Annotated in this window: 41 protein-coding genes and 2 pseudogenes; 16 read left to right on the forward strand and 27 right to left on the reverse strand. The window is 52.6% G+C overall.

The features are described 5' to 3' along the window. Positions 1-749 precede the first annotated feature (749 nt). Positions 750-1292, forward strand: coding sequence for an FxDxF family PEP-CTERM protein (locus ACK4S7_RS04460; RefSeq protein WP_409644781.1), 543 nt, complete (start codon positions 750-752; stop codon positions 1290-1292). A gap of 335 nt (positions 1293-1627) precedes the next feature. On the opposite strand, the gene ACK4S7_RS04465 is transcribed toward ACK4S7_RS04460, so the two are convergent. Further along, a complete protein-coding gene (locus ACK4S7_RS04465) occupies positions 1628-1798 on the reverse strand; it encodes a hypothetical protein (RefSeq protein WP_409644783.1) in 171 nt (56 codons plus the stop codon). Between the two features lie 649 nt (positions 1799-2447). Between ACK4S7_RS04465 and ACK4S7_RS04470 the strand changes: the two genes are divergently transcribed. Beyond that, positions 2448-5741, forward strand: coding sequence for an autotransporter domain-containing protein (locus ACK4S7_RS04470; RefSeq protein WP_409644785.1), 3294 nt, complete (start codon positions 2448-2450; stop codon positions 5739-5741). 195 nt (positions 5742-5936) lie between these two features. Here the strand turns inward: ACK4S7_RS04470 and ACK4S7_RS04475 are convergent, their stop codons facing one another. After that, positions 5937-6269 (reverse strand): I78 family peptidase inhibitor, encoded by a 333-nt coding sequence (locus ACK4S7_RS04475; protein WP_409644786.1) that lies wholly within the window; start codon positions 6267-6269, stop codon positions 5937-5939. Positions 6270-7023: 754 nt separating this feature from the next. Then, positions 7024-7413, reverse strand: a complete 390-nt coding sequence (locus ACK4S7_RS04480; protein WP_409644787.1) for an ATP-binding protein — start codon at positions 7411-7413, stop codon at positions 7024-7026. 86 nt (positions 7414-7499) lie between these two features. Here ACK4S7_RS04480 and ACK4S7_RS04485 point away from each other — a divergent pair. Then, positions 7500-7972, forward strand: a pseudogene (locus tag ACK4S7_RS04485) (transposase); the annotation flags it as partial. Here the strand turns inward: ACK4S7_RS04485 and ACK4S7_RS04490 are convergent. The 4 genes and pseudogenes from ACK4S7_RS04490 to ACK4S7_RS04505 all read right to left on the reverse strand — a co-directional run. Then, positions 7953-9160 (reverse strand): annotated as a pseudogene (locus ACK4S7_RS04490) (transposase); the annotation flags it as partial. The pseudogenes ACK4S7_RS04485 and ACK4S7_RS04490 sit on opposite strands and share 20 nt — an antisense overlap. Positions 9161-9302: 142 nt before the next feature. Further along, complete coding sequence (gene terL / locus ACK4S7_RS04495; protein WP_409644788.1) at positions 9303-10757, reverse strand: phage terminase large subunit; 1455 nt, start codon at positions 10755-10757, stop codon at positions 9303-9305. Further along, positions 10714-11178 (reverse strand): DUF5681 domain-containing protein, encoded by a 465-nt coding sequence (locus ACK4S7_RS04500; RefSeq protein ID WP_409644789.1) that lies wholly within the window; start codon positions 11176-11178, stop codon positions 10714-10716. The genes terL and ACK4S7_RS04500 overlap by 44 nt, the downstream gene beginning before the upstream one ends. A gap of 30 nt (positions 11179-11208) precedes the next feature. Then, positions 11209-12642: a DNA modification methylase gene (locus tag ACK4S7_RS04505; protein ID WP_409644790.1), complete on the reverse strand. Its 1434-nt coding sequence runs from the start codon at positions 12640-12642 to the stop codon at positions 11209-11211. Between the two features lie 333 nt (positions 12643-12975). Here ACK4S7_RS04505 and ACK4S7_RS04510 point away from each other — a divergent pair, with 333 nt between their 5' ends. Then, positions 12976-13665 carry a hypothetical protein gene (locus tag ACK4S7_RS04510; protein ID WP_409644791.1) on the forward strand — a complete coding sequence of 230 codons (690 nt, stop codon included), beginning with the start codon at positions 12976-12978 and terminating at the stop codon, positions 13663-13665. A 511-nt stretch (positions 13666-14176) separates the two neighbouring features. Here the strand turns inward: ACK4S7_RS04510 and ACK4S7_RS04515 are convergent. After that, positions 14177-15730, reverse strand: a complete 1554-nt coding sequence (locus tag ACK4S7_RS04515; RefSeq protein ID WP_409644792.1) for a winged helix-turn-helix domain-containing tetratricopeptide repeat protein — start codon at positions 15728-15730, stop codon at positions 14177-14179. Positions 15731-16058: 328 nt separating this feature from the next. On the opposite strand from ACK4S7_RS04515, the gene ACK4S7_RS04520 reads away from it, so the two are divergent. Further along, entirely contained in the window at positions 16059-16244 is a 186-nt protein-coding gene (locus ACK4S7_RS04520; protein ID WP_409644793.1) for a hypothetical protein, read from the forward strand. 52 nt (positions 16245-16296) lie between these two features. Beyond that, positions 16297-16521 carry a tautomerase family protein gene (locus ACK4S7_RS04525; RefSeq protein ID WP_409644794.1) on the forward strand — a complete coding sequence of 75 codons (225 nt, stop codon included), beginning with the start codon at positions 16297-16299 and terminating at the stop codon, positions 16519-16521. 64 nt (positions 16522-16585) lie between these two features. Here ACK4S7_RS04525 and ACK4S7_RS04530 read toward each other — a convergent pair whose 3' ends face one another. Together ACK4S7_RS04530 and ACK4S7_RS04535 are read right to left on the reverse strand one after the other, a co-directional pair. Beyond that, complete coding sequence (locus tag ACK4S7_RS04530) at positions 16586-17116, reverse strand: VOC family protein (RefSeq protein WP_409644795.1); 531 nt, start codon at positions 17114-17116, stop codon at positions 16586-16588. A 102-nt stretch (positions 17117-17218) separates the two neighbouring features. Next, positions 17219-18082, reverse strand: a complete 864-nt coding sequence (locus tag ACK4S7_RS04535; protein ID WP_409644796.1) for a sterol desaturase family protein — start codon at positions 18080-18082, stop codon at positions 17219-17221. Between the two features lie 214 nt (positions 18083-18296). Between ACK4S7_RS04535 and ACK4S7_RS04540 the strand changes: the two genes are divergently transcribed. Beyond that, positions 18297-18944 (forward strand): hypothetical protein, encoded by a 648-nt coding sequence (locus tag ACK4S7_RS04540; protein ID WP_409644797.1) that lies wholly within the window; start codon positions 18297-18299, stop codon positions 18942-18944. 102 nt (positions 18945-19046) lie between these two features. Here ACK4S7_RS04540 and ACK4S7_RS04545 read toward each other — a convergent pair whose 3' ends face one another. From ACK4S7_RS04545 to ACK4S7_RS04565, 5 genes are all read right to left on the reverse strand, one after another. Next, positions 19047-20441 (reverse strand): mannitol dehydrogenase family protein, encoded by a 1395-nt coding sequence (locus tag ACK4S7_RS04545; protein ID WP_409644798.1) that lies wholly within the window; start codon positions 20439-20441, stop codon positions 19047-19049. Then, positions 20438-21838 (reverse strand): glucuronate isomerase, encoded by a 1401-nt coding sequence (uxaC, locus tag ACK4S7_RS04550; protein WP_409644800.1) that lies wholly within the window; start codon positions 21836-21838, stop codon positions 20438-20440. Before uxaC ends, ACK4S7_RS04545 begins: the two co-directional genes overlap by 4 nt. Positions 21839-21841: 3 nt before the next feature. Then, positions 21842-22831: an alpha/beta hydrolase gene (locus ACK4S7_RS04555; RefSeq protein WP_409644801.1), complete on the reverse strand. Its 990-nt coding sequence runs from the start codon at positions 22829-22831 to the stop codon at positions 21842-21844. Next, a complete protein-coding gene (locus tag ACK4S7_RS04560) occupies positions 22828-24444 on the reverse strand; it encodes a family 43 glycosylhydrolase (RefSeq protein WP_409644802.1) in 1617 nt (538 codons plus the stop codon). The genes ACK4S7_RS04555 and ACK4S7_RS04560 overlap by 4 nt, the downstream gene beginning before the upstream one ends. A 79-nt stretch (positions 24445-24523) precedes the next feature. Next, positions 24524-27391, reverse strand: a complete 2868-nt coding sequence (locus ACK4S7_RS04565; RefSeq protein ID WP_409644803.1) for a TonB-dependent receptor — start codon at positions 27389-27391, stop codon at positions 24524-24526. 308 nt (positions 27392-27699) lie between these two features. On the opposite strand from ACK4S7_RS04565, the gene ACK4S7_RS04570 reads away from it, so the two are divergent. After that, complete coding sequence (locus tag ACK4S7_RS04570; RefSeq protein WP_409644828.1) at positions 27700-28980, forward strand: polysaccharide lyase family 1 protein; 1281 nt, start codon at positions 27700-27702, stop codon at positions 28978-28980. A gap of 10 nt (positions 28981-28990) precedes the next feature. Beyond that, the gene (locus ACK4S7_RS04575) at positions 28991-29374 is read left to right on the forward strand and encodes a cupin domain-containing protein (RefSeq protein ID WP_409644805.1); all 384 of its coding nucleotides are present in this window, start codon (positions 28991-28993) and stop codon (positions 29372-29374) included. Between the two features lie 4 nt (positions 29375-29378). Here ACK4S7_RS04575 and ACK4S7_RS04580 read toward each other — a convergent pair whose 3' ends face one another. The 5 genes from ACK4S7_RS04580 to ACK4S7_RS04600 form a co-directional block, all read right to left on the reverse strand. Then, positions 29379-30872 (reverse strand): carboxylesterase/lipase family protein, encoded by a 1494-nt coding sequence (locus ACK4S7_RS04580; RefSeq protein WP_409644807.1) that lies wholly within the window; start codon positions 30870-30872, stop codon positions 29379-29381. Then, the gene (locus ACK4S7_RS04585; protein WP_409644809.1) at positions 30805-31815 is read right to left on the reverse strand and encodes a PfkB family carbohydrate kinase; all 1011 of its coding nucleotides are present in this window, start codon (positions 31813-31815) and stop codon (positions 30805-30807) included. The genes ACK4S7_RS04580 and ACK4S7_RS04585 overlap by 68 nt, the downstream gene beginning before the upstream one ends. Positions 31816-31824: 9 nt before the next feature. Then, complete coding sequence (kduD, locus tag ACK4S7_RS04590) at positions 31825-32580, reverse strand: 2-dehydro-3-deoxy-D-gluconate 5-dehydrogenase KduD (protein WP_409644810.1); 756 nt, start codon at positions 32578-32580, stop codon at positions 31825-31827. Position 32581: 1 nt separating this feature from the next. After that, entirely contained in the window at positions 32582-33220 is a 639-nt protein-coding gene (locus ACK4S7_RS04595; protein WP_409644811.1) for an RpiB/LacA/LacB family sugar-phosphate isomerase, read from the reverse strand. A 75-nt stretch (positions 33221-33295) separates the two neighbouring features. Then, positions 33296-34348, reverse strand: a complete 1053-nt coding sequence (locus ACK4S7_RS04600) for a LacI family DNA-binding transcriptional regulator (protein ID WP_409644812.1) — start codon at positions 34346-34348, stop codon at positions 33296-33298. A 149-nt stretch (positions 34349-34497) separates the two neighbouring features. Here ACK4S7_RS04600 and ACK4S7_RS04605 point away from each other — a divergent pair, with 149 nt between their 5' ends. From ACK4S7_RS04605 to ACK4S7_RS04615, 3 genes are read left to right on the forward strand one after another with little or no spacing between them, the layout of a single operon-like run. Beyond that, on the forward strand, positions 34498-35286 hold the full coding sequence (locus tag ACK4S7_RS04605) for a 2-keto-4-pentenoate hydratase (protein WP_409644813.1): 789 nt from the start codon (positions 34498-34500) through the stop codon (positions 35284-35286). Between the two features lie 18 nt (positions 35287-35304). Beyond that, positions 35305-36591: an MFS transporter gene (locus tag ACK4S7_RS04610; protein WP_409644814.1), complete on the forward strand. Its 1287-nt coding sequence runs from the start codon at positions 35305-35307 to the stop codon at positions 36589-36591. Between the two features lie 3 nt (positions 36592-36594). After that, positions 36595-38097 carry a UxaA family hydrolase gene (locus ACK4S7_RS04615; RefSeq protein ID WP_409644815.1) on the forward strand — a complete coding sequence of 501 codons (1503 nt, stop codon included), beginning with the start codon at positions 36595-36597 and terminating at the stop codon, positions 38095-38097. Between the two features lie 113 nt (positions 38098-38210). Here the strand turns inward: ACK4S7_RS04615 and ACK4S7_RS04620 are convergent, their stop codons facing one another. Further along, positions 38211-38393: a Flp family type IVb pilin gene (locus tag ACK4S7_RS04620; RefSeq protein ID WP_409644816.1), complete on the reverse strand. Its 183-nt coding sequence runs from the start codon at positions 38391-38393 to the stop codon at positions 38211-38213. Between the two features lie 595 nt (positions 38394-38988). Here ACK4S7_RS04620 and ACK4S7_RS04625 point away from each other — a divergent pair. Both ACK4S7_RS04625 and ACK4S7_RS04630 read left to right on the forward strand, forming a co-directional pair. Further along, complete coding sequence (locus ACK4S7_RS04625) at positions 38989-39162, forward strand: Flp family type IVb pilin (RefSeq protein WP_409644817.1); 174 nt, start codon at positions 38989-38991, stop codon at positions 39160-39162. Positions 39163-39812: 650 nt separating this feature from the next. Continuing rightward, positions 39813-40685, forward strand: coding sequence for a response regulator (locus ACK4S7_RS04630; protein WP_409644818.1), 873 nt, complete (start codon positions 39813-39815; stop codon positions 40683-40685). A 15-nt stretch (positions 40686-40700) separates the two neighbouring features. Here ACK4S7_RS04630 and ACK4S7_RS04635 read toward each other — a convergent pair whose 3' ends face one another. The 3 genes from ACK4S7_RS04635 to ACK4S7_RS04645 form a co-directional block, all read right to left on the reverse strand. Then, positions 40701-42149 carry an ATP-binding protein gene (locus tag ACK4S7_RS04635; RefSeq protein WP_409644819.1) on the reverse strand — a complete coding sequence of 483 codons (1449 nt, stop codon included), beginning with the start codon at positions 42147-42149 and terminating at the stop codon, positions 40701-40703. Positions 42150-42253: 104 nt separating this feature from the next. Next, positions 42254-42805, reverse strand: a complete 552-nt coding sequence (locus ACK4S7_RS04640; RefSeq protein WP_409644820.1) for a heme NO-binding domain-containing protein — start codon at positions 42803-42805, stop codon at positions 42254-42256. 12 nt (positions 42806-42817) lie between these two features. Continuing rightward, positions 42818-43054 carry a hypothetical protein gene (locus tag ACK4S7_RS04645; RefSeq protein WP_409644821.1) on the reverse strand — a complete coding sequence of 79 codons (237 nt, stop codon included), beginning with the start codon at positions 43052-43054 and terminating at the stop codon, positions 42818-42820. A gap of 748 nt (positions 43055-43802) precedes the next feature. Here ACK4S7_RS04645 and ACK4S7_RS04650 point away from each other — a divergent pair. Continuing rightward, positions 43803-44135 (forward strand): PilZ domain-containing protein, encoded by a 333-nt coding sequence (locus ACK4S7_RS04650; protein ID WP_409644822.1) that lies wholly within the window; start codon positions 43803-43805, stop codon positions 44133-44135. Between the two features lie 143 nt (positions 44136-44278). On the opposite strand, the gene ACK4S7_RS04655 is transcribed toward ACK4S7_RS04650, so the two are convergent. From ACK4S7_RS04655 to ACK4S7_RS04665, 3 genes are all read right to left on the reverse strand, one after another. Next, positions 44279-45355 (reverse strand): sensor histidine kinase, encoded by a 1077-nt coding sequence (locus ACK4S7_RS04655; RefSeq protein ID WP_409644823.1) that lies wholly within the window; start codon positions 45353-45355, stop codon positions 44279-44281. 149 nt (positions 45356-45504) lie between these two features. Next, complete coding sequence (locus ACK4S7_RS04660) at positions 45505-46869, reverse strand: M24 family metallopeptidase (protein ID WP_409644824.1); 1365 nt, start codon at positions 46867-46869, stop codon at positions 45505-45507. 603 nt (positions 46870-47472) lie between these two features. Then, positions 47473-48159 carry an MgtC/SapB family protein gene (locus ACK4S7_RS04665; protein WP_409644825.1) on the reverse strand — a complete coding sequence of 229 codons (687 nt, stop codon included), beginning with the start codon at positions 48157-48159 and terminating at the stop codon, positions 47473-47475. Positions 48160-48536: 377 nt separating this feature from the next. Here ACK4S7_RS04665 and ACK4S7_RS04670 point away from each other — a divergent pair. After that, positions 48537-50470, forward strand: a 1934-nt coding sequence (locus tag ACK4S7_RS04670; RefSeq protein ID WP_409644826.1) for an ATP-binding protein, incomplete at its 3' end; no start/stop codon positions are given.

Consider the following 50470-nt stretch of genomic DNA (forward strand, 5'->3'; position numbering starts at 1 on the left):
AATAATTCTACATTACTCATAACGGTCTCCGCTACTGCATCTCGTGCCAGCCATGTGTCCCAATTTATAATTTCTCGGAATGTATCGTGAGATAGTCAAAAAACCAAAACATCTTGATATTGTAGGCACGCTAAGTGGATTTTTTTGGCGCGCAAGCCGGAGGATTTTAGCTTGGAGACTTAATCTTCGGCTTACGCTCGAGAGCTGTAATCGCAATCGATTGTAATGTCGATTCCCAGAATACTGCAGTAGTCCTTAGCGTCCGCTGTCGCCGCCAGTTAGCACGTCGTAAACATCGTAATAATCGTCTCCGCCCGTGTACTAAATGACATTGATTGAGATAAATTGCTTCCGTCCGCACTCTACTTCGTGATGTTTACTGAGCATGAGTTACCAACATCATCTGCTAGAACCACTCTTGCCTAAGGGTCGAGGGTGACGTAAATTTATTCGCAGCAATAACTCGCCGATTACGCGTCGCAACTTCTCTTGCAAGCGGACCAATTGCAGACATTTGTACAGTGTGGGGCGTGTCTCGAAGGAACCATTCCATTAACTGCCATTCACGCGGTCAAGAAACTGTTTGGAGTTAGCGTGACAGCCTCATCTGTCCCACTTTCAAACAAAAAGTGAAACTTCAATCGAGCAGAGGAACCAGATGGTTAATCCACCGTTAAGCATTATCACTCGCGCGAGTGAGTTTAGGGAGGGCGCACCCTAAAGCTAACTTTCTGTGAAGGAATCAGCTTATGAGTATTTGGAAAAAAGCGGCCGTTGGTGCCGCAGTTGCCTCGGCGATGTTTGCAACTAGTGCGCAAGCTGCCCAGTTTTTGACCATAACCGGACCTAGCGGAACTTTTGGTGACGATAGCGTGACATGTGCAATCGGTAGCACTGCCCCTTGTTCATTCACTCGTAGCTTTGAATTTATTACTCCTGCTGGGTTTAATCTTACCAGTGTAGACATTTCATCGATTGCGACCACAAACCCGCTTACCAATATCGATTTTTCATCGGTTACGTTGAACGGGATAAACTTTAATACTGTTGCGACGGGCACACAAGAATTTCGAAACTTGTTAAATCAAAGTCTGGTGGCAGGCGGTAATAACGTGTTGAATGTTACCGGCACCTCTGGAGGTAACGCAGCATTTAGCGGCAATCTGTCGTTTTCGCAGATGGCTGCTGTGCCCGAGCCAACCACATGGATGTTGATGCTGATGGGTATGGCAGGAATCGGCTTCTCGATGCGTCGCAAGAAAGATACAACATTGCGCGTACGTTTCGCGTAATTTGTCAGCTCTCATTGGCTGCCTTCACGGGAACCGATGAACTATTACTCAGCGCATTAACTTCAAGACCTCTCAATTCAGTTTGGGAGGTCTATTTGTGTAGTAAATCACTATCGAAGCGCACCCTTAAACTAAGACCTTTGGCGCAATCCGTGGAGGGACAACACATCATACGATGCGCAGGTCGTGACATTGCAAATTTCGTTGTCTATAACCCCAAACATTCGTTTCGAGTTGAGTTCATGTCTGCTACCACCCAAATTTCGCCGTAGCGATTGGCGCTTTATCTATTGAATAGTTTTCGTAACTAGCCGTTTGACCGGCCGAATAACTTTTTAGTTCGCGCCTTCTGGGTTAATGTATCTCACCCCGCCGTTAATAATTGAGCCGTCGATATGAAAACCCCGATCCGCCTCAATGCTGTCACACGCGCAGACAGAAATGCCCTGATAAGTGATGTTGGCGATGCTGTTGCGGTGGCTGGCGGTTGGATCCAAGATGTTCATTTCTTTTCGAACATCTCGGTTGCATTGCACTTTGTAATATCGGCACAGTCCGGAATAAGGCTCGCGAAATCGCTAAAGGCCAGCCGATGACATTTGACGCCGATGACCTTTCAAAGCTCGCTGAATTAACTAAAACAGCCGCAAACGAGGACGTCACCTGCGCCTTGCAAATAACTTTCTCCCACAATGAACCTGATTTGCGCAGACATATTCCTAGCGTGCTTGGCTAAGTCGCAGTTTCGTACAATACCGCATAATTACGATGTAGGCTGATACGAAAAAGCTCAGTGCGCTCTGTCTGAATTGCGTTATTCAAAATTGTGGAGACATATAAATGTCGGATTTGTTGGAGCCGAAGCATCGCTACCCGATATGCGTGAATGGGGTCCGCTAAATCGACCCGAGTCTCGAATGGTAGCATCCGACTATTTTCGATAGAAGCGGACTAACGGGACACCACAACATAGCTGACAGCTGCAGATCTCCTTTTATACCTACTTCACGGACTATTCTGTACAATGCCAGAAAGGGCGCAGCTGCATCGCAAAGCATTGCATGATAATCGCTTTCCACGACTTAGCATCTACATTAACCATTCCTTAAGGGGAGATTCGTTGGGATATATCCCTGACTTTCGAGAGGATATATTATGGGATTATCTGTGCGTTCGTCTTCGCTCCGGAAGCGCTTGTTGTGTGTGACCACAGCAGCCATTGCTTTGGGTTATACGTTACCTTCCGCGGCTCAGGTCGGCCCTAATGAAGGCGGCGCCAGCAGCTCAAATGGTGAGGCGAGCATTGTCCGGCCATCATCGTCGGAAGAGTCACCGGGTATCGTTATTCGCGACGATCTCAACCCCAATTTACTTCCTCCAGCCGGCATCTTGGATGTCGGCGTCAATGGCGTTGGTCAGATGCTTGTCCGCGGTAATCCCGCGACTACAGGTCTGGGACTATGCACAGGCACATTAATCAACCCACGTACGGTCATATTTGCAGCGCATTGCGTCAACACACGCCCAGCCGAGGCATACGGCCCGAATGGTATCGCGAACGGCTTGCAGCCAAACGGTACACCCATTGCCTTTGCGTTCGAAGCCAATACGCTTCCCGCTGTGCGGCAATGGCTCGGGCTCGATGGCGGGGTTGCCGGAGCGACCAATCTATCGCGCTCATTATACAATGTTGAACAAGTTTGGTATGACCCACGCTCCTTAACATCGCCCGGCTCGGCTGGCTTCATCGTTGCTGACGTCGCTATCGCGACACTCGACACACCCGCGTTTGATGTCCCAACCTGGGCAATGTTGTTCTCGCCTCTCGATGGCCCGACTCATGCAATCATCACTGGCTACGGCAACGCTGGTCGGCAGAATCAAACCGCGGCCGGAACCGCGGGCGGTATCGCCATCGACTTCCGACGTCGCGCAGCCGAGAACATGATTTCGGTTTTAGGCTCGTTAAGTGACCGCGACGAATTCCTCTTCGGGTCAGGCAGTGTACTCCAGAATAATCTTTACATGGGCAGCTTTTCAGACCCGAACCCAGCTTACAATCCGGCTGCGGGTAAGTTCGATTTCGGCATCTTTGGTGACACGGCGCTCGCGCGTGAAGGCACTACTGCTGGAGGCGATTCAGGCGGTCCCTTGATTGCAGACCAGCGTTACGATCGTCCTGTCGTCGTTGGTGTACTCTCGGGGGGCTCGCGATTCTTCGGTACGCAACAGTTCCACAATTACGGATCACATAGCTTTTATCAGCCGCTCCATCTGTATTGGGACCTAATTGTCGCCAACAATCCGTATGTCTATGCAACCACAAAGGGCGGCGACGGCGCTTGGGAAAACGCTGGTCACTGGGTCCAGATGATGGATCCAAGTTATTTAACTGATGTCGACGGACAGTTAGTAAACGATTTGCCTGACACGCCAGCTCAGGGCATCTCGCCTGGCGGGGCTAAGTTTGGCAAGGTTTGCTTCCTGACCGACTGCACTACTTTGAGCGGACAAGAGGCCGAGGGTAGCGGGACGCCGATCTTCATTGCCGGCGGCCCAGGTTCATTAAATTTTGTTCCTAATAATGTGGTGGCCAACCCCAAGGCAGGCCTCCGATCACGCTATTATGATGTTACGCTGGCTGCGGCAGGTAACACGACGCTGTCATCTGCGGTGACGATAGACAGGATGACGCTTAACGGCTTAACGAAGCTTACCGTCAATATAGGCGGTTCGCTCAATGTCCTTGGTGAGTTCAACCAGATGCAGGGTTGGACGCAAGCAGACGGACTCGTACGCAGCGGCGGCGATATGCTGTTCCTGAACGGCCTAGTATCCGGATCTGGCACGTTGCGAGCACAATTTGTCACTGTTGTCGGGGCAATTGTCGCTCCCGGCGGTGCCGACACGGTAAATACGCTTACGGTTAACGGTGATATGATCATGGCGTCCGCTTCGTCACTGTTCATCGACGCAGGCAGAGCAGGCGCAGACAAACTCGCCGTCACTGGAACTTTAGCGTTGAACGGTGGCTCCATTGTCTTCAACAAAGCCCCCGGTGCGGCACCGAGGGATGGACAGAGCTTCACCATCGCCACTTCTGGGGCTGGAATCGATGGTGCATTTAGCACCGTATATTCATTCCAAGGAGTATTGCGGCCTGAACTGACTTATAACGTTAACGATATCGTGGCGACGCTCCGCGCGGGGAGCCTCGTACAGATTATAACCGGAGCTAATCCGACAGAACTTGCGTTTGCCAAGGCGCTCGATACGCTGCGAGCGGGTTCTTACAATAGTCTAGCTGGCCTATATGGCTCCATTGATCTTATGGGCTCGGCTCAGCTTGCAAGCACACTGAGCGCTCTTGCGCCTTCGATGGTCTCAGAAACGAACTCGCTGCAGGAGCGGCAGAGCAGAGTCATGCTCGGGGCAGTTACCGACCGTCTGTCTATGCTTGGTACGGGCTCAACCGGGACAATGAGCGTTATCGGTTCGCCAAATGCCATGTTTTTAGCTGGAACTGCGGGCGCAAGCGGTGCTGCCGCTTTGCCAATGGGACTTTCCCACGGCCTGATGCCTAATACTTCCGTAGGCGGGTTGCCCGAAGGTATGACCGGATTTGTATCGGGTGGAAATTCTATTAATAACTCGACGGTGAGTGGGAAAAGTGCAGGACTTATGGGTGGCCAGCGGTCGTCACATGCCAGCATGGGGTTAGAAATGGAGATTGCTGACGGGCTAACGCTAGGCACCGCTGTCGGCTATGCCCGTGGATTCAGCGCCTCGGGACGTTTAGGCCAGACAGATTCAAAACTCAGTCAGATGATTGCGTACGGTTCGTATCAGCTAGGAGGCGGCGCCTATGTCGCTGCACTTGCCGCTGCGGAAAGCGGCAATGCTGATCTCCGGCGCACCGCAAGCACCGGGCAAGCCACAATTGATTTGTACGGCGCGTCAAGGTCGGAACGTTACAGCGCGATGGCCGAAACAGGCTTTAACATTTTTATGGGATCCGATTTTACGCTAACACCGCGGGCATCGCTGAGCTACGCGTCCCTCCAATTTGGCGGCTTTAGCGAGTCTGGAGGTGAGCTTGCGCTTGAACTTGACGATCTGAAACTTCGGCGTCTCGAAAGTCGGCTCGGATTTAAGATTGGCGGCGCTAAAAAACTGGCGGCAGGGTGGGCGTTTGCACCACGTTTTCAAGCAGACTATGTCTCCAATCTTGGTGGCAACGGAAATGCTATGAGAGTACGGTTTGCCAATGCTCCTGATTATTCTTTCGTGCTTCCCATGGCCGGCAGCGATGGCAGCTATACCGAAGTGAAGGGAGGGCTCTCGTTAAGTAACTCTAACGTGAGCTTCGGTGCTGGCTTGGAGACCACGCAAAACCGCAGTGGCTTCAAGGATGACCGTGCAGTTGTTGACTTCGCTTTCCGATTTTAGGGCGCAATATCTGCGGGTATGACGTATGTTTGAGCCTGTCGGAGCCACATTTCTGGTGCTAGTATTTTACCTTGCGCAAGATGGACTTCGATAGGCTTTACCCACACCGATTGATGCGAGCGACTGAAACGGTGAAGCCTAAGCCAACCGTGAGCAAAGCCACCCGATCGAATTCTCCATCGGGCTCACGGCTTTCTACCCACAGTAGGCCCTTACAAGATATCCTCGTTCGTCGAGTTCCAGGTTGATCCGGTCAGTGCGGTAATCCATTGTGATAGCCTCGCCAGAGTGTATCAAGCGCGCAACATCTGCTCCGCTGACTTTCAATATTTCTGTTTTCGCCGGATCATCTATATCACGCCCAACCCACCGCTGCACCGGTATACCGTCGCATTGGCGCATCTCGTTCGATGAAAGCGGTTGGCTCATGGCCGCACTCGACTGAACGCTGTGGCTGGCACATCCATGAATTACAGTCAACAATACGAGCAGTCCAATGAGGTTACGCACTTTCATCATCTTCGACATTACAACGTTCCTGTCTAACTCTGTTGGAGGCGTGCGCCTGGCATTTTACTAAAAATTCCATAAAGGCAGTCGGGTTTTATTTTGTTTTTCATAGAGATCAAACGCCCGATCGAAGGCAGAAAGCATTTATCAGGACAATTGCCCGACAGGGCTGGTTTTGAGTTCGATTATCTGAAGCGGCCTGTCGGCTACCACCCAAATCCAATCATTCCTGAAGTTTTTCGAATTTGCAGGAAGCGGACATTCGTTCAGGCCACTGTCTAAATGGACTTCTCATGATCTGTTCCGGACCAGCCGGTCCGTAGGTCCTGCGTAGGTTACTTTTTGTAATCTTATTGGACCAAAGCACTTTCACTAAGGAAAACGCCAAAACCGGAACTCCGAACAGTTTGGGTCTGGCGTGGGTCCTTGGCGAACGCACAACCGCAATCACTTAAAACACGCAGATATCCTTGTATTCCAGCCGTGCTTCCCTTGCTTTGGTAATGACCAGGTCGGGAGTTCAATCCCCAGCAGAAATGGCTTTAACCTTACTGTGAGAATGCTTCCTACGACAGGCACATAAATCAGCAAGCCGCGTGGGTATGCTGTGGGTCGTGCTTTGGGGTTTATGTATCGTCCAACCAATGAATCGCCTACACAATTGCACGTGTGTCAGCCTGTTATTGGGAATGTAATCATAAATTCGGTTCCATGATGTTGTGGGATCACGGATAAATTGTCAGATATTGCTTCAGCAAGCTCTTTACGATTTTCATCCCGAAGCCGTTGGTCGCGGCAACGTCAAAGCCTTGGGGCAGCCACCACCATTATCGCTTAAAGAAATTTGTATCTGCTGTTCTGATGATGAAACCGTGATCGCAAGCTCACCGGCCCCTGTTTCATCAAACGCGTATTTCAAGGCGTTGGTCAAAAGTTCGCCGATAATTAAGGCGAGGGATATAGCGCGGTCCATCTCGAGTTCGACATCTGCAAGCTCAATAAAACTCAGTTTGATTGCGTCATTTTCTGAAAAGGCGCTTACGGTTTCGGTTGCAAAGTCACGAATATAACGCCCAAGATTAACGCTGTTATGTCCTTCATCCTGGTACAGATGATAATGTAACCTATTCACCACATCTACGCGTGCGCAGGCTTCTTTCAACTGTCCCCCGTCAGCACCAATGGCACAGATTTGATGTTGTGATTTAAGGAGTGTTTTGGTCTCATCGTAGTGACGAAGGAACGAAGATGAGACCAAAACACTCTGGCCAACCCAAGGCCTCCGCCGAACGTGTCGTAAAGGATATTCGCCGTGCAACCCGGCGGCATTTTTCTGCTGAAGACAAGATCAGGATCGTGCTGGAAGGCCTGCGCGGGGAAGACAGTATAGCCGAGCTGTGCCGCAAGGAGGGCATAGCGCAGAGCTTGTATTACACATGGTCGAAGGAGTTCATGGAAGCTGGCAAGCGTAGGCTTGCAGGCGATCCCGCTCGCGCTGCCACCAGCGGCGAAGTGCAGGATCTGCGCCGTGAGGCGCGTGCCTTGAAGGAGTGCGTGGCTGATCTGGCCCTTGAGAACCGGTTGCTCAAAAAAAGCATGATCGCGGATTGGGACGACGACGCATGAGGTATCCAGCCTCGGAGAAGCTCGAGATCATCAGGATCGTCGAGCAGTCGCATGCCGCGGCGAGATGGAACTCGTCTTTCGCTGGCGCCGTGAGACGAGATAGGCGTTGGTAGTGGCAATATTGCGCGCCAGGTCTCGAGCGCCTTCGTGGATCGAGCGGGTGACCTTGCGAGCGGGCATGTTCGGCGTGCATCGCTGCCGGAGTTCGCACCCCTGGCAGTCCTGCTGAGGTGCGCGATAGCGGATGATTTCATCCTTATTGATCCCGGTTCGCGGCTTGCTGAAGTTGCGATTGGACCGGCGCAGGCGGAAGCCGCCGGGGCAGATGTAGCTGTCATCCTCGTGGTCGTAGGTAAAGTCCGCGCGCTCGAAGCTGCCATCGCAGCGACCAGACCTGTCGAACACCGGGATATGCGGCTCGATGCTCTTGTCCTCTATCAGCCAGGCCAGGTTCGCGGCTGATCCATAGGCCGTGTCGGCCACAAGGCGCTCTGGCCAGATGCCGAAGCGCTCCTGTGTGCGGTCGATCATTCTGCGCTGGGCGGTCACTTCGGCCTACCGGACAGAGGTCGTCGCCTTGACATCGACGATTACCGCGTGATCGAGCTCGATCAGGTAATTGGTGCTGTAGGAATAGAACGCCGCCTCGCGCGTTGCCGCAGTCCAACGCGATGCAGGATCGGTGATGGTGATCCGCTTGGGCGTGACCGGCGTTGCACCGCCGAACGCAGCGTCATCCAGCACTTGCAGGTACTCGCTGACGGCGCGGCCGGCCGCCTCAGGCGGCAGGCCTTCTTCGCCAGGCACCGATCGCTGCCGGTGAACATCGGCGCAGATAAGACTTGCATCGATTGCGAAGCCTTCACCGCCAACCAACCCTTCGGCCATGCAGCGCTCGACGGTCATCTCGAACAGCTGGCGCAGCAGGTCACTGTCGCGGAAGCGGCCATGCCTGTTTTTTGAGAAGGTCGAGTGATCGGGCACCGCGCCATCAAGACCAAGTCGGCAGAACCAGCGATAGGCAAGGTTGAGATGGACCTCATGCAGAGCCGCCGCTCCGACCGGATCCCCATGCAATAACCGACGATCAGCATCCGGATCATCAGTTCAGGGTCGATTGAGGACCGCCCCGTGTTGCTGTAATAGGGCCGAACATGCTCGCGGATGCCGTCCAGATCAACGAAGCGGTCGATCGAACGCAGCAAATTACCCGCTGGCACATGGTCCTCGACGCTGAAGCTGTAAAACAGCGCTTCCTGCATCACCGTTCGCTCGCCCATCATCAGCATAACTCCCAACTACAGTTACCTTGAATCAGAACATGCTCCCCTCTTCAAGTGGAGTTTTTCAACAGAATAGGGCGCAAAGCTGCCATCGCCGCTATCTCGATACCAAGCACTGATTACGTCGCTATAAACACCGGCATCACCGCCTAGCCATATCTGCCATATTCAAAAGTCTCCCGGTATCGACGGCCGCCAGAAACTGAACGACGCTATCGACCTGATCGTCGTGTTTGAAATGCGGAAAACTGATCAGCTCATCCTCAAATGTTTTAAGCCATGGTGCATCATTGGGAACGTAGACCTCGCCGCGTTCAAATTTCGGCGACTGCTGTGAAGCACGATCCTGTTTAGATCCTGATGGACTAATATTCACAATCCAAAACCTGCGGGTATGGTTCCGAATGTTCTGGTACAGGCTAATGCCGGAACCAGCTTTTTCAACGATGACAAGATTGGCATCCCATTTTTCACGCTGCCTGTACACCGCCCGCTCGAGGTCAGGAAACTGCAGGCGCTCGCGGAATATATCGAGCAGGACGTACCGTTTACCGCAAAGTGCCCAGGTTGAACACACGCTGTAGTCGTTTCCTTCAGCAACCTCGTAAGCTGTATCCCAACTTTGAAAAATGCCTTGTATCTCATGTACCGCCGGACATTTGTCGTACCGCTTCAACCACTGTAGCTTGAACAAGGCCCCTCCTGGTGGGAGAGGGCGTTGATTATACTGCGCCTCAAAATCCTGCTCAGTCATTTCAGCGCGCAGACGTCGGATTTCTTCCTCGCCAAAACGAGCTTCGTGAAGCAGATTCCCCGCGGGCCGATTAGCGAATGTGCCTGGAATCAGTTCGATTTCCTGATCCTGCCAGGCTATCATCGGCAAAGTTAGCTCTTCCCAACTTCCCATAGCCGCCAATTGGCCGGGTAGATCCTCGGGTTGAAGCCTTTGGGCGACGACAACAATCTTCCCGGTTTTCTGATTATTCAGCCGACTTGAGACCGTGTTAGAATACCAGGCTATGGCGCTAGCCATAATGGTTTGAGACAATGCGTCGCCAGCCTTAATCGGATCATCGATGACAATGAAGTCCGCGCCTCTACCCGTTAAGGAACCACCAACGGACGTCGAGAGACGGTAACCGCCACGTGTTGTTTTAACTTCGTCAACCGATGCCTTCTTCGCATCGATATGAACATTTGGGAAAACGGCCCGATACCATGGGGTTTGCATCAAGCGTCTCATCTCGAATGCGAACTCGTTCGATAAAGCCTGCGCATAGGACGCACAGATAATCTTTGCGGACGGGTTTTTGCCAAGTATCCATGCTGGAAAGCAGACACTGCCTAAAAAGCTCTTCATCGTGCGCGGTGGCATGGTAATAATCAGTCGCATGATTTCACCCTTTTCGACACGGTCTAGCTGCCGGGCGATGGCCAGAATATGCCAGTTATCCATGTACGGCACATCGTGAAGTTCGCTGAAGGCGCGCTGCGCAAAAACGTAGAAATCATCGCGAGCCAGTTGCCGCACCGATTTTGCTAGTGATGTTGCATCAGTCGTTGTCACCGCTTGCCTCCCCCTCATCCGCGGCGTCACCGGGTTGGTGCATCGCAAGGTAGTTTTGCAGTGTTTCGAGGTCAGCCTTTGTTTCCTCAGCGGTCGGCAAGATAGAATGTTCTTCAGGGCCGTAACGCTCGTAAAGCGCGATCAGCTTTTCGATGGCTTTTAGATCCCCGGCCGCGGCCTTATTGGCAAGTTGGATCATTGCCGCTTCGATCTTGCTTATTTTCTTTATTTTGCCATTGGCTTTGGATGAAACCTTGGCACCGGTCGCAGAAGTTACGATGGTCTTCAGATTCTTGGCGCCTTTGGGTTTGCCCTTGCCCGGACCATTCCCATGAGGGAACTGCGTGTGCTTTGGCGGCTTGCCATAGCCGACCTTATACTCCTGCCCATCGGCTGACTGATCCCCCTGCCCCTGCGGATTGTTTGCGTCGTCGTCAAATTCGTCTTTCATGATTTTCCCCCTAATAAAGCTGGTGATCACTTATCGTGCTGGGTCTGGCGCCCGTCGGCTCTGGGCCAGTGCTTCGAAGGTTTGGTTTGTGCCTGCGAGAACTGCCTGCTTGCCCGTGAGGCGCTGCCAGCGCATAATGGTGACATCGACGAAGCCTGGCTCAAGTTCGATGCCGTAACAGCGGCGTCCAGTCTTCTCAGCCGCGATCAACGTGGTGCCGCTGCCCAGAAATGGGTCGAGTACAGCCTCGCCAGACAAGGTCACATCGAGGATTGCATCTACACAAAGTTCGACAGGCTTTGGCGTCGCGTGCTCGCCCAGCATTTCATGGGCAGAGGAACCAGGCCTATTGGCCCCGGGCATGCACCACACATTGCAGCGGTCGCGCCCGTTCTTTCCAAGGCCGATATTGTTAGTACGCGGCTTGTCACCCTTGCACAGGACGGCAATAAGTTCGTGAGCAGATCTGTAAAAAGCGCCCATGGCTCCGGACTGCTTATACCAAACGACAAGGTTCAGCAGTGTAAGATGCGCTGCAAAACCGGCCCGATAAAGCTTGTCAATGGAACGCCAGTCCATGAATCCATAGAACACACCGCCGGCGACCAAATGTGCAACCGCACATATGATGGTAGCCTCAAGAAAGGCGGCAAACTCGGCATCGGACATCTCGCCAGAGGCCATCTTGAACTCGGCGTGCTTCTTCTTGCCAAGGCCGCTTACATTGTTGCCTATACAAACATTATAGGGAAAATCGGCAATGATAATCGCGACAAGCACGCCCAGCAGCAGTTTTTCGTAGACGCTGGGCTCGAGCGCGCTCCCGCAAACGACCCGATGGTCCTCCAGCTCCCATATGTCGCCCAGTTGGGTAACAGGGTCTGAAGGAGGGTCATCTACCTGGTCTTCCTCCTCATCGGAACCATCATCGAGCATGATGATGTCCTGCTCTTGCAGAGTAAATCCTGTTGACCCAAGATCGACATCTAGTTCGAGCAACTCAGTGAACTCAATCTTGAGGAGATCTAAATCCCATTCGCCCGTTTCCGCTGTCCGGTTGATCGCCAAAGCAAGCTTGCGGCGATCGGTATTTGACAGATGGCCACAGTCTATCGCAGGCACCTGCATCAGTCCCAACTGCTTGGCGGCTGCAACGCGAGTTACGCCATCAATTACGTGATTGTTGGCAATTAAGACTGGTTTGCAAAAGCCGAGATCAGCAATGGATGCTATAACGCATTCGAGTTGATCTGGCGTTGTGCGCCGCGCGTGATGCGGTGACGATGTCAACTCCGATACCGGAACCATCGAAATTTGAAGATCGGGAAGCAGATCATTGCGTCCACCCTGCCCTGCTCTATCTGCTGTTCGGCGGTCAGCGGCTAAAGCTTCTCTGCGCCCTTTTGTCTTAACCAGCTTTTGTTGAGCAAACTTACTTTTACCCAGATTTGTCTTACTACTCATTTCAATTCCCCTTAAGAACAAAAACCCGTCGCCGCTGTTGCGGGACGGGTCTGTTCTGGAAGAACATTGACCCCGCCACGCCTCAGCGTAAACAAAGTCGACCATATCCTTCCAAGGTGATCGAACCCCATAAGAGCCATCGATGGGCGAGAGTTGCAACAAAAAAATGCGTGTTGCTGAGATTTTGCCTGCTGATCGGCGCAGACCTCTCAGTATTGGCAGTTTGACTGGACTTGATAGCGCAACAGAGCGATGTCGGACCGCATGATGCACCAAGGCCAAAAATCACCCAGATGCGGTTTTTGCACGTGGGCTGGACGAGGGCGGGATTAAATGTCTATCCTCGAACTACGCCTAAAGCCCGCAACCCTAGTCCAATACAATCTACCCGACATTCTTTATCCCATTTCGCTTGAAACCTTTGATGCGGCGCTTGGCGGCGAAGCAGAATTAGACTTCGGGCAAATGCTCTACGAACTTCAGAAGTGCAGCCGTGAAGGCGACGCCGACTGGCAGCATCATGAGCCTGCAATGGATCGCCTCGCGCAATTGATTTCACCCGATGACCCGCGACCTGTCCTTTCGGCAACAGGAGAAAACTGGTGGTTGGAAGTTGGACCTGTCGACCTCGACGGACCAATTGTAACTGTTCAGCGCGGTGATGTGCTGATTGCCGCAATGAGCGCGACTGCAGAAGACAGATTGCGCGTTGCGTCATATCGGCCGCTCGATGGCAAGAGCGCAAGTTATCTGCTCAATTTGGGGCTTAAGCCACATCGTGAGCATGGCGTTTGTATGCGCCCGAATAACTGGGAATATGCTCTGGATTGTTCAGCCGGTTCCGGGAATTTTTATGCGGCCGAACGCGGCGAGGCTTATCTTTCATACTGGCAAAGCGGAATTGGAAACATCGCTGACGGCTCCCAAGATCCGCATTGGCTTGCCATGAAATATCTGATGAGCCGCCCAGCCTCCCTAACCGTCGCTGAACTTGGTATCCAATACAGCCTCGCCGATACCTGACTTAGATCAATCTGCCGGCAATTTTTAGCATCCCAATAGTACCGAGCGGCGCGCTGTTGTTGAGCCCCGTAAATCCCCGTTATTTACAGTAACGCAATTAATTGGACTGAAAATAGAAAAATATTCCCGGTTTTGGTTGTCGGGAATTTTGTCTCAAGTCCGGCTAAATGCCTGGACCTTGAAACGCCAATATTACATTTTATGGCCCCAAATTGCAAAAATTCCCGGTATATTCCCGTAAAACCGGGTATTTTCCAGCAGAGACCGTATCGAGCAGGACTGCGTGCTGCACCAGGTAATTTTCCCAATGAAAACATGCTTAAATATTTAGTGTATTGCCCAGATAGGCGCGCAGTGGCCGCGACTTGCGGCATTTCGAAGTACGATTGGTTGCCAATAGATAAGCCAGTATTAGGCCGAGACCCGCCCTTCCGCTTTCGGCATCTAAATGCGATATGACCGACCACAAATTTGGCGTCACTCCCGTTGGCACAACGTTTCAACAGGGTTTTTAGGTGAATCCTTGAGATTCAAAAGCGATAGAAGCCCTTGCTCGAACATCTTGCGATTTTACGGGAAACGACCGGAAAAAATCTTCCTTTGTCAGCATTTTATTTCGTCGGCGGACATCGTCGGCCCAATGGCTCGCGCCGTTGTCATGTCCTGCAAGCGCGTGCGTGACCACAGCAATCATGGCAATGAGGACGTGTGCGCCAGGAGAACGTGCAGCTTTATCGGCCCATCTAGCCGCCTCCTCATAATCCCCATCGCTCATGTGCGATAACGCACGGGTGCCAAGCATTGCATAATAAAGTGGATCCAGCGGACTAAGCCGCATGGCCAAATCTACATTTTCTCGGGATTTGGCACCTTGTCCTGACAATGCTTCGGTCCAGGCACGGGCATAGATGCCCTGAGCATAATTGGGACTTATGTTCGTCGAACGCTCGAGCCAACCCAGGCTATTGTTCAGGTCGCCAGTTAGCCAAAACGAGCGGCCCATGACGAAATTTACGAATGGATCCACTGGGTCCCGATCCATTGCGCAATCGGCGAACCTTCGCGCGAGATCGGCCTCGGAAGCAACATCTTGGGTATTGCGCAAAAACGCAGTCTGAAAATGGACGAATGACAAACCGGCATAAGCCCGGGCAAACATGGGGTCTTTAGATACAGCCAGCTTAAACAGGGACTCCGCTTGGGCGTTGTCCTGCCTGTTGAATCGATACATGTGTTGTAGACCCAAATGATAAGCCGACCAGGCGTCGAGGTTTTCGCTGTTTCCGACACGCGCATTCTCCGCTTCATATGCGGGGATCGCAATCTCCAACGCGGTCACGATGCGCGTGCGAATAGTATGACGAATATTGTGAATGTCGTCGATGGGACCGTGGAAGCGTTCAGCCCATATGATGCGATCACACTGGCTGTCCGTCAGTTCGACCAAAACTGTCAAAAGATGGCCCGAAAACTCAACGTTTCCAGCGAGACAATAACGCACGGCCAGCGTTCGGGCGATTGTCTCGACATTCTGGGTCCCGGGCTGGAATTGGAAGGAAGAGCCTCGCGCGATAATAGTAAGCCAACGGATGCGCGAAAGTTCAGCGATCAGCTCATGTGGCAGCGCCTCGCCAATGGCAAGGAACGGACCCGGATCACCGAGGACAGCAAAGGGCAAGATGGCGATGGAAGGCTGACCATGACAAGATAATAGTGACGTCTCGTTGGCGCGACTGGAAGTGCTTATTTCCGTCTTGCTTATCTCGACATGAGCTATGAATCGAAAGCCGCGGGCGTGGATTGTTTTGATGAGACGTTGCTGGGCTCCGTCATCTCCGAGCGATTGTCGCAGCGATTTGACGCGGCTCGAAATAGCACTTTCGGATATGAAGCGGCCACCCCAGACTTTATCAACGATCTCGTCTCTCGACACCAGGCGATCACTATTCTGAATAAGCAGTGTAAGCAACGCATAAACCTGCGGTTCGAGATGCACCGGAAGACTACGCAACCGCAGTTCTGCCTTGGCAAGATCAAGTTCAAACTGATCGAACCGGTAAATCATCCCGAAAAGCTAATCGAAAGAATTAAAACTTGCGAGCAATATTCAGGAAATGATCACGCGGTCTACAAGCTTCCGCTCTCTTGGCCTGTTAATTCGACACAATAGTATCAACCAATTTTTGGCTTCGGCCTATTTTTAAGGAAATCTAATGCACCACCATGCTCATGCATTGCCCATTTGTCTCGAACACGGAGAAATATGTATCCAGGCATACAATTGGGGTGACTTGAACGTTGCAAGAATACGCTTCCCGGCTGGAGCTGATGCGACGCCGTTACTTGAAGGTTTGCCCGATAATTTGTGTCAGTGCCCCCACTGGGGAACCGTGGTGAAAGGCTCAATCCACGTTCGCTATGCAGACGGCCGCAAGGAGACCGTTTGTGCAGGTGACGTATATTACTGGCCACCTGGACATACTGTCAGCGTCGATGAGGATTACGAGGCGCTGGAGTTCAGTCCCGCCGTAGAGATGACCGAAGTTATTGCCCATCTCAACAAAGCGCTCGGTAACTGATGTTGTTGTTATCGCCCCAACCCATGTTCCATATCATTCAAGGAGAAACCAGATGCCGCTTGTAACCATCGATGTCATCAAAGACGTATTCACCCCGGGCGAAAAGCAGCAACTGATTGCTAAGGTAACCGAAGCCATGATCGCGGTTGAAGGCGAAGCGCTGCGCGCCGTTACCTGGGTCCGTATTAACGAGTTTGAAAGCGGCGACTGGGCAATTGGTGGTCAGGCTCTGACAGCAGTCGACGTTCAGCAAATGGCCGGAAAAGTCGCCGCTTGAAACCTCCGATGTAGTGCATTCCGGAGAATAGTTATCCGATAGAAGCTATTTTTCCGCAGACCTATCAATTAATACCTAACGCCGCCATATCCGCTTCCGACGCATTGTTTTGTCGCATCTTTGCGAGATCGCTCGGATCGAAACTCGCTCCATAGAAAGGCGGCTGCATTACGGACTTCATAGCTTCAGACCGCATAAATGCCGTACATTCCTCTTTGGTAGGAAAGTTGTCTGCCGTCAGCTCGACTTCGTTTCCGTCAGGATCGTGATAGTATATAGAGCAGGTAAAGCCATGATTGACGCAAAGGGACGGCTGTATTCCAAGCCCCATTAGCCGCATATACTCGTCTGCAAGGTGGCTTAAGCTGTCGCAGGCAAAGCCGATATGGTCCACCCCACTCGCAACCTCGCTCTTTGGTTGTGTCTCGCCGTCGTCCCATATGACAAAGCGATGATGTTCCTCGTCGAAGCTCATGAATGCAGCAACTTCGTCACGATAAAGAACCTTTGCACCAAAGGCCTTGCCATACCAATCAATCGCGTCAGGCAGGTTCCGCGAGCGCAGACCAAAATGGGCGATGCTAAGCTTGCTCATCTCCGGCTCTTTCTATTAAAAAGCAATTAGGACATATTTGTGCCGGGTAAGGTTCGCAACACAAAATCCCTGCAGGTTGCATTGCGATGTGCACCAAAACTCTCAAGCACGACCTGCCCGCCGTCGTTCAATCCAAGGTAAAAATGGGAACATGAATTGCTCGCGGATCGATAAACGCTTGCGATCGTCTTGCCCGGCGACAGCCGATTCACCCTCACGGAAAGTACCGAATATTCGGTCGAAGATAATCACGCAGTTCCCGTAGTTACAGCGGGTGTCTTCAAAACTTAACGCGGTGTGGTGCAGACTGTGGTGCTGGATGGTCGTGAAAAAGAATGAAAACCATTTTGGCGGATCGGCTCTGACATTGGCGTGGGCATAATAAGAAATAGCACCGAGCGCGTTGAACGCCGCAAACATGGGTGCCTTGTCAAAATCGAGAAGTGCAATCACGCTAAGACTTATCAGGAATAACTCTATGGGGTTGCCGACATAGCCTTTCATAGCATTCAGCTGCGTTATATGATGATGCGGGGCATGCGTTGACCAAAGCCAGGCATTGTTGTGCATCCAACGGTGGAGCCAGTATTGGCCGAACTCGACCAGCAACATTACCGCCGCGACCTGAACCAGGAAGGGCAGTTCTGCAATCCATGGGGTCGAAATGCCCAGTGCTTCCTTGGCCTCAGCCATTGGACTATTAGCTAAAGCATCGCTCATCCACGAAATGGCGGTGATTCCAAAAAAGACGTAGAAGATGTCAGTCAGGAATTCCTGACGGTTGATCCTCCACCCTACGTGCCGCTCGTTGACAAATTCCATCAGTTGGACAAAACCAAGCACTACCAGTCCAACCGCAGTGATTGACCACCAAGTGTCGACCACGGTCGGTGGCGCAAAGGCCCAAAATGCCAGAATTGCGGCAACGGTTGCCGGCGGCAATAAATTGAAAATGGATTGTTTCATCGGTCCTCCCTTCCCAAAGTGCATGGGCTAGCGCTTGCAAAGCGCCGGTTTTTGAGCGACCATTGTCCGTCTACCGACAAACAAAGCGTCCGTCGAGTGCAAACCGTTGCGAATGTTTACAAACCGCTGGGAAGCGTGTTGCGGCAGGGCAAACAAACCCATTCACTGGCGTACATTTCGGTGACATGTATCCACAGGGATGGAGGGCTTTTCGATGCGTTATCTACCCATTATTGCTTTGTTGACCAGTTTAGGAGGATGCGCTGGCACAGAACCGCCCCGTGGGGCAGGCCCAGACCCCTTGCATGTTGCAGCAGAAAGGCTGATCGATGCCTTCTACTCCTATGATCCTCGTCAACTGCTCGCGGCATTGGCCGATGCTCCTGCCTCGCAGCCACAGTTACTATTTTATCAAGGTTGGGCTGATGCAGGAAACTACGCGATCATTGACCGTGCTCCGTGCCAGTTCGTCGACGAAAGCGAAATAGTCTGTGCAATCACAGTTCGTGACGATCTAATTGCAGCGCTAGGCACCGGTTATTGGGTTACAGACAAGTTTCATTTGACGATCAGGGACGGACGGATAGTTGAAGTTCGTAATAGCTCAAATGATCCGCCCGAGTTTGACTTGGCTTTGAACTGGCTGCGGCAGCGTCGCCCTGACATAATGGGTGGCCCTTGTCGGGGATTCTTTGCGGGTGGCTCAACCCCTAAAGAGTGCGTCCGTGCGGTGGTCGAAGGTTTTAAAGAGTATCGGGCCTCCACCAAGTCTAATGTTTCCGCGATTGGGACGAGACTTGCTGACCCTCGTCAGCTAGGCCCATTACCAGTGTCAAATCCTGTTGCCTATGTCACCGCCTAGCTACCATGCGAATGTTATGGAGATTTCCCAACAAGGGGTGCGAGATGAATATCTGGCAAAAAAACGGACCGGAAGCAGCATGTCGGGATATGTGCGCTAATCTTAGATAACCCGTTGGCCCTCCACGCCCACTGGGCAAACCCGGTGATTGACCAGTGCTATGTCTTCTTGGCTCGCAAGCCAAAATGGCGCAAATTGTCCGTCATGCCCAAACAGCGCTGATGTAATGTGGGCCGCGCCGGCTGTTTCCCATAATGCCTTGAACGTATCACGCATAGGGTCCTCGACAACATGTGTCGTTCCTCGAATATGGATAATCCATGCAGCGACAGCCTCAAGAATGGCAGGGCATTGCCGCCCCTGCTTTTGATGAAAGGCCAATGTCTCTAACCAGCGCTGTGGTATCTTCTGGCTTCCGTCCATGGCGATTTGGATGAGCCGGTGATTAAGTGCTGGATTGGCGAAGCGTGCGATCAAGGCGTCGGCATAAGACGCTAGATTTTGTTCCCCAGCAGGTTTGAGGCTAGTTGCCGCCTCCTCGCGCATGAGTATATTCGCAAGCTTCAGTATGTACGGATCAGCGACTGCCTGATGCACAAATTCATGGCCTTTTTGCAGCCCGATATACGCAAGTGCAGAGTGCGCTCCATTCAGCATACGGAGCTTGGCAGTTTCAAACGGAACGACATCTTCTGTAAACTGCGCGCCCCCGACTTCCCAGCAGGGGCGTCTGCCCGCAAAATTATCTTCGATCACCCATTGGGTAAATGGTTCGGTAACGACAGCAGCCTCGTCCAGTCCGCCCAAAACTCCGGCGATGGATTGCCGGTCATCATCTGTCGTCGCTGGAACAATTCGGTCTACCATTGTTGATGGACAGGTGCACTCATCCTCGAACCAACTCACCAAATCCGGTGCGCAACGCTGCAGATAGGCCCGCATAAGTTCCGCAAGCTGTGCTCCGTTGCTCGCCAAATTGTCGCAACTAAGCAGCGTCAAGCCGCCGAGTTTAGAGGCGCGCCGTCGCTGCATAGCCGCAGCCAAATAAGCATAAACTGACCGATCATCCGCTTGGGCGAAATCCAAAGTGCCGTCGGGTGCCCGGCAATAGCCTTTTTCGGTGATTGTAAAACTGACAATGTGGGTGTCTCTCGATGCCAGCGCAGCGATCAATGCATCTGGTTCATTAGCGGCGACGAGCACTTTTTTAACCGCGCCAATGACGCGTGTCTTATCGCCATCCTTGGATCGTTCGGTGACCGAATATATTCCGTCTTGCGGGTTCATTTGCGCTGCCACAGTTGGACTGCGTAAGGACACACCAATGATACCCCAGTCACGGTCACCAGCGTTCATTGCGTCATCGGTGTAAACCGCCTGATGGGCGCGGTGGAATGCACCTATCCCGAAATGCACGATGCCTGCTTTTTGAGCGCTTCGGTCATATTTGGGAAGCACGACATCCGCTGGCAAAACCGCAGTCCGACTAAGCCTCATAATTTATAGGCCTGCTTCGCAAGATTGTAGCTGAGGTCAACTGCAAGATCCGCTGCTTCCCATTCCTCCATGCGGTGTTCAGCGACGAGCTGCGCCAAAAATCCGCAGTCAATACGGCGCGCAACATCATGTCGCGCCGGTATGGACAGAAACGCCCGCGTGTCATCGTTAAAACCGACGGTGTTATAAAATCCTGCTGTTTCGGTCATGTTGGTACGGAACCGGCGCATGCCTTCCGGACTATCGTGGAACCACCAGGCTGGTCCAAGTTTCAATGCCGGATAATGCCCCGCAAGCGGCGCAAGTTCGCGCGCGTAAGTGCTTTCATCCAGAGTGAAGAGAATGATGGTCAGATCCGCATTGTTGCCAAACCTTGCCAGCAGCGGTTGAAGCTGCTCGACATAGCCAGTACGCGTTGGAATATCGGCGCCTTTATCTCTCCCAAAGCGTTCAAAGAGCATGGGGTTATGATTGCGGTATGCGCCCGGGTGGATTTGCATGACCAGGCCATCATCGACGCTCATACGTGCCATTTCGGTCAACATTTGGGCGCGGAACAGCTCGGCATCCTGTTTAATTACAGGGGAAGATAACACGCGCTTAAACAGCTTTTCTGCTTCGGCTGTGCTCAGGTCCGCCGTTTGTGCCGTCGGGTGTCCATGGTCGGTCGAGGTTGCGCCCATGGATGCAAAAAAAGCCCTGCGCTTGCGATGGGCATTCAAATAGCCCTGCCAATTGAAACAATCTTCGTCGGTCAATTGCGCCATTACGGCGAGATTGTCATGGAAGCCTTCAAATTCCGGATCGACTACTGGGTCGGGGCGGTAAGCCGTAATGACGCGTCCAGTCCAACCGCTATCTCGGATGGCTTTATGATGGCGAAGGTCATCAAGCGGGCTTTCCGTGGTCGCGATCACTTCGATATTGTAGCGTTCAAATAAAGCGCGCGGGCGGAAGGCGTCAGTCCCCAGCGCTGCGGTGATGTGGTCATAATAATGGTCGGAAGTCTCCGCCGACAACAGCATGTCGATTCCGAAGGTGACGCTGAATACCCAATCGAGCCACATGCGTGTCGGCGTGCCACGAAACAGATGATATCGCTCGGCAAATAATCGCCAGCTTTCGCGCGGATCGGCGTCGGGATTGCGTATGCCAAGCGCTTCAAGTGGGACGCCCTGGGAATAAAGCATACGGAATACATAATGGTCTGGATGAAGCAGTAATTCGGTTGCGTTGCCGAAAACATCGTCCGTCGCCCACCACCTTGGGTCCGTATGGCCATGCGGGCTGATGATCGGCATATGCGCCACGCCGTCGTAGAGTCGGCGGGAGATAGCTCGGACGTTCGGATCAGTTGGGAAAAGCCGATCAGCATGGAGGGTCAGAGCGCTTGGCATGTTTTAAAATCCTTGGGTGCGGGCAAAGTTCAGGAAAAGTTCCGGCCAAGCCTCGGCAGGCTTGCCGATCGCCTTGCGCAAGCCAAAGCCGTGGCCGCCATGTGCAAAGATATGCGTTTCCACCACGATGTTTCGGGCGCGGATCGCGGCCCGCAACAGCAGGGCGTTGTCGACCGGAACGACGTCGTCATCCTCAGCATGCAACACAAAAAATGGTGGTGCATTGTCCGGCACGTTGAGATGCGGGCTATGTTTCTGTTCCTCTATGACCGAAGGCGTAGGGCCCAGCAGCTTTTCCCGGCTTCCTGGATGTGCATTGGGCGTGCGCATGGAAATCACGGGGTAAACGGGCGCTGCAATCATCGGGCGCGCCGATAATTTGTCAGCTTCGTCTAATGGCTTGTAGGTTTGAACGGCGAACCTTGTTGCAAGGTCTGCGCATAAATGGCCGCCTGCGGAAAACCCCATCACGCCAACCTTTCCCGGGTCAATGCCATAAGTCGCCGCACGCGACCGGATAATGCGCATAGCCCTTTGGGCATCCGACAGACCAACATCCGGTCCAGCGGCCCAACCCTCGCCGGGCAAGCGATAGAACAAGACAAAGACCGTATAACCCCGCGCCGCAAGCCAGCGGCCCATTTCATACCCTTCTTTATCGATTACGACCCAGCGATACCCACCGCCGGGCGTTATAAGGACCGCAGCGCCGTTAGATTGGGCGGGCCGAAACACGACCATGCGAGGACGGCTGATGCCGAAAACCGCCCGGTCGGTAAGTTGCGCATCGGTGGACCGCTCATTGACTGTCTCCACGAGCGGCACCGCTGGCGCACCCGGGGCGCCATCCGGCCAAAGGTCGATTGTTTCCGTTGGCTGGTATAAGCCCGCTGGCAGTGCCAACTTTGTCCCGGGAGGGGGCGTTTGTCCAAAAGCGGATCCCGCGACGCTGGCTGCCGCCATTGCCATTAATGTGCGCCGATCAAATGTCATAAGGCCTCGTAGGTGAAATTGCGGAAGCGAGCTTGCCCCCGCCCTGCGGCATAAAGCGCCGGACGCAAGGACAGGAAGTCGTAGGCAACATTGTGGTGGTAGCCGGAAACTTCCATCTGGACATCGAACTTGCGCCACGTCTGCCGACCGTCATTGCTCGTGTGTATCGTGAGGATATTGCGGTCATTGGTCAGCCGGATCGACAGGCTGCCTGCATTGTCCTTTGACGAATCGGCGCCACGCGATCTTTGCAAGCCGTAACGGTGCATCATCAGCGCTCCGTTCCCGAAACCAAGCCCCGCGTAAAGGCGGCGGTTATAGAATAACAGCAAGCCTGCTTCTGCGCCGTCATCGACATTAATATCGACCGTCACGCGATAGGCGTGGTCGCCAGCAATGCAGCATAAGGGCGCACAATCAGAAGGGCTTTTGCCCTTTGCTTCCATATGTAAGGTTCCGTCCAGACGCCGCAGGCGCGACACTTCGTCGGGGGCAGGGTCATAAAATGCCCAGGCTGTACCCATGCGGTCGGTCTGGAAATCATCCGACAATGCCATTCCATGTTGTTGTTGAACGGCATCAATTGGCTTTCTGATTGGGAGCGACAAATCCCCGCCCAAAGGTCTCGGCCAGCCGTCTTCAGCCCATTGCACAGGCTCCAGCAATGCCTGTCGCCCAAGTGTCCAATAGCCATTTTCGTAGCCGTGATACATCATCCACCAGCCACCGTCGGGGCCTTCAAACAGTGTGGCATGACCGCGGGACCACCATTTTTCGCGCGCGGATTGTGTACGAATTAAAGGATTGCGCGGACAATCTTCCCACGGCCCGCCCAATGACCGGCTACGTGCCATAATGACCATATGCCCAGTCGGTGGACCAGCCGTTCCGCCTACTGCCGTCGTCATATAATAATAGTCACCCCGCTTAACGATTTTGGGACCTTCAGGCGCGAAGGTTTCGACAACCCATTCTTCAGGATATTTCCACGGATCGTAGACATGCTCCACCTTGCCAACGGTCGACAATCCATCAGCCGAAAGCCGAACACGGTCTCCGCCCGAAAGAAACAGCCAACGCTGGCCTTTGTCGTCGGTGACATGTGCCGGATCGATATGCTCTGGCAAATTCAGATCAACTGGTTCGCTCCATGGTCCACGGATGTCGTCGGCAAAGATGACATATATCGACTTTTTCTGCGGGGTGCGTGCAGGGATGTAGCAATAATATCGGCGTTTATGCTTGGCCAGGTCCGGTGCCCAAACCGAACCAATGGGCGTCTTTAACGTAGCAGTGACAGGCTGCCAGTTCACAAGGTCACGGCTGTGCCAAATCACAATGCCGGGATAGGCATCGAAACTGGAAAAGGTGAGATAATAGTCATCGCCATCCCGCAACAATGCCGGGTCCGGATGGTCGCCAGCAAATATGGGATTGAGGAAACTACCATTGCCAAGGTCGGCTTTGCGCTGCCCCTCAATACCTTTGGCCCATTCCATCGCGGCATGTGGGTCGAGGCTTGAGGTCGCAGCCGCCCCCTGTCCGAAAGCTGGACTGGATATCAGGGGTAAGCTCCCAATCAAGGCTAGGCTGGTCCGGCGGTCCAATTCCATATCAATACCCTCACATGAAAAAGGACTGGCCACTTTATCCGATGACCAGTCCCCCTTTTAACCTTTAGACAATTGCAGATCAGATTTTGAAGCGCGCACCAAACAGGATCGTGCGACCAAAATGGTTGTTCTCGTAATTGCGGTCAGCGTCAAAGTCAGTGAACCTGTATCGGTATGTGTCGAGCAAATTGTTACCTTCTACAGATACTTCCAACCATTCAGTGAACTTGTAACGGACAGAGGCGTCAAAGTTGGTGGTTGCGCCATAACCTTCCAAAATGTTGCCAGTGCCGCTTGCGCCTTCATGATAGCGGCCACGATAGCTGAGCATCCCGCGGGCGCTGAACTTTCCGTCATCATAATAGAGTGTGCCGTTAAATGCCTTTTTGGTTACATTACCCAGCGTGTTGGTGATGACTTTATTCTGCAAGGCACCTCCGGGAGCAATCGCAGGACCCTGGACATTGAAGCTCGCATTCGAGTCAATGAACGTAGCATTTGCGAGGATGCCAAAGTGCGAGAGCAGCCCATCCGTGAATGCGCTGAACGGGATTTGGGCTGCCAGTTCGATGCCCTTCAACTTTGCCCCCGAGCCATTGACCGTGGTGGACAATGTCCACCGTGGTTCAAGCTGCTGTGCTGGGTTGAGAGCTGCTGGTGATGCGGGGCTGAGCACCGAAGCCGGCAGGCCGGTTTGCGCAAATGTGGCACCGGTAATCGACGCGGATTGCGTGAAGGTGCTTACGTCCTTTTTGAACAATGCGACCGACAACACAGCCTGAGGTGCGAAATACCACTCAAGCGACAGGTCATAGTTTGTCGCCCGATATGGCTCAAGGAACGGGTTGCCGCTGGTTACGCGATAATTGAAACCATCTGCCGAGCCACCCGGGGTCAACGAACCCAGTGTTGGGCGGGTCATCACATCTGCAACCGCAAGGCGCACAATCGTGCTTTCTGTCGGGTACAAAGCCAGGTTCGCCGAAGGCAACCAGTCTTCATAGCTACGGGTTACAGTCGCGGTTACGCCGCTGACAAGCCCGTAAGAGGATTGGTCCGTTTTTGCATAACGGATGCCGGCATTAAGGGCATATTCAAGTCCGAAGACATCACCCTTGGCATCTGCTTGCAAATAGGCACCTTTGGTCGTTTCCTGAACGCCACGGATGTTGCCGACGTCATCTCTGGCAGTCCGGCTGTAGAGACCGGTGAATGCAGTGGTTGCGTCCAAATTCGGAACAATCCAGCTGTTGGTGTTGCCCGCTGGCTGACCTGCTTTGCCCAGATTAAAAATTTGCGACAGCGCAGGGGTCACAGCGAAGCCATAGACAGCAGTGGGGCCGAACAGGCTGCTTGGCGAACAGGCAATTGTACCGGATGTGCTAGCGACAATGCTTGTGCCGCCATTGCCGCATACCGCTGTATCGCGGGTATATGCCTCGGTATCAAAGTTAAACCGCCGCCAAACGGCACCGGCTTTCAAGGTGATACCCTCGTTAACGTCCCACTCGGTGCGTATCTGTGCAGTCTTGAACCGATTGGTCACATTCGAAGGCCGGTCACGAATTTCAGCAAGTTGGAAGTTTGCAGGATCCGTGACGCTGGTTCCAAAAGTCAGCTTTGGAAAGCTCATGTTGGTGTAATCATAGCTGTAACCTTGTGCGTCACGGTCATCGAAAATGACGGTGGTTTCGACAGGAATGCCAGCAGTGGACTTGGAGACGCCACCAAGCGCTGTGAAACGGAAATTGTCGCCAATGTCCTGATCCCAGGTTCCTCCAACTTGGTAGAACTCAGTCTGCGACTTGCGAAGGTAATGCTCGGTGCGAACCCACGCATCATTCAGCGTGGCAGAGATCATATTGTTGTTGGCGTCATAAACGGGGTTTAAGACGTTAATCGAGCGCTCGTTTGAACGCAGCAATACTTCTCCCCACTGCTCCCGGCGCGAAGCGTCATATTTCGAATAAAGTGCGTCGATCGAAAACTTCGTGGCGTCAGTTGGCGAAAATTGGACCGAGCCAGTTACGCCCAAGCGCTCACGATCATGGGCAACCTCGCCGTAGCGAGGGATCCGCGGGTGGAACGCGAGCGCAGCTCTATCGCATCCTGCGCTGGGGACATACGTTCCACCGCTATTGGCTGTGGTGAAGCAATTGACGCCGCCGACATTGTCAAAGCGCGCCTGTGCCCAACGTACAGTGTTATTACCAAGCTCAAGCGTACTTGTTTTTGAATAGGCAGCGGAGACTGAGGCTCCGAATGTTCCCGCATCGTTGCGCCAGCTCAGTAAGCCAGCCAAACGCGGGCCCAAGTCCTTGGACAGATCATTATAGGATCCGACCACCGACATGGCGCCATTCAATCCTGAACGGCCAGCTAAAGGATTGCCGGTATTCAGGTCAACGACGGCACCCAGCGAACCTTCGTCAAGTGATGCTTCCGCTGTCTTGCGGACCACAAGACTGCTAAAAAGTTCGGATGCAAATACATTGAAATCGAATGCGCGATCACGGTTGGCTGCTGCGCCATCGGTCGACGTGGCGATCGTTTCCATGCCGTTGACACGCACGCGTGTAAACTGCGACGAAAGTCCACGAACGGTGATCGACCGGCCTTCACCGCCGTCCCGAGTTATGGAAATCCCTGGAATACGCTGAAGCGACTCCGCCAGATTCTGGTCGGGAAACTTTGCGATATCCTCAGCGACGATCGCATCCACCGCTGCTACAGAGTCGCGCTTAAGGTTCAACGCAGCTTGCAACGAAGCGCGGAACCCGGTCACTACGATAGCATCACCCTCGTTAGCAGGCACTTCTTCAACGGCGGCGTCTTGGCCCGCTGTGCTTTGCGCGTGCGCCGTTCCAATTGCCAGTACGCTGAGCGAGACTGCCGACAGAAATTTCGCTGCAGACCTGTTAAACCCGCGAGATCCAGACTTAATCATTTCCTCTTCCCTTCGCATTTTTCCGGAATTGATACCGGTGTCTTTTGATTCGCGATGCGGTGGAAACCAGCGCATCCTCCCCGTTTTGGGCACGCATTCTTGCGCATTTTGCCCATATTAGTGATAATTTGGCACCTTGGCAGTGCTCTAAAATTTAATTCCAGTCGGTTAAGGTAACCGGTGTCATTTAGACATTGATGCTAACTTCGCTTCATGTCAAGATGGCTTCCAAGGAGATCGAAATGCTTATTCGGATATTGTGGTTTTTAAGTCTCACTTGTTCAGCTCTCCCTGCGGCAGCCCAACCGATGGCCTTTCCCGGCGCGGTAGGTTGGGCAAAAGAAACAGTTGGGGGCCGTGGGGGAAAAATAATCCGCGTTACCAGTCTGGCGGCGGAAGGTCCGGGCACCTTAAAGGCAGCGATTGACACAAAAGGGCCACGTATCGTGGTTTTCGAGGTGGGTGGCGTAATTGACCTCAAACGCACGTCGCTCGAAATAAAGGAACCATTTCTTACCATTGCTGGCCAAACCGCGCCATCGCCCGGCATTACGATTATCAAAGGTGGCATTGACGTTCGCGGGCACGACGTAATTATTCGCCACATCAGGGTAAAAACCGGCGCGGATGGTCAGGCCAAACGCAGCGGTTGGGAAGCGGATTCGCTGTCGACAGTCGCCGCCCGCAACGTCATTATTGACCATTGTAGCCTGACTTGGGGCATTGATGAGAATATGTCGGCCAGTGGCCCGCGTTTCACGGGAAAAACGCTTGCAGAATGGCGTGACGGCACAAGCCGCAACATTACCTTTTCATACAATCTTGCTGGCGAAGGGCTTGCAGATACCAGTCACCCGAAAGGCGAGCATAGCAAAGGGTCGCTGATCCATGATAACGCGACCGGAATATTATTTTACCGCAATATTTGGGCGCATAATGTCGAGCGCAGCCCGCTGATTAAGGGTGGTGCGCAGGCAGCGATGATTAACAACCTGATTTACGACCCCGGCAAGCGAGCTATGCATTATAACTTGATGGCGCTTGAATGGGCTGGTCAGCCATATGTGACTGGGGAAATGACCGCCGTTGGAAACGTGATGCGCGGTGGCCCATCGACAGACGAGGGTTTGCCATTTCTGATGCTCGGCGGCGACGGCGATTTGCGCTACCACGGCCGCGATAACATCGCCGTCGACAAATTTGGCAAGCCGCTACCCATGTTTGGCCGCTACGGGGAAACTCGCGCGCGCCTCATCGAAATCAAAAAGCCAACCATCTGGCCTAGTGGCATAGCAGTTCTGCCATCAAAAGACGTTGAGACGCACGTCCTGGCTAACTCCGGTGCCCGCCCGTGGGACCGTGACGCAGACGATATCCGCGTATTGTTTTTCATTGCCGAAGGTCGGGGAAAAATCATTGATGATGAGACGGAGGTCAGCGCTTATCCGTCACCCAAACCGACGTCGGCGCCCTTTGTCGAATCTGATTGGAACCTCGAAACCATGGAACCGAAATCTGGCCTCTATCCCGGCCAAAAGGCACCAATACAAGAAACAATGTCTGCACGTGACCGTGCCATGCGGCAGTGAGTAAATCCTCATGATTTCTCTGCTTCTTATGCTCGCCGCGCCGCCAATGGTTGTAATTGACGAAAGGGACGTTGTCCGTGAGGAGGCGCCTCCACATGGCGCCATCGGTATGAGCACAGCTTATCGGATCAGTGATGTGGTGCCACAGCCACGGACGATGGAATTCCGCAAGCGCATGTTGCATAAAGGTGCTGCTATTGGGCTTCATCCCATCGCCCATGACGAGGTGTATTATGTGTTGTCCGGCGAAGGCGAGGTGACCTCTGACGGCGTTTCTCGTCGGCTGCGTCCCGGCATGGCCGCCTATTTATATGACGGAGCGGTGGTCGGGATTAGACAAGTTGGCCGCAAGCCTCTTAGTCTCATCATCAGCTATCCGGTTCAGCCGAAATAGCGGATCAGGTTCCAGGCTGAATATAAGGGATGCGCGCAAATAACTCGCGCTCCCAGGCACGTGGGTTGTCAACGACACGGCTTTCATTGTCGAAGATCATCGTCTCTCTCTTATCGAGACTATAAGGCTGCCAGCCCGGATTGCCTGTACGGGCAAAACGGACGAACGCATCCATCACACGCAAGCTCATGATGCGTTGCGCGGCGGTTGCATAAGGCACAGTGCCGAACGAAAGACCGATATCGTCGGTATGCTTGGCTTGCTCAAAATCCAGTTGATATACAAATGCCGGCGCGCCTGCATGCGCGCGCGCTTCTGCCTGAATGACTTGGCCCCGCCAACTGCGCGCTGTGGTGACAATACGGTGGAATAGTTCAAGCGGCGGCGCTTCCGGATATTTCGATCTGAATTCCTGCACGACCCAATCAGGATGGGCATCAATCCGCATTTCCGGTGCAATGCGCTGTGCCAGATTGCTAAAGTCGAGACCGGCCAATTGTTTGGCATTGGGGGCATAGAATGCCCGCGTTTCCAGCACCGTATTGCCCATCATCATCGGTAAATGGAGCGACTGAGGCGCGGCGTCCGGCCAAAAGGGGTGCCGGTGTAGATTTCGCATATCCAGCACTGGGCCCATATAAACCCCGCCGCCAAGAATCGGATCTTGTGCCGACAGCGCCGCAACCAACTCCGCTTGTGAGACCGTCGCTGGGTCGGCACCCTCTAAGCGCGAAAGCAGCGCTTGCGTACGCCGCGCAGCGTTTAGGGGTCCGGATGCCGTCACTTGTTGCCCGCTCATCGTTATTGCTTTGTGGAACAGTCCTTTGGCCGCTGGCATTGCCATCAGTGTCGCGATCTTCGCGCCACCGCCTGACTGACCAAATACCGTCACATTGTCCCGATCGCCGCCGAAGGCCGAGATATTTGCCTGAACCCATTGCAATGCAAGGATGAGATCAAGCTGACCGGTATTACCGCTGTCCGGAAATTGCTCAGGCAAATACAGATAGCCGAAGGCATTTAACCGGTGGTTGACGGTCAGCACGACCACATCGCCGCGCTGGGCCAATGCCGCACCATCGTTCAGTGGATCACTCACGCTGCCGGTCGAATAAGCCCCCCCGTGGAAGTAGACCATCACAGGACGCGGCTTTGACGTCTCTGCCTTGGGTGCCCAAAGGTTGAGGTAGAGACAGTCCTCGCTGGCAGGAAGATAGCGACCGCCGGGTTGTGGGCATGCAGGCCCGAACCCAATAAACTTTTCCAATCTTTTTGCGTCAAACGGCACAGCGCGTGGAGCGCGGAAACGTTCCGCGGTTCCATATTGAATACCCTTCAATATGCGCAAATTATTGCGCGGCTTGGTAGCATAAGCAGGCACCGCCGCTAAAGCCAACGCGCTGCCCATGACAGCACGGCGGCTGAGCAGGTTACCGCCGGACGTCAAGATTGCCGTCCACAAAGGCGTCGATATCAGCCTGACCAAATAAGCTCGCATCACCCGGCAAGGAGTGTTTCAAACTTGTAAGAGCAAGGCCCGTATTTGCCATTAGTTCGGCATCGCCGCCGGCAAAATGCGCGTGCAGTACGCCAGCCGCAAAGGCATCACCTGCGCCAATACGGTCGATAATACCTGTCACATCGACGTCTGCAGTCTGGGCAAAGCTGTCTCTCATATCGACACGTGCCGACAATTGGTGATAATCGGCACTCACTAGATGGCGTGCCGTTGACGCAATCAATTTCAGCGCGGGAAACGCCCCAAATGCTGCGAGCGCCGCTTCGCGCCGACGGTCAGCACCGTCGCCGGAAAAATCCTTTCCCAAAACCAACGATATGTCGCGGTGGTTTCCGAACAATATGTCAGCCAAACCGATCAGCTCGCTTAAAATGGCGCGTGGATTGCTGTCCCATCTTTCCCACAGCAGGGCGCGGTAATTCCCGTCGAAGGAGATTGGTACGCCCAACCGCGCTGCCGTCTTTGCAGCCGCCAGTGCAGCCTTCGCCGATTGGGGGCCAAGAGCCGGCGTGATCCCTGATAAATGCAACATTCCGGCATTGGCGAGCAATGCATCCCAGTCGAAATCCTCCGCTTTTGTCCGCGCGAAGCTTGATCCCAAACGGTCGTAAACAATTTCGGATGCGCGCAGGCCAGCGCCTTGCGCCAGAAAATATAGTCCCATGCGACCATCACATGTCTGGACGTTTGTGCAGTCTACGTTATGAGCGCGGATGGCAGAGACCGCCCCACGACCGAGCGCATTGTCGGGAATGGCACTCACCATCGCCGTATCATGGCCCAAATGGGCAAGGCCAACAGCGACATTCGCCTCGGCGCCACCCACATGTACATTAAAACCGGGCGATTGCATTAATATCTCGCGCCCCGGGGCAGTTAGCCTGATGAGCAATTCCCCAAAGAAGACGATCTGCTTTGCCATGACCAGGTGCTAGCGCGCCAGCCAGCCGCCGTCGACAGCCAGAATATGACCATTGACATAATCGGCGGCGGAAGATGCGAGAAATACCGCAGCGCCGCCGATGTCTTCAGCCTTTCCCCAGCGACCAGCGGGAATGCGATCCACGATTTGCCGGTTGCGGTTGCCGTCTGCTTGCAGCGCTGCTGTATTGTTGGTTTCGATGTAGCCCGGCGCAATGGCGTTCACATTGATGCCCTTTGCCGCCCACTCGTTCGCCATCGCCTTGGTCAGACCGCCAACGCCCGATTTTGACGCCGTGTAGCTTGGCACCCGAATGCCACCCTGAAAAGTCAACATTGAGGCGATATTAATAATCTTGCCAGAACCGCGTGCAATCATGTCCTTGGCCACAGCTTGCGACAGAAAGAACAAGGTTTTGAGATTGGTGTCGATAACCGCATCCCAATCTTCTTCCGTAAAATCCACTGCGTCGTTGCGGCGAATTATCCCGGCATTATTCACCAATATGTCAATTCGACCCAAGGCGGAATTGGCCTCCTCCACCACACGTGCAACGGGTGCAATGGAGGACAGGTCCGCACTGATGTTAACCGCCTTGCGGCCGTTTGCTTCTATGAGGGCAAGTGTCTCCGTCGGCGCGGAACGACCGACCACAGCGAGGTCCGCTCCTGCCTGCGACAGTGCCACCGCAATAGCTTGCCCGATGCCTGTATTGGCTCCAGTCACGAGCGCGGTCTTGCCGGAAAGGTCAAATGGAGCGATCATTTCAGGCAGCCAAGCTCTGCAAATAGGCCGAAATTTCTTCGTCTTGCGAATTAGCATAGAAATAATCGGTAAAGCGGTCACCGGCAATGGCTGCTTTTAGCAAGTCCTGGTCGACTGTCTTGAGGACCGTTAGCATGTCGTGGCAGGTGGCGGCCTTCAAATCTTTCAAAATGCCGCGATTCTTGCGCATGATTTCCGCACGCTCTTTTGGATATCCAAGGCCACGCTCGCCTTCGAATAGCTTGCGGTACACGTCCTGCAGGTTAAGTTCTGCGGCCCAGCCAAATCCCTTGGCATAGGGCATCGAAATTGCATTGCCGTCGTTTATCTGACCAAACAAGAACGCGTCGGTAGGGTCAATGACGAGACCGCAAAACACGCCAGGCATCGCGTTACAAGCGAGCATTGAACCCATGCCCGTGCCGCAGCCTGTCACAACAAAATCCGCTGCTTTGGAATTTAGCAAAATTCCGGCGAGCAAACCGTTCATGATGTAGGTGAGCGACGCATTATCTTCGGCCGTATACATACCATAATTGAAAACCTGATGGCCCAGCGGCTCCGCCACAGCGGTCAGCGCTTCGTTGATGACATTATTCTTGGCCGCTTGGCTGTTTTCCGTGATCAGCGCGATTTTCATAAATACCCTTTCGCATCAAATTCGATGAATCTACTGCCCCGAAGGTAACCGGTGTCATTCACAAGTGCAAGACGATCATTTCATGGGGGGAGCAACTGAGCCACGCCGGACGAGCGTCGATACGAATGTTGACGGTTCCTGATCCTCTGGCGACACACAAGTCGCGTCTCCGATGATCTTCAATGCGGCCGAGCGCCCCATAGCGACAATTGGCCATCGCACCGTGGTCAACGGCGGCCAAACCCGCGCTGCGATAGGAGTGTCATCAAAACCAATAATCGATAATTCCTCCGGCACAGATATTCCGCGCGACCGTGCAGCAAATAAGACACCAGCAGCCATTTCGTCGTTGCACGCAAAAATCGCGGTTGGCCGTGGCTGCAAATCAAAGAGGCTTTCGGCTGCCGCAATACCGGATTCAAAAGTGTATTGCCCATCTGCGATCAGGCTGCGGGGCAACTTGATACCAGCCTCGGCCAGTGCAAATTCGAAGCCGTCACGCCGGACTTGCGCCGAGTTAAATCCGTGCGGACCAGAAATCAGGCCGATGCGGCGGTGCCCTTGCGCAATCAAATGGCGGGTGGCCTCAATCACGGCGTCTCGATCATTCGATGCCACCATGTGGGCTGGATCGTCCAAAACGGAAGAGCCCATTCGCACATATTTGCAATTCACTTCCTCACACAGCCGCGCGAGTGCATCCATTTCAGAAATCGGTGGAAGGAGGATTACGCCATACAGGCGCTGGCGGACAAGGAAGCTGCGTACGTCGTCTAACATTTCCGGCGAACCTCGGTCGACAGGGCGAACGACCAGTTCAAAGTCGGTATCACGCAGTGCTTCCAAGATGCCTTGCTGCATATTCAGGATCATTTGCGCATTGGGGTTGTCGTGCACAAGGCCAATCAAAAAATTGCGGCCCAATGCAAGCGCGCGTGCCTGGGGGTTGGGCACATATCCCGTCTCGCGAATGACGGCCTCGATTTTTTCGCGTGTGTCTTCGTTCAGCGAACCGGAACGGTTGATCACGCGGCTGACTGTCTTTTTGGAGACCCCTGCAAGCCGCGCGATATCGTTAATTGTTGGCTTTGCAGCTTTGACAGGTCGCGATTTTGGAATGCCCCTCATAACTGCTGCATAGCAATTATTACGCTGGGTGACAGTAAAAGTTGCACACTAATATCGGCGCATCCTTGCAAATGACACCGGTTTCCCATATCGGCAGATTCGAGAGTTTTTTTGGGGAGGCATGGACAATTCATGCAAGATCGGCGTCAATGACCGCAGCAGAAATCGCCAACCATTTTGTTGCAGCACGGCAACGGGGGCAGCATCTGGCCGATTATCCCGGCACAGTGCCTGACACTTTGGCGGCAGCTTATGCTGTCCAAGATGCCGCGATCGCAGCGTTCGCCCTGCCTGTCCTCGGGTGGAAAGTCGGACGTATTTTCCCGCCTCTGTCGGATAGCTTCGGCGCCAACCGCCTTTCCGGCCCTATTTTCAAAGCGACCACTTTGTCGGATGGCCAATTGGCGGCGGGACAGGTGTTTGTTGGAGGCTTTGGGGCTGCCGAAGCTGAATTTGTGATAAATATTGCGTCTGATTTGCCGCTTGGCAGACAGGATTACACACTTGAAGAGGTCGAAGACCTTATCGCGGCCGTACATGTAGGTATCGAAATAGCAAGTTCCCCGCTGCCCACAATTAACGAGTTGGGCCCAGCGGTTACCGTATCCGACTTTGGCAACAATAATGGGCTAATCATTGGCGCGCCTATCGAAAATTGGCAGTCCAGCAATTTTGCCGATTGGACGGTCGACCTGGAAATTGACGGCACTGTTGTGGGCAAAGGCGCGGCAAACAGCTTTCCGGATGGCCCCATCGGCTCGGTACGCTTTCTATTAAACAATTTGGGCGCACGCGGCATTCCTGTCCCTGCTAGAACATGGATTTCCTCTGGCGCGGTTACGGGCGTGCATAAGGTGACCCCTGGTCAATCCGTCCGCGCCTTTTTTGGTCCAAAACTCTCGGTAAATTGCACGATAGAGGCGACACCGATTATCTAAAGTTAACGGAATGAGAGGATGAGTAACATGGCCACCACGACCATAACGGAGCGCACCGGAAGATATCGCTGGGCCATCATCGCACTTTTATTCTTTGCAACAACCGTCAATTACATTGACCGCACGATGCTCGGGCTTCTGGCGCCGAACCTGCAAAAAGAACTCAATTGGAATGAGGATGATTACGGCAATATCGTAACGGCTTTCCAAGCGGCTTATGCCCTCGGATTTCTGTTCATGGGCTATGTCATAGACAGATTTGGACCGAAAATCGGTTATTCCATTGCAATCACGATTTGGACGATCGGGCATGTCGCCCATGGCTTCGGCGGATCTGTTGCATCTTTCATGGCAGCACGCGCTGTACTTGGTGTTGGCGAAGCGGGTCACTTCCCGGCCGTGGTCCGCGCAAGCAGCGAGTGGTTTCCACAAAAAGAACGCGCTTATGCAATCGGCTGGGTCAATTCCGGCACGACGATCGGGGTCATCCTGACCGCGCCGACTTTGTGGCTGTTCATGCAAGCGCTGGGCCTTGGATGGCGTGAGACATTTATTTATTCAGGCGCGTTCGGTGTTGTTCTGCTCGGTCTGTGGCTTTGGCTCTACAGCAATCCCCGCGAAAGTGGCAAAGTCAGTGAAGGCGAGCTGAAATGGATTGAGCATGACCCGCCGGAGCAGATCGAAAAAATCGGCTGGAGCCGCATCGTCCGGAAACGCGAAGCATGGGCTTTCGCCAGTGCAAAATTCCTCACTGACCCGGTCTGGTTTCTCATGCTTTTTTGGCTGCCGAAATATTTCAGTTCGACCTATAATGTGGATCTAAAGGTTGTACTGTTGCCGATGATACTGATGTACTTGTTATCCGATGTGGGTAGCATTGCCGGCGGCTGGTTGTCGTCGCGTTTAATTCAAAAGGGCCGCACACCCAATTTCGCACGCAAGATCACTATGATTATCGCGGGGCTGTGTGTTCTGCCTCTCCTTTTTGTCACAGGAGTGAGCAACATGTGGCTGGCTGTCCTTCTCATCGGCATCGCGCTGGCGGGGCACCAGGCATTTTCGACAAACCTCCTTTCCATTCCGCCGGACATGTTCCCGAAACGGGCTGTCGGTAGCGTGATTGGCCTCGGCGGCTTTGCCGGTGGCGTTGGCGGCATGATCATGGCAAAGTCGACCGGACTGGTGCTGGATGCGACCGAGGGCAATTACACTATCATATTTGCCATGTGCACAACTGTATATTTCCTAGCTGTCGCCTCCATTCATTTGTTGTCGCCGAGGCTGGCAAAGGTGGAAGCGGTCTAAGCCATGCCTCCGCGCTTCATCATTGCCAATGCGCTTGACAATGTGGCGGTGGCCATTGCTGATCTGTCGGCAGGCGAAAAATTGCACGACGGCTGGGTTGTTGCCGAAGCAATATCGGCCGGCCACAAGATCGCGTTGCGGCCTATTAAATGCGGCGAAGGGGTTATAAAGCTTGGGCAGCCCATAGGGGTTGCTACGCAAGCGATTGCCGCTGGTTCGCATGTGCATAGCCATAATCTGCATTTCTCACGCGACGAAATCGTGGGAGAGACTAGTATCGATCTGCGCCACTTAGCGCCCGTCCCAGCCACGTTCGACGGCTTTGTCCGCTCAAATGGTCGGGTCGGCACGCGCAATTACATTGGCATCCTCACCTCGGTAAATTGTTCGGCGACCGTAGCAAAACGAATTGCGGCGCATTTTACGCCTGAACGACTGTCAGGCTTCCCCAATGTTGATGGCGTGGTTGCGTTCAACCATCTTTCGGGTTGCGGTATGGCGAAGGCGGGGCGCGGGATGGACAATTTGCGCCGGACTCTGACCGGCTATGCATCACATCCGAACTTTGGCGCTGTGGTGATTGTCGGACTTGGATGCGAAGTAAACCAGCTGGATCCGCTGCTTGCTTCGGCTGGTTTGGTGGAATCCGACCATTTGCGGACCTTGGGTATTCAGGAAGCAGGCGGGACGTTGGCGGCAATTGAAGCGGGCATTGCGATTGTCCAATCAATGCTGCCCGCCGTTAATCATTTTCAGCGCGAAGCCGTATCAGCGCAATATTTGACACTTGGGCTCCAGTGCGGTGCATCTGACGGCTATTCGGCGTTAACCGCAAACCCGGCATTAGGCGACGCGGTGGATATGCTGGTTGCGGCGGGTGGGCGTGCCATATTGTCCGAAACGCCCGAGATTTATGGTGCCGAAAACCTGCTCCTGCGCCGGGCGGCATCGCCCCAAGTTGCAGAGGACCTTATTGCTCGCCTGAAATGGTGGGAGGAATACGCCGCGCGCGAAGGCGCTAGCCTCGACAATAATCCCTCCCCTGGTAACAAAGCTGGTGGCATTACGACAATTTTGGAAAAGTCATTGGGGGCAGTCGCAAAGGCCGGCTCAACACCGTTGAACGCTGTCGTCGACTATGCAGAATTTGTGACTGCGCCCGGTCTAAGCTTCATGGATTCCCCGGGCTACGACCCTTGCTCCGCGACAGGACAAATTGCCGCCGGGGCGAACATGATATTGTTCACCACGGGTCGGGGTTCCGTATTCGGTTCGCTTCCATCGCCGACCATAAAGCTGGGTTCCAACGCAGCGCTCGCCAAAGCGATGGCCGATGACATCGACGTGGATTGCAGCAGGATTCTGGATGGCGTTTCCGCACAGGAAATGGCCGCCGAAATTTTTCAAGTGATTTTGGCAACGGCGACCGGTCAAAAGACGGTATCAGAAAGCTTCAACATGGGTGAGAGCGAACTCGTACCTTGGATACCGGGCGCGGTTTACTGAAGCTTCTGCGATGTGCACCTCACAGCAGCGGGTTCAACTAACTACACAAAGATTCAATGAAGTGTCTGCTTTGAGAGGGCGTTTAGCCAGCTATGCGCCGCGTTTTTTCCAGCTTAGCGGCTTGAATTTATGGTCATTGCGGTGCGCTCGATAGCGCTGCCGATGGCGCCGCCGAGTGTTAACACCGATACCGCAACACCACTACCAATGACCGCTAGGATCAGAGCATATTCAGCCGCCGATGCGCCACGTTCATTTGCCAGAAACGTTAATATAAATGTGATCAAAATATACATCCCCCGCGTCCGAAGTAATAAAACGACATTTTTACTTCCGGTCGAAAATTTTATAAATCCAGTTTTAGTATCGTACGTTAAATTGCAGGCCGAACATAAGAAATATGCAATTCATGCCACCTGAATATCAACACACGCGGGACGGCTCTGTGAAACTGCACAGAACCGCCCCTGCTACTGCGGACTCGGCTCAACGGATCAGGTCGTCAAGCGGCGCAGGTCAGGCAGCAGTGGCGCTCCAGATATCGGACCATGTGTTGGATGCACCTCATTTCGTTGCCAAAATGCAAGAAGATACTTCTATTCTGGGAGTATTTTCACTTCGTCTAATGGGTGATTGACTCTAGGACTGGTTTGGCAGGGCCCGCTTTGATTGCGTCGTTGCTCGCAATCCGGGGGGTTAATCGCCGACTTAAAGGCGCAGCGTGAAGCAGGCGCCACAGTGGTTCGTCGCTTAGCCGGCAATATGGTCGCATCTCTATCAATCTCCTGGTTATTCTGGCTTAACTCATTGTTAATATCGAATAGTTACCAGCAAAATGTGTTTTGACCAGAAAACCAAATAAATTTTAAATGTAATGTACTGGAACAGAACATGATATTTATTAAAAAGTTTTGGAAAAATGAATCCGCAGCAACAGCGATCGAATATGGTTTGATCGCTGCTTTAATTGTTATCGCGGCAATGGCCGGTATTGTTAATCTGGGATCTAACCAGAAGGATAGGTACGACAAAGTAGACGACGCAATTTCAGGAGCTACGAGATAGACTTATAGCTGTAGCGAATTGGCGCGGCGGCAGTATATGTTATATTACGGTCGTCGCCTTTCCTCTCGCGACATTTCCACCTATATTGTTGTTTGAAGCACGCCCCTCAGGATGCCACCATTGTAAGCTGCCGACTACCTATGCACGGATATTTGGTTCACAAACAAAGCTAATCGGTTTCGAATTTGGAGCGCCAAAACCCTGTCATTGATATGGAGCAGATATCCGACGCTCTCCCATCCCGTTTGGAAGTGTGAGAACCACAGTTATTCGTTATTTCGGGATCCTTACACAGGCCTCACTTATGATCGTCGGTAACACAAAAACACATGCCCCGGACTGACTTAGAAATGATGTACATCTGATCGCTTTCAAAATGATAGAAAATTAGTTTCGTTTTGATGTTAAATAATAATTCAAATCAACGACCTACAGAAATGCACGGACTATCGATTTGAAAAACTTGAACTTACCTGATTCAACCTGAATTTTTTATTCTATGCGATCCAGTGACTTGTTTTGATGTGGTAGCATTACGGGGTTGTTTGATGATTGCTTCGGATTAAAGCCCAGCGGAGAGAGCCAGATTATGCTACACGGGGGTGAAGCATACAATAAGCGCCAGAACAATTCGGGGGGATTTGATACAAATGGGAGGTGCGGATTTTCAGGATCCCAAAAGTGCTTATACAGTTCTTGTTGTAGATGACGATCAAATGTGTTTGGATCAGTATTGCGATTTGATCTCGAATTTGGGTTACAAAGTTGTCTGTGCTGGCACTGCGCCAGACGCACTCAAACAAATAGCTGAGTCGCCGGACATAGGGGTGGTCATTACTGATATCGAAATGCCGAGCATGGACGGCCTTTCGCTTCTTCAAGAGATTGCTGACCGCTTCTTGCCGTCAAGGCCCATTGTCAGCATTGTTATAACTGCCCACTCAAGCTTACAAATCGCAACAAAAGCAATGCAGTCGCAGGCGACAGATTTTCTTTGCAAGCCTGTAATGATGGAGGACCTTGCTGCGACGCTTCGGCAGGCATCAGCGCGTCATCTTGCACTGGCGAACCGGTTTCAAATCACAGAGCTGAAGAACCAGCTTAGTTTGTCGCTCTTGCGTGAGGACGGCGGCGAAGCAGTGCCAACCCCTACCGTACCCGAGCTTCAATCATTCATGCAAATGCTGCTGAAGCTACAACATAACAAATCAAAGTTTTTTGATTCTACCGCACTGTCGGGGCCATCTTGGGAAATCTTACTGGATATTGCTGAGGCCAGTCTGCGTGGTGAGGCAATTCAGGCATCTAGCGTATCTGCGACGTTACTGGTTTCGCTTAGCACCACAATGCGTCATGTAAATAATCTTGTGGCAGCAGGCCTCGTGCAAAGCTGGACAGACCCATCGGACAAGCGCCGCACTATGTTGAAGCTACAACCCGATGCGCTAGAAGCAATGCGGCGCTACCTGGAAATGGGCTGGAAATTACACGCGCGAGAACAGACAACCAATCTAAATTCATAACCCATTTTCTTGATATTACGCCAAAAGTATCTGAAACAATTTGGTCCGGTCCAATGGCTTTTTCAGGAACATCCACCCAGGCTGTAACTCTGCAGTATCTGGAACATAACCACTCATCAGGATGACTTTAATTGACGGTTGTGCGGCACAGGCTAGCCGTGCAATTTTCGCCCCGTTTTCGTCCGGCATTACAATGTCGGTAAGCAGAACATCAAAATTCCCGCGCTCCAGCGCGCGCAATGCCTCCTTGCTGGAGGCACAAGGGGTGACATCGTGATCTTCCGCTTCCAGTATTTCGACCAGCGCTGCCAAGGCGTATGGCTCGTCCTCAACCACCAGTATCTTTTGCTTGCGGGTCCGATTCTGTTCATGGCTAACTGCAGTGCGCGATCTTGCAGGCATCTCAGAAGTAGATTCCACAAAGGCCGGCAAATGAAGCGTTACGGTCGTCCCCTTACCGAGAGATGACTCTATCGTCACATCGCCGCCAACGTCATCCGCAAAATTTCGGGCAGATGCAAGACCGAGTCCAGTTCCATTGGGCTTAGATGAAAACATCGGTTCGAACGCACGCGAAAGCAATGCCTCCGTCATGCCTTTCCCATTATCTGAAATACAAATGCTTATGCAATCGCGTCGCTGCGTTACCTGCAAAGTGTCCGGAACAACGTCATGTCTAACCTTCGTCGACAGGCTGATGTGCCCGCCATGCGGCATAGCTTCGCGCGCATTTATGAGCAGGTTTATAAGAACGTTCAGCAAACCATTATAACTAACGACACTCCTGCGCTGCTCCGCCTGCAAATCGAGGGTTAGTGCTATTCCAGTGCCGACGGCGCTATGTAATATTGAATTATTTTCCCGAATAAGGTCGTCGACCACTATAGGTTGGACGGTATCGGTCTGCTGATGAGACAGCGTCATCAGGGATTTGGTTATCTCCGAGCCACGCGATGCCGTTTCTTTGATAATGTTTGCGACATTCTCAATTTTCGCACTATCTTTGTCAAAATTGCGGGTTAATCGAACAGCATTCAGTTCAATTATTGAAAGAATGTTGTTGAAATCATGGGCCAAATATCCCGCAACGCGGCTGGTGCGATCAAGCAAGTTTTCGACGCGCTGGCGTTCTTCCGCTAACTCAAGTGCGGCGCTTTGTGACTCTTCTAACATCGCACGTTGAATCGTTATTGACATTGTACTGAGTATGACAGGGTCGGCATGGGAGAAATCGCCGAGGTCCAGAGCGCTGTCCGCAAACACTTCGTCGGAAGGCGAAAACCGGACCGCGAACAGACAGCCATCGTCATGAAAAACCGCATTTCCAAACAGCTGTATATTGCTACCAAGCAACGCCACCTGAATTGGCCTCACACCACGTTCGTTTTTAAAGAATGAAGTGAGGTCATAATTCACGATTTTTAAGACATCAGCGCACAGCATCCCAATTTGGAGACCAGGCACGTGCCGTGCCAGACTGGGCCCCATTGCAGATATTCTTAGGTCCCGATTAACATGCAAAAAAGCAGGCATTAATTCACCTAGCTGATCATCGGACAAATTGTATTTCACGCGCTATCTCTGTCCTGATATCGGATGTCAAAGATGATCGACTTTTCGCCCCGGCTGACAATCAAGACCTGCCCGTCGACGCAAAAACGTTCTAACAGACCCTGAAATAGTCCACAGACAAAATTTTCCATACCAACGCGATCGGAGCGATACTCTACTTCCAGATGTCCATTCGAACTTTGTAATGTCCTAAAAGATGGTAGCCGAGTGCCCGGCATCGCGGCGCTCACCGCAAGGTGCAAGTGGTCAAGATTGTTAATGAAATTGGGCAAATTGCGGCCCGTAAAATCCATTATGGAAGAAAACGACCCCCTATCCGCGTATCTGATCCAATATTTGCCGAATTCGAACAGGCATTCGTCCACAGTCAAATTAAGCCGGACAGCAGCTTCTGCCACGATATCAAGCGTGAGCGCATCTTCGTAAACCATGCCGGTCAGCAGTTCAGCGGGCCCTATCTGCAGCTTTTTCTCTAAGGCAAACCAGGCTTCTTTTCCTAATAGTTCGGAAATCATGTCCTTCATGGCGCGATGAATCATGCCATACATGCTTAATTCCTGCTAATCGCAGCTGGCAGCCCGATCGTCATCATTGTTATGTTTCGATTCCATTATAAGTTCAGTTGCACGAATGACCTGCTCTTCAATCCGCGCCATCTTCTCGACAATATATTTCGCATCGTCGCTCGAATGATCGGAAAATCTTGCACGTATGGCACCGCACGATAACCCGATGATGTTCAACGGTTGTATCATTTCGTGCAGTGTTGGTTTGGGGTCCTTAATAGGCGTCAGCATGACGTTTTCTGCGGAGTTTAGCCAATCATTGTCAAGCAAAAATCATTTGCCGAACTTTCAGAACGAGTTGGATGTGTAGTTATAGATGGATCTACATGTAAAACTGTTACGGCATGTCTTTTTCAAAACGTCATCGAGTTTGCAGTATGGGCAAGATCATCTGCGAGACCTATCTTCGCTAGGTAATTCTATATTGGAACTATGTAGTTGCAATATGAAAGCAGTTCAGAATGTAATTTATCTCTAGAACGCTAGAAACGCCTTATCTGCTGTTTGGCCCACAAAGATTGGCGACCTTATCCGTCCGTCTTTTCCTTACAGCCGGGGGGGGGCGGTTGTGCGCTGGTCCGGATGACCGCCCCAAATTATCTCCACCCCAATTGCGCCGTTGCGGGTGTTTGAAGCTGTCCATAATGGCCATCATTATTTCAGTAACAAAATGCGTAATTTATAAATATTATCAAGACGTCGATCCGTGAGATGTCATCATTATCGGTCCGGTTATACAAGTTGGACTATTTCGTAACAGTTTTTAAGATGTTTTATGCCAAACATAATCTGTGTTTGTCCGCGAAATGGCATGATTGAAAGATATAAAACGATTTTATCGTGCCTTTTGAGGGGGATGCGGAGATATTATACTTATGGACTTGGCATTGACGGGCTGAGTTCCAGTCTGGCGCCCAATCAATGTCCACTTGGCGTCGATAAATAGTGAAAAGGGCCTTTGGCAGGGGGATGAACCAAGATGTTGGGTAATGTTCGGCAGGCAAAAGCAGACTTTCGACGAGACGACCGATTTCCGGTCAACTATTATGCGGCTGGTGACCACGGACGTTTGGGTAGATTAGTCGTGAAGATCGTAGATCTGTCATCGACGGGTGTGATGATCGATGGAAAAGCGGGAATTGAAAGGGGAGATAAAATATTGTTGCATTTATCCGATGCAATAAAAGTTGAAGCTCTATGCATCTGGACATGGCACCAACACGCTGGGCTTCAGTTTGATCAAGCCATGAGTTCATCAGATTTAATCTCGACGATGCAAACTATTATGCCGGACAAATTTGATGGTGAGTGACTATACCGTCTCATCCTTCGTCACTTTCAAACCACGGTGCGGGTATTAGCTTTAGGACACTTTCAAGGGATTGGCATCGTGACGGTGTTAGATCATTTGGCTGCTACGGCACGCTCTTTGCGCTCGCGTCAAAGATGAACATCTTACGACTTCTGACCGGCAGCGCCTGTAACGAAGGGAATCGTGAAGCTGATCGATGCACCGCCCTCCGGCTGATTACGCGCCCAAATATGCCCTCCATGGGCCTCTATGATCGTTTGCGCGACCGAAAGACCGATGCCCAGCCCCTTGGGCTTGGTAGTTGCAAAAGCATCAAACATAACGGACAAGATATCCTTATCAATTCCGCGACCGTTATCTGAGACACAAATTTCCAGATCTGTATTTCGTTTTGTGCATTGGATGGTGACCTCGCATGGTTCGCCTGCCGTTGAGTCGCACGCATTTGATATCAAGTTTACAAAGACCTGCTGAATCTGAAAATAATCGCCGGAAATGAACGCAGCAGGGCCCAGATCGCAACTGATCGACAAGTGACCATATCTTCCCGCTACGATTGCGATCGCTTCTCTTACAGCGTGCTCAAGTTCGAACCTTTCTGCATTGCCTTGAGCCTGACGACTCATCGCACGCATTTTACGGATAATTTCCCCTGCTCGTCGTGTTGACTGCAAGGCCTCGTTCAAGCCATGCGCAATTTGGTCGCTGATTGGCTCCCGTGCAGCAATCGCGAGAACAGCTGACAGATAGTTCGTCGCGACTGCCAAGGGTTGACTCACCTTATGCGCCAGCGTCGACGCCATCACTTCCATAGCGCTTGCCCGAGCAAGATAGCCCAATTTGTTTTGAAGAAACTGGACCTTCTGCTGCGCGGCTCTCTCGGCCGTGACATCCTGCTTTGTTCCAAAGATGCGAACGGATTTCCCGTTTTCCTGCTCGATGTCCGCCGTCAGTCGAATATATCGGTCGGCACCTGTGGCGGTGCGGATTAATATGTCCATCGCAAAGCCTGAACCGCTCCTTATCGCCTCGGCTCGCTGCTGCTCCATTTCCCGACGCGACCGTTCATCATAGAATTTTAAAGTATCGCTGCGTTTAAGCAAAGTCCCCCTTGGAATTTCGAACAGATCATAGACGGTATCGGTCCATGTGAGTGTTTCCGTCAAAAGGTCAAATTCCCAAACACCGATTTTCGCCAGTCCGGAAATTCGGTCATACATCTTTTTAAAATGGCCGGACGACTCGGCTGAATCCAACGACTTCCCGTCAACCGTAAGAAATGTATCGACTATTTTCCCACTCCCAGCTTTCGAATTCTTGCAATTGCAGAATAAGTGACGATTGACTTCATTTGCAGCGTAAGACGCAATTACTGCCCTGATGGGATCAGCGTTAATTCGGTTTGGCGTCCGTCAATGTAACGGATGCCTTTACCGTCGAAGAACGCATTCTCCTCCGTTCGAAAGTCCACACGCTGCCCACCCCATTCGGGTACAGCCGCGTAAGACGTAAGCTCGATTGACCACGCAGTGTTGGCGTTAATTCGGCCGCCGCCGCGCGGATCGGCGTTTTGGTTGTCCCAAAAGCCTATGGATGGTCCGGCACCGTGGCCATGCAAACCAATCGGGTGTGTATAAATCGATGGATCGAGCCCCGCCGCCAATGCTTCTGCCCGCGCAAGAGCCAATACCTCGTTCCCACTGCGTCCGACCACAAAATGGCGGGTAAGGATATCCTGTACATGGTTGCTGTTTGCCAGCCCCTGCCTGAGGCCCGCAGGCGCGTTGCTCTCGCCGGGCTTCAAGACATAAGCAAGGTGCTGCGTATCGGTATTCAGCCGAAGATATGTAATGCCGAAATCTGTCCACAGCAGATCGCCCGGCTGGATCACTTCGGCGCCTTCCAACATGCCCTTCGCACCATGCCGCTGGATTGCCACCGATGGGTGGAACCAGGGGTCAAGGCCAAGCTGAAGCAGCCGATCGCGATACCACCACTGAACCTGCTCCGCAGTCGTCACACCTGGCGTAATAACTGCGCGGGAGAAAGCTTCCCCGATTATTGCATGGGCGGTTCGCACAATGGCGGGATACAGCTCCATCTCCGCATGTGTGCGGGTCTCGAGCCAACGTATGGCGAGCGTTTCGCCATTAACGATCCTCTGCCGCAATGGGCTGGAAAGCGCGGCAAAGAACTTCTCATACTGACTAAGCGTCATGCCGTCCGCGAATTGATAAAGATCGGAGGTGTTGACCGCGATTTTCGCAGGATCGCGGGTGGCGATAATTTCTGCTACCGATTGCCACTGATCAGGTTGTTTGCTTGGGTCCCAAGCAGGTGCGAACAGACCTCCCAATCCATAACGGCTAACGGTCAGGCGCTCCACGGGCTTACCATCTCCCGGATCGTAAAAGATCAAGATTGTGCGACGCCGTGCGTGCATATTTTCGGCGTCAAGCATGGACGCGACCACTGGCTCCTCAAAATACTCGCGAGCCACCAACAACCACATATCGATGCCCTGTTCACGCATGATTGAAGGGATTATCGCATCCAGCCGCGCGGCGAGAATCCGGTTTTCGGTCGCCGCCCTTTCGCGTGCGTTCAGTAACCGGGGTAACGCGGGCGCTTCTGCTTCGGTTTCGCTCATTGTAATAGGCGCAGATGCAACTGTTGCATCTACTCCCATTATTGCGGCAAGCAGCACCGCTCCTGATACAATGAGCTTTACCATCAAACTTCCCCCTTTTCTGCTTCGCACCTACACTGACGAGTTGCAGCGAAAGGATCAAGCACGGCGTGCCGACGGAACTGAACCAGATTCAGGTCCTTGCTAAGACGACTGGCACCAATTCAGCCCGGCCTCAGCGCCATACATAAACCCGTCAGCAGAATTTGGCTGTGTTCCCAGGGACGGGTATGAACGAACAATGTGGTCATAAACTGCAGCGTGTAAGGGTCGCGTAAAGGCACAACCGTACATCCATTCCGTTTGCCACATTATTGTGGCTTCCATTGGTTGGAAACTGGGCATCGTCAGGAAAACTATCTGGCTGTTTGACAAATAGGTCAGACATTCCATCCGAAAGCCAGCCGTCGAGATATCAACAACTCTTATTGGGCTCTTAATGCCGCCTACAGCTCTCACCGTACCCACAATCGCTACTTCGCCGCGGCAGAATTTGCGATCATTAGCACCCTTGGCACTATCGGACAAAAGACCGTCAACTTGGAGCATAGACCATTCCACAACTTAAAAATATGTTTCCTGGTCCGGCGTGATTTCCATATCGCACTATAGTTAACAAAGTACATTAAATCGGAAACTGAAATGAAATTAAGCATCATGTGGGAGATATTCAAAACCTATGATCCCATCGTCGCTATCCAAGTCAGATAGAAGCTCATTTAGATGCCTTTGATCTGCACTGCTGAGGGTAATGCTATATTCGATCATATCATTATCCACATATTGCGATACAGCAGCAGGCGGAAATTCATGCCTTTGCACCAAGCCGACAAAGGCATCTCGTGTGGGCGAAAATTGTCGTTTGTACCGAACTTTCAAGCGCGCAAGCCGACGTTGAGGGAAAATTTTATCTGTTAAATTGGCGGCTGCTAGAACCAAAAGCGTTGCAAGCGACCCGACGATTGCGAGGGTGTAAAACCCAATGCCGAACAATATTCCAAGTGCCGCTGTACTCCACAAGGATGCGGCAGTGGTTAGCCCCCGCACGTTAAAGCCATCCCGGAAAATGACGCCTCCACATAAAAAACCAATTCCGGTGAGCAGACCATGTGCCATCCGGACAGGGTCAATTCTAATGATCTCTTCGGGGGTGTCTGTCAGCCACCGGATTTGATGGACTGCCGATAGCATCAACAAACAGCATGAAAGGCTCACTAATATGTGGGTTCTAAATCCGGCCGGGCTGGCCCGGTATTCCCGCTCTGCGCCGATTATGGCGCCTGCTGCGACGGAACCAATGATGGGGATGACGAGATCATAGTCGACAATGTTCATGGCCTTTTAATCCGTGGCGTGATGATTTGTTTCTGACGACTTGCCGCCGAATAGGGCGGGGGCATTTGCGTAAGCAACACCCGTCGCGGCAGCATAGCGCTCCTTACAAATTGCTATTTAAACTGCCGTGATGTTGCGGTGCATGGCTATTCAAAAGCTCATGTGGCAGCGCGGCCCATTGCCAAAGCTAAAATTCTGCATTCAAGCGTGACAGAAATTGTCCTTAATAGAATTGATTACAGGGTTAAATGAGCGTGTGGGTGTTAGTTGACGGCATGTCCAATCTGTGGTTTTCTTTAAATCGTAGAAGCACCCGACCTAATTGGTAGAATGGCAGGCGGTTTAGGTTCAACGATTCTCAGGTAGAGCCGACTATTATGCGCGAATATCCCAAGCAGTTTACCCAATTATTGGACCGGCGATTGAAATTTGCTGTTGGAGCCGGGCTGCTCATACCTCTCTTAATTTACGCGCTAATCGCAATTACACTCGCTTATCGTGATGATGAGTTTGCAGCCGAGGCGGCGACGTTGAGCCGTGCACAGCAAATAAGCGAGGCAATAGACGCCCGTTTACACTCGATTGAAGCTGTGATGCTCGCCGTATCAGTTCTTCCAACAGTCCAAGAGGAAAAGTGGGCGGAGGCTAAAACTGCAATTTCCGCCGTTACAAACCAAAATCCCGACTGGGAAAATGTAATCATTCGGCAGCTTGCTAACGACCAGCAAATTTTAGAGATTTTGCCCAAGGGCCCTGCACAATTAGATGAAGATACGCTCAAATTGGCAGCAAAGGAGCCGCTTAACAAAATTCGTTTGAGTAACATGATTTTTAGTGCCGACGGTAAGCCGTACATACACGCAATCATGAAATTTCGCACCGTGTCGAGAAATGAATATGTGCTTGAAGTTGTGTTAAGTCCGTTGATGATTCAGCAGGTACTTATGTCCAAGGCACCTCGCGAAGGCGTAAGCGCGGTTGTGGACCGACGGGGGATGTTTGTTGCCCGGACATTGGATTGGGAGAAGCGGATCGGCAAGCCATCAACGACCTTTGTTCGCGACGCCATATCAAAGGGCAATGAAGGTGTTTATCGGGGCGTGACATGGGAGGGCATGGAAAATTATACGGCCTTTTTCACATCGCCGCAAAGCAACCTGAGCACGCATCTGGCCGTCACAGCCGCCTTGATAGATAACCGCAAACTGGGGGGGCGTTTGGCGGCAGGATTAATAGCGTTACTCACCGTGGCGCTTGCAGCGGCGGTAATGGTGCTTACACTTCGTTTCGCGTCGGCGCGGCGGGCAGCGGCGGCACGGATTGAGCATGCCCAACGTCTGGAGGCAGTTGGGCAACTGACTGGCGGCATCGCCCATGATTTTAACAATATGCTGGCGATCGTAATTAGTAGCCTTGATCTGGCAAAGAGGCGGCTGGCAAGAGGCGATAGCGATGTAGAGCGGTTCATCGACAGTGCAATTGACGGAGCTGGCCGAGCGGCTGACCTAACCCGTAGATTACTGGCATTTTCCCGCAAACAGCCGCTATCGCCCACGACGGTCGACGTTAACGCTGTCATAAAAGATAGCGTGGAAATTTTGCATAGGACGCTGCCGGCTAATATCAGTGTCTCGGTTTCACTGGCAGAAGACATCGGTCCCGTATTTGTCGACCGCAATCAGCTGGAAAATGTGCTCATCAACTTGGTCGTGAACGCTCGCGACGCCATATTGGACAGCGGCGTCATCAAAATTTCTTCCGAAATGCGCTGGCGTGATGACGGCTCTGCTTGGGTAGCCTTAATTGTGACGGATACAGGCCGGGGAATGAGCCCGGACGTTGCTGCGCGTGCTTTCGAACCCTTTTTCACCACAAAGCCAATCGGCAAGGGCACAGGCCTTGGTTTGTCCCAGATTAACGGATTTGTCATTCAATCCGGCGGAGAAATCAGCATCGATTCAAGCGTCGGCGAAGGGACAACCGTCACGGTTCTACTGCCGCAATATGAAGGGCAAACTTCGACCCCGGATAGCCAATCCGGAGCTAAATCCGACCTGTCTCTGCCCGCAGGTCAGCCCGACGAATGGATATTGTTGGTTGAGGATGAAGACCAGTTACGGGCCAATATTGCTGATTTTCTGCAAACGGCTGGTTACACGGTGCTTCAGGCGACTTCGGCGGACGATGCGCTGTCGATCTTGGAAGCCAATCGCGGCATCTGTATATTGGTTACCGACGTAATTCTGCCGACGATGGACGGACGAAAGCTGGCCGAGTTCGCCATCGAAATCATCCCGAATATAAAGGTGTT

This window comes from Sphingorhabdus sp. (assembly GCF_046292425.1).
Classification (GTDB): Bacteria; Pseudomonadota; Alphaproteobacteria; order Sphingomonadales; family Sphingomonadaceae; genus Sphingorhabdus_B.

What these genes read in the sequence shown, in the direction of transcription:
- ACK4S7_RS04460 (WP_409644781.1), top strand. Translation starts at nt 750, where the DNA reads ATGAGTATTTGGAAAAAAGCGGCCGTTGGTGCCGCAGTTGCCTCGGCG.
- ACK4S7_RS04465 (WP_409644783.1), bottom strand. Translation starts at nt 1,798, where the DNA reads ATGAACATCTTGGATCCAACCGCCAGCCACCGCAACAGCATCGCCAAC.
- ACK4S7_RS04470 (WP_409644785.1), top strand. Translation starts at nt 2,448, where the DNA reads ATGGGATTATCTGTGCGTTCGTCTTCGCTCCGGAAGCGCTTGTTGTGT.
- ACK4S7_RS04475 (WP_409644786.1), bottom strand. Translation starts at nt 6,269, where the DNA reads ATGTCGAAGATGATGAAAGTGCGTAACCTCATTGGACTGCTCGTATTG.
- ACK4S7_RS04500 (WP_409644789.1), bottom strand. Translation starts at nt 11,178, where the DNA reads ATGAAAGACGAATTTGACGACGACGCAAACAATCCGCAGGGGCAGGGG.
- ACK4S7_RS04505 (WP_409644790.1), bottom strand. Translation starts at nt 12,642, where the DNA reads ATGAGTAGTAAGACAAATCTGGGTAAAAGTAAGTTTGCTCAACAAAAG.
- ACK4S7_RS04510 (WP_409644791.1), top strand. Translation starts at nt 12,976, where the DNA reads ATGTCTATCCTCGAACTACGCCTAAAGCCCGCAACCCTAGTCCAATAC.
- ACK4S7_RS04515 (WP_409644792.1), bottom strand. Translation starts at nt 15,730, where the DNA reads ATGATTTACCGGTTCGATCAGTTTGAACTTGATCTTGCCAAGGCAGAA.
- ACK4S7_RS04525 (WP_409644794.1), top strand. Translation starts at nt 16,297, where the DNA reads ATGCCGCTTGTAACCATCGATGTCATCAAAGACGTATTCACCCCGGGC.
- ACK4S7_RS04530 (WP_409644795.1), bottom strand. Translation starts at nt 17,116, where the DNA reads ATGAGCAAGCTTAGCATCGCCCATTTTGGTCTGCGCTCGCGGAACCTG.
- ACK4S7_RS04535 (WP_409644796.1), bottom strand. Translation starts at nt 18,082, where the DNA reads ATGAAACAATCCATTTTCAATTTATTGCCGCCGGCAACCGTTGCCGCA.
- ACK4S7_RS04540 (WP_409644797.1), top strand. Translation starts at nt 18,297, where the DNA reads ATGCGTTATCTACCCATTATTGCTTTGTTGACCAGTTTAGGAGGATGC.
- ACK4S7_RS04545 (WP_409644798.1), bottom strand. Translation starts at nt 20,441, where the DNA reads ATGAGGCTTAGTCGGACTGCGGTTTTGCCAGCGGATGTCGTGCTTCCC.
- uxaC (WP_409644800.1), bottom strand. Translation starts at nt 21,838, where the DNA reads ATGCCAAGCGCTCTGACCCTCCATGCTGATCGGCTTTTCCCAACTGAT.
- ACK4S7_RS04555 (WP_409644801.1), bottom strand. Translation starts at nt 22,831, where the DNA reads ATGACATTTGATCGGCGCACATTAATGGCAATGGCGGCAGCCAGCGTC.
- ACK4S7_RS04560 (WP_409644802.1), bottom strand. Translation starts at nt 24,444, where the DNA reads ATGGAATTGGACCGCCGGACCAGCCTAGCCTTGATTGGGAGCTTACCC.
- ACK4S7_RS04565 (WP_409644803.1), bottom strand. Translation starts at nt 27,391, where the DNA reads ATGATTAAGTCTGGATCTCGCGGGTTTAACAGGTCTGCAGCGAAATTT.
- ACK4S7_RS04570 (WP_409644828.1), top strand. Translation starts at nt 27,700, where the DNA reads ATGGCCTTTCCCGGCGCGGTAGGTTGGGCAAAAGAAACAGTTGGGGGC.
- ACK4S7_RS04575 (WP_409644805.1), top strand. Translation starts at nt 28,991, where the DNA reads ATGATTTCTCTGCTTCTTATGCTCGCCGCGCCGCCAATGGTTGTAATT.
- ACK4S7_RS04580 (WP_409644807.1), bottom strand. Translation starts at nt 30,872, where the DNA reads ATGCGAGCTTATTTGGTCAGGCTGATATCGACGCCTTTGTGGACGGCA.
- ACK4S7_RS04585 (WP_409644809.1), bottom strand. Translation starts at nt 31,815, where the DNA reads ATGGCAAAGCAGATCGTCTTCTTTGGGGAATTGCTCATCAGGCTAACT.
- kduD (WP_409644810.1), bottom strand. Translation starts at nt 32,580, where the DNA reads ATGATCGCTCCATTTGACCTTTCCGGCAAGACCGCGCTCGTGACTGGA.
- ACK4S7_RS04595 (WP_409644811.1), bottom strand. Translation starts at nt 33,220, where the DNA reads ATGAAAATCGCGCTGATCACGGAAAACAGCCAAGCGGCCAAGAATAAT.
- ACK4S7_RS04600 (WP_409644812.1), bottom strand. Translation starts at nt 34,348, where the DNA reads ATGAGGGGCATTCCAAAATCGCGACCTGTCAAAGCTGCAAAGCCAACA.
- ACK4S7_RS04605 (WP_409644813.1), top strand. Translation starts at nt 34,498, where the DNA reads ATGACCGCAGCAGAAATCGCCAACCATTTTGTTGCAGCACGGCAACGG.
- ACK4S7_RS04610 (WP_409644814.1), top strand. Translation starts at nt 35,305, where the DNA reads ATGAGTAACATGGCCACCACGACCATAACGGAGCGCACCGGAAGATAT.
- ACK4S7_RS04615 (WP_409644815.1), top strand. Translation starts at nt 36,595, where the DNA reads ATGCCTCCGCGCTTCATCATTGCCAATGCGCTTGACAATGTGGCGGTG.
- ACK4S7_RS04620 (WP_409644816.1), bottom strand. Translation starts at nt 38,393, where the DNA reads ATGTATATTTTGATCACATTTATATTAACGTTTCTGGCAAATGAACGT.
- ACK4S7_RS04625 (WP_409644817.1), top strand. Translation starts at nt 38,989, where the DNA reads ATGATATTTATTAAAAAGTTTTGGAAAAATGAATCCGCAGCAACAGCG.
- ACK4S7_RS04630 (WP_409644818.1), top strand. Translation starts at nt 39,813, where the DNA reads ATGGGAGGTGCGGATTTTCAGGATCCCAAAAGTGCTTATACAGTTCTT.
- ACK4S7_RS04640 (WP_409644820.1), bottom strand. Translation starts at nt 42,805, where the DNA reads ATGTATGGCATGATTCATCGCGCCATGAAGGACATGATTTCCGAACTA.
- ACK4S7_RS04645 (WP_409644821.1), bottom strand. Translation starts at nt 43,054, where the DNA reads ATGCTGACGCCTATTAAGGACCCCAAACCAACACTGCACGAAATGATA.
- ACK4S7_RS04650 (WP_409644822.1), top strand. Translation starts at nt 43,803, where the DNA reads ATGTTGGGTAATGTTCGGCAGGCAAAAGCAGACTTTCGACGAGACGAC.
- ACK4S7_RS04655 (WP_409644823.1), bottom strand. Translation starts at nt 45,355, where the DNA reads ATGTATGACCGAATTTCCGGACTGGCGAAAATCGGTGTTTGGGAATTT.
- ACK4S7_RS04660 (WP_409644824.1), bottom strand. Translation starts at nt 46,869, where the DNA reads ATGGTAAAGCTCATTGTATCAGGAGCGGTGCTGCTTGCCGCAATAATG.
- ACK4S7_RS04665 (WP_409644825.1), bottom strand. Translation starts at nt 48,159, where the DNA reads ATGAACATTGTCGACTATGATCTCGTCATCCCCATCATTGGTTCCGTC.